This window comes from Campylobacter concisus, from assembly GCF_003048535.1.
GTDB classification, from domain to species: Bacteria; Campylobacterota; Campylobacteria; order Campylobacterales; family Campylobacteraceae; genus Campylobacter_A; species Campylobacter_A concisus_S.
The window spans coordinates 56,848-114,518 of record NZ_PIRQ01000001.1 but is presented as its reverse complement, the minus strand read 5'-3'; the positions used below and the strand labels follow the sequence as shown (position 1 = coordinate 114,518).

The following is a 57,671-nucleotide window of genomic DNA, read 5'->3' as shown; positions in this document are numbered from 1 at the left end:
AAAAGCGAAGAGGTCGTGCCTCGTCTAAAAGGCGTTGATGTCGTCATTACAAACAAGGTCGTCATCAACAAAGCCGTAATGGACGCGACAAATTTAAAGCTTATCTGCATAAGCGCAACTGGGATGAACAATGTCGATCTAGTGCACGCAAAAGCTAAAAACATAGCTGTTAAAAACGTAGCTGGCTACTCAACAGCAAGCGTCGTGCAGCACACATTTGCGATGCTTTTTGAGCTGACAAATCACATAAAATTTTATGATGAGTACGTAAAAAATGGTGAGTGGGTGAAGAGTGAAATTTTCACCTATCTTGGTGCAGCTATCAGCGAGATCGCTGGCAAAGAATTTGGCATCATCGGCCTTGGCGAGATAGGACGTAGCGTGGCGGCAGTGGCACGTGCATTTGGCGCAAACGTGAGCTACTACTCGACAAGCGGAGCAAATAAAAATAGCGAATTTAAGCAAAAAGGCTTAGACGAGCTACTAAGAAGCAGTGACATCATCAGCATACACGCACCGCTAAATGAAAAGACTAGAAATTTACTAGGCGCAAATGAAATAAATTTGCTAAAAGATGAGGCGATAGTACTAAATTTAGGACGTGGCGGCATAGTGGATGAAGCGGCTATGGCAAGGGCGATAGATGAGAGAAAATTACGCTTTGGTACGGACGTTTTGGAGCGTGAGCCGATGAGTGAAAATAGCCCATTTTTAAATGTAAAAAAGAAGTCAAATCTACTCATCACGCCGCACGTAGCATGGGGTAGTTTGGAAGCTAGAAAGACACTCATCGCAAAGATTGTCACAAACATCGAAAATTTCATAAAGGAGAGCAGATAATGGGCTATGATATAAGCTATCACGCCATTAGCGAAGATGAAATTTCAAAGTGGTATTTTGAGGCACTTGAGCTTGCAAGGGCTGGTAAATTTGACGAGGTTTTAGCACTTGCAACAAAGGCCGGCGTAGAGGAATTTTACGCCCAAAAGTACAAAGATACGCTAAGTGCTGCGTTGCAGTATAAAGACGATGAAATTTTTAACAAAACTCACGGCTTTTGTATCGCCGTCACACAAGGATTTTTTAGAAAGTATTTCTACACTCGCGGCACAGCACTAAGCTCTTTGGTACAGCAAAATAAGAAATTTAAAAACTACATTAGCAACTGGCGAGAAATTTTACCAAGCAAGTTTTTGGATAAATTTAGTGGTGAAATTTATAATGAGATCACCGAAAACTACTGTTGTGGTGCTTATGTGAGTGCTAAAAACGTAGCTAAACTAAAGGCTGACTATGAAACGGATGGCGAGATAAAAGAAGCGATTGATGGCTTTTATGCGCAAAATTTACCTGCATTTTTAGATGCGCTAAACTATGCATGCGAGCTAGAAACAGGCCTACTTGAGGCCACAGAGGTCATGGAGCCAAATCCACTTGATCTAAACAAATCAAACTCATATTCAAACCTCTTTAACTGCGATCCAAAGGGCGCTATCATCTACGCACAGACCGCGGTGCAGCAGATTGGCGAGGCGATAAAGCAAGAAGAGACTGGCAAAAAGTCACTTTTTGAGAAGATCAAAGGGCTATTTAAATAAATTTGAAAGGATAAAAATGGCAACTGAGCATAGTTTTGATATAAGTGCCGAGGTCGATATGATGGAGGTCAAAAATGCTCTTGAGACAGCAAAAAAAGAGATCGCTGCGAGATATGATTTTAAAGGACTTGCAGCTGAAGTCGAGCTAAACGAAAAAGAGAAATTTATCACGCTTCTTAGCTCAAGCGACAACAAGATTGACGCACTAAAAGACATCGTGATCTCAAAGCTCATCAAGCGCAACATCCCACCAGTTGCGATCACAGAGACAAAAAGAGAGCCAGCAAGTGGTAGAAATTTAAAGGCGATACTAAAGCTAAACGACACGCTTGATGGCGAAAACTCAAAAAAGATCACAAAAGCGATCAAAGACTCAAAGATCAAGGTGAGCGCGCAGATCAGGGGCGAAGAGATCAGAGTGACAAGCAAAAGCATAGATGATCTGCAGGAGTGCATAAAGCTGGTGAGGGGGTTAAATTTGGAGCTTCCGATCAGTTTTAAAAATTTAAAATAATACATCATATCGTGAGTGGCTTTAAATGGCTAGAAAATTTTCGCTCTGCAGGCTATATGGCTAGCGCTTGCTTAATTTTTCGTCGTAATATTTAAATTCATTTTACGTTTTTATTTTTTAAAATTTGGCGGGTTTTTGTATTTGACTTCGGCAGTATTTTTACAAATTTGCAATTAAATTTATTTCACTAAGGACAAAAAAATGAGCTTTTTTAAGAAAATTCTCGGTAAGCAAATCGATCTTGGCAAGCAGATGCCGATCTATTTTGTAAGTAGCGACGAAGACTATATGCAGCGTGCATTTGAGCAAGCTCGTGAGAGCTTTAGATATTTTTGGCGTGAAGTTTACTGGGAACGCCACAGGATCGTACCGGCACTTGACTATGCGATGGTAAAAATTTGCTTCCTAGATGTCGTAAATGGCGAAGAAGTCGGTGAACACATGTGGATAGACGATGTGGAATTTGACGGCGAAACGATATATGGCACGCTTGTAAATGAGCCTGATGTAGTGCAAAACGTAAAAGTAGGCGATCAAGTAAGCGCGAAGATAGATGAGATGAGCGACTGGCTCTTTGCCATTGACGGGTGTGCATACGGCGGATTTAGCGTGCAGGCGATGCGCTCACGAATGCAAAAGAAAGAGCTAAAAGAGCACGATAAAGCGTGGGGGCTTGATTTTGGAGATTTTAATGATATTTTGGTAGTTTTCGAGCAAAAAGAGCACCCTGAAAATTTGATAGAGCATCCAATGAGCAAAAATACGCATGAACAGGTGGAGCAGTACATAAAAGAGCATCCAAGTATGGTCACAGATGCCGATGAATTTGGCTATACGCAGCTTCACCACGAGGCGATCGCTGGAAATTTAAATCTTGTAAATCTTTTGCTAGAAAACGGCGCTGATAAAAATGCTCGCACAAAAAGTGGCAAAACGGCTGCTGAATTTGCCAAGCAAATGGGTTGGGAGCAAATCGTAAAGGTGCTTAGCTAGTTAAATTTGTAAATTTAAATAGAGTAGGTAAAATTTGAACTATAAAAAGATTTTAGATGAAAAAGATAAAAATATTAGCAGAATAGACGAATTTATAGATTTTTTAAGAAAAAACTTTAAAGAACTAGATAAATACAATCAATTAGTAGCACTTCTAAACAAAGAAAAAAAACTATATTTGAAGTTAGGTGAAAAAGATTCTAACGATTTTACTAAAGAATTAAAAGATATAGGATATCAGATAAGTTTAAAAATCTTAGAAATTAAAAATAATAAGATAAATGTTATTCATGAAATAAATTCTGAAGACAAAAAGAAAATATTAGAATCAGATAAATTATTAGATGAAAATATACCTAACATAAAAAAAGAATTATGTAATAAACTTGAAAATCTTTTTTCTTATCCACTTTGTTATAATAAAAATACCTTAAATAAGATTAAAGACATTTTGGAGGATACTTTCTGTAATTGTGATTGTAAAGGCTCACCACAAGCAAAGATATTAGAAGCATTAAGTAACATAAAAAAAGATGAAGAAATATCAATAACTGATGAAATTAAAAAAGAATTATTTAACAAAGGAATAGTAAAAGAAAAGTTTAGTGATAAGTTTATTAAAAAAAAGAAAGAAGAGTTGTTAAACAATGAAGCTATCAAAATAAAAAATGAATTATTTTTCAACAAGCATTTTAAATACTACTTGACAAATTCTTTTGAACAAAAAAGCATTAAAGATCATTTAAACACTTTTTTAAAATTCCAACCGCTGATACTGTCTGGTATTAGTTTGTTTAGTATGATTTTGTATTTTAAATATTTTGGAGTTGAATTAAGGTATTTTCCTACTTTAAGTGGATCTGAAATAATTTATGTTGGCATGATACTATTTTCTGTATCGTCAGTTATTTTTTTACTTTTGGTCATACCTATTATTTCATATTCGCACCATTTAATATCACGTGGACTATTTATAGTACAGATGGTAATATTACTTTGTATCCCTGGCTATTTTTATTATGAAAAAATTTATGTTTTTGCGATTATCGCAGTAATAGTACTTATTGTTTATTGCTGCTTGTATTTCTATGGAATAAGAAAAATATATAATAACGGTGATTTTAAGTGGCTACTATTGGCTATATTAACTGCAGGAATATTTTATTCTCCTATGTTATTTACAAGTCAAGTAGCAAGTTGGCTTGAAATAAGTAATGTTAATTATAAGTATCTAATAATTGAAAAAAGTTCAGCGGGGGCTTTGCCGGAGAAAATTTATGATATTAGTAAAATATCTCAATTTGAAAATAGTACAGCTCTTTCATATACCAATAACACTCTAAGCATCAAGGATAACAATAATTATTTAAACCTGAGTATTTCACCGAGATATCTAAGTTTCTTTTATCAGGATAAAGAACTTAAAGACTTAGAAAAAGCTTCAAATATAATATATCGAAACAATATGTTATATTGTGACATATATGAGAATACAATATATAAAAAGGCGATTCAAAAAGGAGGTATTACTGTTAAGATGAAGGAAAAAGAACACATAACTTACACAGAACAGCATGGTGATACTATTTGGCTTCACAATATAAAAGCTATTTCAACTCTTGGTAAATTTTATTATTTAGAAACAAAAGACGGAGAGAAATTTGAGCTTGACTCGAGCAAGATCATCTCAAGAGCCAATGAGTAAAATCCTTAAGCTTTGGGAGAAAAATTTAATATATATGTGAAATTTGCGGATTCAAAAAATTAAAAATTTATAGGCCAAATTTATCTGGCTAAGCCAAAATTTTCTTTAGCACAAGGCTAAATTTATTAAAAGTTAGCTATCCTAACACATCAATTTAAAACCAAACTTATTTAAGGCGATTAGTTATGATCTTTAAAAATATTGTCGAAAATTTTGCCGTAAATTACGCTCATAATTCTATTCAAAGATCGCTATATAATGAATTTAATATAGACATTTTAACCACAACCTACACCAAAACTCCCAAAAAAGACAAAAAGTATATGCTCTACGCACATGTACCATTTTGTCACACATTCTGTCCATATTGCTCGTTTCATAAGTACCACTATGAGCAAGAGCTTGCAAAAATTTACTTTGAAAATTTACGTGAAGAGATGAAACAGGTTAAAGAGGCTGGATTTGACTTTGATTCACTTTATGTTGGTGGTGGCACAACGCTTATAAATGAGCCTGAGCTTGAGAAAACACTTAAGCTTGCAAAAGAGCTTTTTAGTATAGATGAAATTTCAGCAGAAAGCGATCCAAATCACATCTCACCCGAGAGTTTAGCCAGATTTGATGGATTAATTGATCGACTAAGCGTGGGTGTACAAAGCTTTGATGATGAAACGTTAAAAAGAGTTGGCAGATACGAAAAATTTGGCTCAGCCAAGGAGATAAAAAGAAAGCTTGAGCTCGCTCTTGGTAAGATCCCGGTCATTAGCCTGGATCTCATCTTTAACCTCCCAAATCAAACAAAAGAGCAGCTTATAAACGACATAAATACTGCAAAATCGATCTCTCCGCAGCAGATCACCTTCTATCCACTTATGAAATCAGAGCTAACAAGAGAGAATATAGCTCGCTCACTTGGTGTTTCAAATGTAGATAACGAGCGTGAATTCTATGAGATAATCACTGAAGAATTTAGCAAAAGCGACTACAAACAAAGCAATGCTTGGGCATTTTCAAACGAAAAAAGTGCTGACCTTCGCGACGAATATGTTGGCTCAAATTTAGAGTATCTTGGCGTTGGTAGCGGAGCATTTAGTTTTCTTAATGGCGAGCTTGTAATAAACGCGTTTAATCTACTTGAATACGGCAAAAGGATAAAAAATAGACAAAGCCCAGTTATCGCAAAATGTGGTTTTAGCAAGAAAGAGAGACTTAAATACACGTTTTTAACAAGGCTTTTTGATGGCGGAGTTGATATTAAAAGATATAACGATGAAAATAACACAAACATTAACAAGGCCTTATTTATGGAGCTTAGCTTACTTAAGCTTGTAAATGCGATATACGAAGAAAATGGCATTATTAAGCCGACATTTTTTGGCAAATATATCTGCATCGTGCTTATGCGTGATTTTTATGCTGGCATGGACAAAGTTCGTGCGATATTTAAAGATGACGCTAAGATAAAACGAAGCAAGGTACTTCGCATAATGAGCGAAAATACTGAACAAAGGTATGAGCCAAATATCATTCAGCCGCGAGCTGCGATGTAATGCTTGCAAATTTAATCAAAAAAAATATCTACCAAATTTCTAAAATAGTGTTATTAACGCTCGTATTTAGCGGGCTTGGCGTCTGGACCCTTTCATTTATAAATAATGAGCTTGTAAGCTTAAAAAAATTTGACCCGATTCTTGCAATTAAATTTATAGCAGTCTTACTTTTATTTTTTATAAGCGCCATCGTAGCAAATATATCGCTTACAAATTTTGGACATAAATTTATCTACGAGCTAAGATATCAAAGTGTAAAGCAAATTTTAGATACGCCAAATAGCGTGATAAACGAGATCGGTAAGGCAAAGATCATAGCTAGCCTAAATAATGACATAAAAACGATCACATTTGCCTTTATGAGCGCTACTGGCTTTATACAAAGCCTAGTTTTTATCGTCTGCGCTAGCATCTATCTTTGTATAATCGCTCCAAAAATTTTTATCTTTTTATCCATTTGGATCGGTGTGACTCTTTTTATAAATACGCTTTTTATGAAAAAAATTCATCTTTATTTTAAGTATTCTAGAGTTCAAGATGACGCATTACAAAAGCACTACAACGATATCGTAGAGGGACATAGAGAGCTTAGTTTAAATAGAACAAGGGCAAGTGTCTGCTTTGATGAGTTAAATTTTACAGGCGATAAAAAACGTCAAAATATGGTAAAGGCCGATATTTATCACGCATTAAGTGATAATTTTACAAACATTATGCTTCTTGGCTCAGTTGGACTTTGTGTATTTTTATGCGTGGCATTTGACTGGGCGAGCCTGCAAACAGCACTAAGCATCAGCCTAACGATACTATTTTTAAGAGGCTCTTTTATGAGTATGGTTGGCTCCATACCAGCCGCACTTAGCGCAAAAGTAAGTTTAGAAAAGATCATGAGCTTAAATCTAAATAAATTTAAGGAAGGATTTAAATTTGACGATAGCCTAAGCGATAATTGGCAAAGCATAAAAATAAAAGATATAAATTTCAACTACACTCACAGCAAATTTAGCCTAAAAGACGTAAATTTAGAGATCAAACGCGGTGAGATAACATTTATCATCGGTAAAAATGGTAGTGGCAAAAGCACACTTATAAATTTACTTTGTGGACTAATGCGTCCAAGTAGTGGCGAAATTTATCTTGATAGCACAAAGATAGATGAAGCAAATTTACAAAGCTATCAGGCAAAGATTAGCGCTATTTTTGCTGATTTTTATCTATTTTCGCAAACGCTTTCTCATAATGGCTTTGCTAGCCAAAACGAAATAGACGAGCTTTTAGCCTTGCTTGAGATCGACAAAAAAGTAAGTGTCATAGATAATAAGCTTAGCACCACGCAACTCTCAACCGGTCAGCGAAAGCGTCTAAGTCTTTTAATAGCTATTTTAGAGCACCGCTCTATCCTTATCCTAGATGAGTGGGCAGCCGATCAAGATCCGCTCTTTAAGCGAAAATTTTATAAAGAAATTTTGCCATTTTTACAAAGTAAGGGCATCAGCATAATCGCTGTTAGCCACGATGATAGCTATTTTGATGTAGCAACTAGGATCATCTTGGTAAAAGATGGCTTTGTGCGTGAGCTAGACGAGAGCGAGCGAATAAGTGCTGCAAAGGATGCAGTTGAGAAGATAAAATAGGAGTAATTTTTACACAAAAGCACAATACTCACCCTACTCTTAAGCCGTTTCAAGCTCAAATAAATTTAAATTTAGTAGAATCTTAAAAATTAAAAAAGGCAAAGTATGTCACATTCAGAGCTTGAAAGCACCTATTTTGGCGCATTTATCATACTTTTACTAGCGACTTGTTCATTTTGTTTAATAACATTCTTATCTTCAAAAATAAGCAAAAAACTAGCCAACCGCAATACCGAGCGTCTAAAACTTGGCTTTTATGAGTGTGGTCCAACCACCGTAAAACAGCCAAATAAGATAAATATCCACTACTTTTTTTATGGAATTTTATTTATTTTGTTTGATGTTGAGGTCATTTTTATGTATCCGTGGGCGGTGGATTTTAGGCTACTTGGAATTTTTGGACTAATTGAAATGTTGCTTTTTGTGGCGATTTTACTTATCGGCTTTGCTTATGCTTGGCAAAAAGGAGTCTTTAAATGGCAAAGCATCAGATAAACTACGCTGCAAATGGTGGCTTGCCAGTAGTTTTAACAACCGTTGATAAGCTCGTTCAATGGGGCAGGAGCAACTCGCTTTGGGCGCTTAGTTATGGACTTGCTTGCTGTGCGATCGAGATGATGGCAAGTGGCGCTAGCAGATATGACTTTGATAGATTTGGCACCATTTTTAGGGCTAGCCCAAGACACTCAGAGGTGATGATTATAGCTGGCACGCTAACTAAAAAACACGCTGAGTTTACAAGGCGTCTTTATGATCAGATGCCTGAGCCAAAATGGGTCATCTCAATGGGTAGCTGCGCAAATACTGGCGGCATGTTTAATACCTACTCTACCGTTCAAGGTGTGGATAGAATAATACCAGTTGATATCTACATCCCAGGCTGTGCTCCTCGCCCAGAGACACTTCAGTATGCACTTATGATGCTTCAAAAAAAGATAAGAAAGCAAAGTGCATTTAGGGCGCAAAAGCCAAGAAAGCTAGATATATGAGAGAGTATAAGCCAAATAATGATCTACAAAAAAAGCAGTATTACAAAGAGAAATTTTACATAGAAAAGCAGACGCCAAAAGATGAGGCAAGAGGTTCTAAATTTGATGAGGAGCTAGCCATCTTAGAGCAAAGCGGAGTAGAAATTTTATCTAGCTACGTGGAGTTTGATCAGCTTGTAATTTATGTAAATTCTAGTGAAAATTTTAAAGCGCTTGAGACACTAAAAAGCTTTGGCTACGAACAACTTAGCGAGCTTGCAGCACTTGATTTTATAAGTGCAAAAGGCGGATATGAGGTCTTTTATCAGCTTCTTAGCGTTAGTAAAAATAGACGCACTCGTGTAAAATGCTTTGTAAAAAAGGATGAAATGCTAAAAAGCGTCTGCGAGCTTTATAAAAGCGCAAACTGGGCTGAGCGTGAGATGTATGATCTAAGCGGCGTTCTCATCAAAGATCATCCAAATTTAAAGCGTCTTATAATGCCTGATGACTGGCACTCACACCCGCTCTTAAAGAGCTATCCGCTAACTGGTGACGAGGCTGCCAAATGGTACGAGGTGGATAAAATTTTTGGGCGTGAATTTAGAGAGCAAATTGGCGAAGAGAACCGCGATCCAGCTTATATTGAAGAGAAAGATACCTTTGGATTTTCAAGAGTATTTGACGAAGAGTACGAGTATCAAGAAGATGGTGGCGTAAAATTTGTCAAAAAGGCCAAATTTAACGAGAGCCAAATAGTAAAGGAAAGACCTTGAGCCAGGCACCAAACCGCTTAAAACCATTTTTTGAAAATTTAGAATTTGAGCAAAATGATGGCAAGATGATACTAAATTTTGGCCCACAGCACCCAAGTGCTCATGGTCAGTTAAAGCTTGTGCTTGAGCTTGATGGCGAAAAGGTCGTGCGTGCCATACCAGAGGTTGGCTTCATGCACCGAGGCGTTGAAAAAATGGCTGAAAATATGACCTATCAGGAATTTATCCCAGTAACTGACAGGGTCGATTACATCGCATCAAGTGCTAATAACTACGCGTTTTGTGCGGCTGTAGAGAAGCTTTGCGGTATCGAAGTGCCTCGCCGTGCGCAGATTATTAGAGTGATACTTTTAGAGCTAAACCGCATCAGCTCGCATCTTTTATTTTTAGCTACGCACGCCCTTGATGTGGGGGCAATGAGCGTCTTTTTATACGCATTTAGAGAGCGCGAATATGTCCTTGATCTCATAGAAAAATACTGCGGCGCAAGGCTAACTCATAGCTCCATAAGGATCGGTGGTGTGCCGCTTGATCTGCCTGATGGCTGGTGCGAGGAGTTGCTTAAATTTTGCGAGAAATTTCCAAGCGACATCACGCTTTACGAAGATCTACTAAGTGAAAATAGAATTTGGCAAGCAAGGCTTATAGATGTGGGCGTAATTAGCAAAGAACTAGCCCTTAGTAGCGGCTGCTCTGGCGTCATGCTAAGAGCAAGTGGTGTAGCGCGCGATATAAGAAAAGAAGAGCCTTATCTCATCTACGACGAGCTAGACTTTGACGTGCCTTATGCGACACACGGCGACTGCTACGCAAGATATCTGCTTTACATGAAAGAGATGCGTGAGTGTGCGAAAATTTTAAAGCAGTGTGTTAGCAAGTATCAAACAAGTAGCCCCGCTATCATCGCTGATGCGCCAGATTACGTGAGCGCTTCAAAAGAGCAGATAATGAGCCAAAACTACTCACTAATGCAACATTTTGTGCTAATAACTCAGGGACTAAAACCTCCAAAGGGCGAAATTTACTTTGCTAGCGAGTCGCCAAAGGGCGAGCTTGGAATTTATATAAACTCAGACGGTAGCGCAAGCCCATATCGCCTAAAAATTCGCACGCCAAGCTTTTGGCACTGCGCTATTTATGAAGATTTATTGGTAGGTCAGTACGTCGCTGATGTCGCTACGATAATTGGTAGCACAAATATCATCTTAGGCGAGGTCGATAGATGAGAAGGGTCGATCTTAGACACTTAAAGAGTGAGTTTTTGAGCGCTCTTGGACAGCAGATAAAGGCTAGCGAGCCTAATGAAGTGATTATATTTTTATTTGAGATAGGCGATTTTAGTGGTGTGACAAAGGCTGTAAATTTAGCCTATAATCTAAACTGCGAAGTGATGAACTCGCTTAAATTTAACCAAGTTGATTGGGTATTAACCATAAAAAAGGGCAAGATATGAAATTTAATGATTTAATAGCAGGTAAAAGCTTAAGCATTGCAAATTTACTAAGCTTGAGTGATAAAAATTTAGCAAAAAAGATAAAAGAGCACGAGTTTAAATACATTTCTTGCATCGAAGATAGCGAGCTTGGCGGCGAAAATTTAATCCGCTGCGAAATAGGCTCAATAAGCTACGTCTTGGCTCTTCTTTGCAAATACGCAAATTTATCTTGCGATGAGTTTTTTAGCGAGCTTGATGATGGGCTGATAAGTGGCGAGTGCAATGTTGGTGAAGAGGAATTTGAAGAGCTAGGCGAGTGGATAAAGGACGTTAAAAACATCATTGTTGATGATTCATTTTTTACTCATCCAGATAAAGACGCAATCTTTTGGCTACTTGAAATTTTAGGCAAAAATGTCGTTTTGGCTGGTGGTTACAGGAAAGAATTTAATGATTATCACAAAATAGACGAGCTAAAAGAGCTTGAAAATTTTGACGGAGCGGTCGTTTATCTAAACAAAAACGCAAGCGATGAGATCGTGGGCGGCGTGCAGTTTGGCATCGTAGCAAAGGCAAAAGATGGCGATATGCTAGATCTTAAAGCAAAAGATTTTAGTGTGAAGGCAAAATTTAAACTAGATCATTCGTTAAAAGGCACAGTTGCGATATTTGGCGCAAAAGAGTTTGATGGATACGCATTTAAGCAAGTAGTAGTTAGTAAATGAAAATAAGCATAAATGATCAAATTTTAGAAGCAGATGAGGGCGAGAGCATCTTAAATATCGCAAGGGCAAATGGAATTTATATCCCAGCTCTTTGCTATCTTAGTAGCTGCTCACCAACTCTTGCTTGTAGGCTTTGCATGGTCGAGGCAAATGGCAAAGTAGTTTATAGCTGCAATGCCAAAGCAAAAGAGGATATGCAAATTTATACAAACACGCCAGAAATCGCTGCCGAGCGAAATGCGATCATGCAGACTTATTGCGTAAATCATCCGATTCAATGTGGCGTTTGTGACAAAAGCGGCGAATGTGAACTACAAAATTTAACCACGCATCTAAAGGTAAATGAGCAAAAATTCGCCATCGCCGATACGCACAAACCACATAAAGAATGGGGGCTAATCAACTACGATCCAGCTCTTTGCATAGTCTGCGAAAGATGTGTCACTGTTTGTAAAGATAGGATCGGAGAGAGTGCGCTAAAGACCGTACCAAGGGGCGTTGAGGTGCCAAAAGAGCTAAAAGAGAGTATGCCAAAAGATGCCTATGCTGTTTTTAGCAAGATGCAAAAAAGCTTAATAGGTCCAAGCGTGGGCGAGAGTTTAGACTGCTCATTTTGTGGCGAGTGTATCAGCATTTGTCCTACTGGAGCACTCATTAGTTCGCATTTTCAATATAGCACAAATATCTGGGAGCTAAACCCTATCCCAGCAGCAAATCCACATCAAAGCGACTGCGAGCTAATTTACTATGATGTAAAAGAAAAGAGCACTAGTGACAGAAGTAAGCAAATTTACCGCATCAGCAATGATTTTACATTTGGCGAGATAAGTGGAGCAGCTAGGTTTGGTTATGACTTTCACAACGAGCTTGCCTGTAAAAATGAAGAAAAATTTGAAGAGATTGTTTTAAATATTAAAAATGGCGCGATCAAAAATATAAAATTTAATAGCTTTATCACGAACGAAGAGGCCCTTATTTTAGAGCGTTTAAGAGAGAAATTTGATCTAAATTTAATAAATAATGAGGCGCTAAATTATCAAAAATTTTTAAATAAATTTAGCGAATTTAGTGGGCTTAGCTCATATAATGCAGACTATGAAGATATTAAAAAAAGCGATTTTATCATCAGTGCTGGCAGTTTCTTAAGGCATGAGAGTCCAGTGACAAGCTTTAAGTTAAATAACGCTTTAAAAATGAACAAAGCAGCTGGAATTTACTTTCATCACATAGCCGATGAGATCGTTAAAAAATATTCTAAAAATTTTATCTATGTAGCACATGAAGCTGGAAAATTAGAGCAAATTTTACTTTTTATACTTAAAAACTGGGGTGAAAATTTACCTAGCGCACTTACATCAAAACTTGAAAATTTTGATGAAAATTTTGGCTTAGATGTACCGGCCTTAAGTGATGGCAAAAACAATTTTACGCTCATTTTAGGAAGCGATTTTTATACGGACGAAAATGCAGATTTACTAGCAGCACTTACTGGAGTGATCGCAAGAGCTACGCCGTTTCGTGTGATGCTAATACCGCCACGCACAAACTCACTTGGCGTTGCTAAAATTTGCACTCTTACAAGCGAAAAAAAGCCTGGCAAGACGCTTGGCTATAACGAAAATGGTGATTATAAATTTAGCATCTTTGAAGGCGATATCGATGCTAGCGCACTAAATCAGCAAGAAGGTACATTTACAAGCATAAATAACGCCTTAGTGCCAACAAATGTAGCGATACCGCACAAAGGTTATTTTCTAAACGATATTGCAAATGCACTTGGACTAATGGCTAAAAATACGATTGATTACACGCCACTTTTACCAAAAGAAAAGGGTTATAGAGGCATTAAATTTGATGATTTAGAAAATTTTTACGCAAACGACGGAACAAGTCACAGAGGCTACAAGCTTGAAATTTCAAATTTTACACCAAATGATGATATAGAGCCACTTTTAAAAGATAGCAAGAGTATAAATTTAAAAGACGACGAAGCACTTATAGGTCTTGCAAATCCTATAAATTTGCCATCATTTTTTGCAAACTATGCCACTCAAACAGCTAAAAGAGCGAAGCTTTATGCAAGTAGCGATTTTATGGATAAATTTGAAATTTTACAAAATGAAGCGATTATTTTAGAAAAAGATGGGCACAAGCTTGCCATTTGCGTGGAGCTTGATAGCGAGCTTGGCGGAGTTGCTGCGTATTTAGGCGATTATGACGACAAACTTGATGTGGGCGTTATATTTAATGGCAAAAGCTACGCCCCAGTTAAAATCATAAAGGCAAAAGATGAGTGAAACACTATTTTTTGTGCTAAGCACTATCATTAAAGCTATGGTCATCTTAGCCGTCATGGCAAGCCTTGCAGGGCTTGCGACTTATGCTGAGAGAAAGGTATTAGCCTACATGCAGCGCCGCGTTGGACCTGATATGGTAGGGCCAGCTGGGATTTTACAGATAGTAGCTGACATGATAAAACTCTTTACAAAAGAGGATATCGTACCAGCAAATACGAATAAATTTATCTTTTTAATAGCTCCACTAATATCAGCCATTGCCGCGTTTGCAGCGCTTGCACCTGTGCCATTTTTGCCTGAGTTTGAAATTTTTGGACATACATTACGTCCGATTCTCTCAGATATAAATGTTGGTATTTTATACATCGCTGGCGTTGCTTCAGTTTGCGTCTTCTCTCCACTTGCAGCAGGTCTTGCTAGCTATAATAAATTTGCACTAATTAGCGCGGCTCGCGCAGTAGTCTCACTTCTTAGTTTCGAAATAGTCGCTGGCATGGCTCTTTTAAGCGTCGTAATGGTAACTAGCTCACTCTCACTTGTGGATATAAACAACTATCAAAAAGGAATTTTTGGTTGGCTTATATTCAAGCAGCCACTTGCCTTTTTGCTCTTTTTAATAGCAAGCTTTGTGGAGTGCAATAGAACGCCATTTTGCTTAACAGAGAACGAAACAGAGATAGTGGCAGGCTATGGCACCGAGTATAGCGGCATGAGATGGGCGATGTTTTTCATCGGCGAATACACAAATATGATCGCTGCTAGCATCATCATTACGATTTTATTTTTAGGTGGATTTAACGAATTTTTATTTATCCCAGGTGCTTTAATGATCATCTTAAAATCAAGCATTGTCTTTTTCTTTTTTCTTTGGGTAAGGGCTTCATGGGCACATTTAAGAGTTGATCAGTTAAGTGCATTTTGCTGGAAAATTTTACTTCCGCTTGGAATTTTAAATATCGTAATCACTGGCTTTATGCTACTAATCTAAGGCGAAAAATGAGTGAGAAAAAATATATTTTAATAGATGAAAAGTTAAAGCCAAAGAGCACGTTTGATAAATTTAAGCACTTCATCGCTATCACATTTAAGCCTGATCTTTTGATCGGACTAAAAGTCACGATAAAGCAGATGCTCTTTAGCAAGTCGCATACTTTAAAATATCCTATGCAAAAGATGGAGCTAAATGCTAGATATAGAGGTATTCACAAGCTTTTGAAATTTGTTGAAAGTGAAAATGAACGTTGCATTGGATGTGGGTTATGTGAGAAAATTTGCGTTAGCAACTGCATTTCGATGAAAACTTCACTTGGCGAAGATGGGCGCAAAAAGGTCGCAAGCTACTCGATAAATTTAAGTAGATGCGTGTATTGTGGATTTTGCGCTGATGTTTGTCCTGAGCTTGCGATAGTTTGCGGACAAGAGTACGAAGTCGCAAGCGAGAGCAGGATTATATTTGGCACAAAAGATGAGTTTTTGACAAAGGATAAATTTTTAAAAGATCAAAGCGAGTTTGAAGGATACGGAGCACTTCCTAAAAATGCTGATAGCTTAATCAAAAAGACGCCAAATGCATTTATAAGCGAAAATGAAAATGAGACAAAAAGTGATGAGTAGTATAAATTTTAAAAGGGCAAAAGATGTATGAGAGCTTTGCATTTTATCTTTTTAGTGCCTTGGTTTTAGTTAGTTTTTCTTTTAGCGTATTTTGTAAAAACGCACTAAATGCAGTATCTGCACTAGCTGCTGGTATGGTCTTTATCTCGGCTATATTTTTCTTACTTGGAGCGGAATTTCTAGGCGTAGTGCAGATAATAGTCTACACAGGTGCTGTGGTCGTTTTATACGCATTTGCGATGATGTTTTTTGATAGCAGTAAAGAATGTGAGTCAAAAAGTAGCAAAAAAGCAAAGATCACCATCTATCTTTTAAGTAGCTTTATAGCTCTTCTTTTGATATTTATATTTTTAGCTCCTATTTATGGTGCAAAATTTGATGGATTAAGTCCCATTGCTAGCGAGCTTGGCAATATCGAGGCTATTGGAATTTTGCTTTTTAGCAAGTATTTAATCGCTTTTGAGATGTGCGCTGTAATGCTTCTTGTAGCAATGGTTGCTGGCATTATCTTGATACATAAAGATCTAGATGCGCAAAGCAAATTTGAGGAGATGCTATGATAGGCCTTACTCACTACCTCATCCTAGCAAGTCTAGTCTTTGTCATAGGGCTTGTTGGCATAATGAGAAGAAGAAATTTGATAATGCTATTTTTCTCAAGCGAAATTTTACTAAACTCAGCAAACATCGCACTTGCAGCTATCTCAAAATACTACTTTGATCTAACTGGGCAGATCATCGCTTTTTTTATAGTAGCCATCGCCGCTAGCGAGGTCGCCGTGGGACTAGGTCTGCTCGTGCTTTGGTATAAAAAGACTGGCAGCATCAGTTTAGATTCGATGACAAATATGAAAGGCTAAGAGATGATTTTATTTTGTATTTCGCTATTTTTTCCGCTTCTTAGCTTCATCATAGCTGGCATCTTTTCGCATAGCAGTAAGAATTTATTTATCGGTCTTTTTTGCTCACTTCTCATGATCGTTAGTGCCACAGCCTCGCTTATGCTAACGGCTAGTCTTAGCGTAGATGAGCCTTTAAATTTAACCCTAAAAGAGTTTATAAATTTTGGCTCGCTTGATCTTAGCTTTAGCTTCTACCTTGATGCGATCAGCCTTGTGGTGCTTAGCACCGTGGGCGTGGTCGCTAGCATCGTGCATATCTACTCCATTGGCTACATGAGAGATGATGCGAGTTTTAACCGCTTTTTTAGCTACCTTGGGCTCTTTGTCTTTTGCATGAATGTCCTTGTATCAAGCGATAACTTCATAGGGCTATTTATCGGCTGGGAGGGCGTTGGACTTTGCTCGTGGTTACTCATTGGCTTTTGGTATAAAAGGCCTAGCGCAAACGTCGCTGCAAACGAAGCCTTTGTGATGAATAGAGTGGCTGACCTTGCCATGCTTGTTGGCATTTTTTATATATTTTATAGCTTTGGCTCACTTAAATTTAGCGAGGTTTTTAACGCTAGAAGCGACCTTTCTGGGCTAAATTTAGGCATCATCGCCACACTTCTTTTTATAGGCGCTATGGGTAAAAGCGCGCAGTTTCCATTTCACACTTGGCTTGCAAACGCCATGGAGGGCCCAACGCCGGTTTCTGCCCTCATCCACGCTGCGACCATGGTAACAGCTGGCGTCTATCTAGTCATACGCGCAAATTTCATCTTTACAAACGTGCCTGAAGTCTCGCACTTTATCGCCTGCCTTGGTGCATTTGTAGCGGTTTTTGCAGCAAGCATCGCACTTGTGCATAACGACCTTAAAAAAATAGTCGCCTACTCGACACTCTCACAGCTTGGCTATATGTTCGTAGCTGCTGGACTTGGCGCTTATAAGATTGCACTTTTTCACCTTGTCACGCACGCATTTTTCAAATCACTTCTCTTTTTATGCGCTGGCAACGTTATGCACGCGATGAATGACGAGCTAAATATCAAAAAAATGGGCGGACTTTATAAATTTATGAAGCCAACGGCGCTCCTTTCTATCATCGCAAGCTGCGCACTAGCTGGATTTTATCCATTTGCTGGCTTTTTCTCGAAAGATAAAATTTTAGAGGTTGCTTTTAGTGAGAATAAATTTTTATGGATTATTTTACTCTTTGGCGCCGTACTTACGGCATTTTATAGTTTTAGGCTCGTTATGCTAGTCTTCTTTGCAAAGCCAAAGGGCGAGAAACACGTTCATGAAGCTAAAAACTATATGCTAGCTGGCATGGGCATACTTGGAATTCTCTCAGTCATAAGTGGCTTTTTTTGGAGTAACTTTAGTGAGTTTTTAGAAAAAAGCTTAAATAATTTTTCACTAAATTTATCTCACGGCAGCGAAATTTTCTTGCTCGTTTTAACACTTGGTCTAGTGCTAGCAAGTGCTGGCTTTGCAGTATTTGCCTATAAAAGAGAAATTTTTAAAGAGAGCATTTGTGAGAGCAGAACTTATAAAATTTTACAAAATGCCTACTTTATACCAAAATTTTATGAGAAATTTTTCATAAATGGCTACACAAAGCTATCTCAAATTTGCAAAAAATTTGATGAGATGATAATAGATAAGAGCGTCGATCTAGTCGCACTTGCCTTTACTAAATTTGCATTTTTAGCAAACAAAATGCAAAGTGGCGACTTAAGCATTATGCTTAGGTTTATGGTCGCAGGATTTGCCTTGCTTTTAAGCTTTATATTTTTATTAAACGGAGCCAAATAATGCTAAGTGTAATCATATTTTTCCCTGCAATAAGCGCAATACTTGGCTTTTTAATAGAAAATAAAAGCATAAAATTTTATGGAGCAAGCATCGCGCTGATCGAGCTTTTGCTAGCTATTTTTATCTGCGTAAATGTCGATTTTCAGGGTTATGACTTTGTTTTAACGCATCAAGTCTCGCTCATACCAAGCCTAAATATCAGCTATTTTGTCGGCATCGACACCATTTCGCTAGCACTTATCGTACTTAGTGCATTTATGAGCTTCATCTCTATCGCCGCACTTAGCGATGATGGAAATTTAAAGCACCTAATTATTAGCGTGCTCTTTTTAGAGAGCACGATGATGGGCGTCTTTAGCGCGCTTGATATGATTTTATTTTACAGCTTTTGGGAGCTTAGCCTCATACCGCTTCTTTACATCATCGGTGCATTTGGCAGTAAAAATAGAATTTACGCGGCGATTAAATTTTTCATCTATACATTTTTAGGCTCTGTCTTTATGCTAGTAGCGATCATCTTTATCGGCTATTTGTGCTATCAAAAAAGTGGGGTCTTTAGCTTTAGCTTGCTTGACTGGTATAAGCTTGGTATCGGACAAAGTGCTCAAATTTGGCTATTTTTAGCGTTTTTCTTCGCCTTTGGTGTGAAAACTCCATTATTTCCATTTCACACGTGGCTGCCTTACGCGCACGGACAGGCTCCGACTATCGGCTCGGTGCTGCTTGCTAGCGTGCTTTTAAAGATGGGCACTTACGGCTTTGTGAGATTTTCACTTCCACTTTTTCCAGATGCGAGCCTGCTTTTAAGCGGCTTTGTCTGCGTCATAGCTATCATAATGATCATCTACGCAGCTCTCGTTGCCTACGCACAAAGCGACATGAAACAAGTGATCGCTTATAGCTCCATTTCACACATGGGCGTTATCATGATAGGCATCTTTTCACTAAATTTAATAGGCCTTGGTGGCTCAATATTTTTGATGATAAGCCACGGCATCGTAAGTGGCGCGCTATTTTTGTTAGTTGGCGTCATCTACGAGAGGGCTCACACCAAAGAAATTTGCGAATTTGGCGGCCTTGCCAAGGTGATGCCAAAATACGCACTTATATTTTTTATAGCAACGCTTGCAAGTATCGGTTTGCCACTAACGATTGGCTTTGTGGGCGAGTTTTTGAGCCTACTTGGCGTATTTAAGCTAAACAAGCTCTTTGCGCTACTTGGTGGCTTTAGCATCATTGTGGGCGCTATTTATATGCTGGTGCTTTATAAAAGGATCTTTTTTGGCGAATGCAAGGAGAAAAATTTAAGCCTTAAGGATCTAAATTTTAAAGAGTTAGTCGCTCTTGTGCCACTTTGCTTACTCATTATCGCCCTTGGTATCGCTCCAAATTTAATCCTAAAACCACTTGAGCCAAGCGTGCAAAATATCATAAGCAAAATGCAAACTAGAGCTGTAAATAGCGGCACAAAGGATAAAATTTCATCTTTAAATGGCGGGAGCAAACTATGAACGAAATAGCCTTTTTAGACCTTAAAGAAATTTCTTTATCTTCGGTTGCTCCGATGCTTAGCATGATAATTTTTGCGCTTTTTATCTTAATCGTTGGCACCATAAAAAAGGATCTTTCAAGAAATTTCTACTGCGTATTTTGTATCATCGCAATATTTGTAAATTTAGGTCTAATACTTGATTTTAACGGTCTTAGCCTTAGCTTTTGGGATATGCTTTTGGTTGATGGCGTTTCGGTCATTTCTCAAGTCATCATCCTCATTGCTTCATCCCTTTTTATCCCGCTTGCACTTAGCACAAAAGAGTATTTTGAGTATAAAATTTACGAGTATTACGCTCTATTTTTGTTTATGATTGCTGGATTTTTATTTATGGTGAGCTCAAATAACCTACTCATTATCTTTTTAGGCCTTGAGATCAGCTCGCTTTGCCTCTACACCCTAATCGCCCTTCATAATAAGGCAAAAAGCGTAGAAGCTGCCATTAAATACTTTGCTATGGGCTCGCTCTCGGCTGGCTTTTTTGCGATGGCAATAGCGATGTTTTATCTAGCGACAAACTCAATAGACATCGATCGTATCGGCGTTGTGATAAAAGATCTTAGCCTAAATCAAAATTTGATCATCTTACTTGGCTGCGTTTTCATCGCCTCAGCCATTGGCTTTAAGCTCTCACTCATACCATTTCACACATGGATCCCAGACGTTTATGAAGGCTCAAATGCCCCGCTAGCAGGCTATATGTCGATCGTGCCAAAGGTAGCAGCATTTATCGTCGCGTTAAGAATTTTTGCGATGCTTGAGGGTTCACAAATTCCATGGATAAAAGATATGCTCTACATCATCGCCGTGCTTACGATGAGCCTTGCAAACATCATGGCGCTAGTGCAAAAAGACGTAAAAAGGATGCTCGCTTTTAGCTCCATAGCTCACGCTGGTGTCGTGCTTTGCGCGCTTGTAGCAAATTCTCACGAGGCAAATGTCGCCTTGTTTTTCTACTGGATCATGTTTTTGTTTGCAAATTTGGGCGCATTTTCTATGCTCTGGGTGGCAAGGTGCGACGATGTAGTCTGCTGGGATAAGCGTTTTAAACATCCATTTGAGAAATTTTCAGGGCTTATTAAAATTTTACCAAGCTATGCCGTGATAATGGGAATTTTTATGATAGCCCTTGCTGGCATACCGCCTTTTAGCGTATTTTGGGGCAAAATGGTACTTGTAGCCTCGCTCATAAAAGCTGACTATGTCGTGCTTAGCCTCATCATCATGATAAACTCGGCGATTGCTATCTACTACTACCTAAAGCTCATTGTCTTTATGTTTTTAAAAGAGCCTATCGTAAAAGATAAAAACCTCTACACCGCAAACGTCTCGATGGCACTAAAGGTAATAGTTGGCATCGCAGTGGCCGGAACGGTCTTTGCCTTTTTCTTTTCTGGGGCGATTTTAGAATTTATTGGGCATTTTGTCTTTGCTTCAGGATTTTAGAAAATTTAACTATAATGGCGGAATGAAAAAGCTCTTAATCATTTTATTTTTTCCGCTTTATCTAACTGCTTTTAGCCTTAGTCTAAACAGCGGCGCAAATGGCAATAAGCCTTACAGCGTCCTACAACTAAGTGATGAGCAAGAATTTGAATGTGTGGAGCAAATTTTAGCCTATGATACAAAGCGCTACGTCTGCATGCTCGATGATGGAATTTTGCCTAACATCGAGGACACGACGCTACCACTAATGGATATAAAATACAAAAAACAAGATGGCAAGCTTTTTATCGTCATAATGCCAAAAGCACCGTCAAAACTGCTAAATATAAAAACTGAGCTTTATAGTAGCCAAAACGTACAAGATAGCCCAAAAACAACCATTTCAAAACACTTTAGCATCATTATAGATACTTCGCTCATTGAAAATAGCAAGAGAAAGTCTGGGCTAAATTTTAAACCTGATTTTAAAGATATGCTAAATCCTAGTATTGGAGCGCTTGATCTTAACAAAGCCCCTATTGCTGGGCTTGATAGTAATGACATTGATATATACATAAGCATAAAAAGAGCTTATGAAAAGGGCGCTTATGAAAATGTAGTAAAAGATACTCAAACAGCGATAAAAAGGCATCCAAATAGCCTTTTTTCAAGTGAATTTTTACTATTTCGTCTAAGGGCTCTTGATAAAATTTTTGAGACAAAAAATGAGTTTGAAGAGATCGAGCCAAAAGATATCGTAAGCGAAGGTAGGGCTTGGATCAGAAAATTCCCATCTGATGAAAACTATCCAGAGGTGCTCTACCTAATCGCTAGAGCCTACCTAAAAGATAGCATCGCAAGTGATGCAAAATATATGCTTGATATCTTAAACGAAGAGCACGCAAACTCAAAATTTACAAAACTTACAGCGCTTGATTACGCTGATTATCTCTACAAGATAGGCAGACAAAAGGAGGCTCTAAAAGACTATGAAAAAGTGCTTTACTCCACAAACGACATCGACATTGCAAGTAGAGCAGCACTAAGCCTAGCTGATGCAAATATTGATAAAGAAAAATTTGATGAAGCAAAGAAATTTATACTAAAAATCGCAAATGCGAATGAAAAATTTTTTATGAACAACCCAACAAAGTCGATGAATCTTGCAACCACATTTGCCAGTAAAGATATGCCTGATGTGGCTGCTAAAATTTATGAAATCTTGATAAACAATAGCGATAGGACGAAAGATTTTTATGAAGTTGCTTTAAAAAATTTAGCACTAAATCTAGCCAAAACAAAAGATGAGAAAAAAGCATACGAATACTTAAATAGATATGAGACAGAGTTTAAATATGGTGATTATATCGATGAAGTCACTAAAGCAAAAGATGGGTTATTTTTTGAAGAAGAGGATAAAAATACTACTGCACTTCATGCAAGATATAAAGAGCTAATTGAAAAATATGCTGGAACAAATATTAGCCAAAAGGCTTTAATAAGCGAGCTTGAGCTGGATATTAAAGAGCGCAAATTCTCCGATGCACTATCTTACAAAACCATGGCAAAAGATGGAAATTTAAGCAAGGCAATGGATCTAATAAATGAAGCTGCGCTAGAGCTTACAAAAGAGTATTTTATAAAAGATGATTGCACGGCTGTTATAAATTTACTTGAAAACTACGATATAAATAAAATTTCATTACCACAATTTAAGCTCTTTAACTGCTATTACAGAACGGCCCGCTACAACGATGCACTTGAGTTAACAAAAGCTCATGCAAAAGATGAAAATTTAGAAGACAGAGTTGAGTGGCTGGTAAATTTGAGCAAAATTTTATATAAAAACAAAGACTATGAGCATGCGATCATTACTGCAAATGATGCGCTTTCACTTGGCTCATCAGTCGAATACTCAGATCCAACACCATCTCTTTTTGATAGGTTTTACTCATTGCTTGCATTAAAACGCTTTACGGAGGCGATCTCAACCATTAGCGCTATCGAGCAGCTAAGAGGCCAAGACTTTAAGATTATCGAAGCATATACAGCTATAAGCGACTACGCGATAAAAAGTAATGACTACGCTATCGCTACAACGTATGCTAAAAAAGCTCTTGAGCTACAAACAAAAGCCAAAATAAATACATTTTCGCCAAAGATAAATTTTAACTACTCAGAAGCATTATTAAAGACAGATAACCTAGGTGAGGCACTTGATGAGGCGAAATTTATACTAAACATGAAGCTTGAACCAGAAGATCGCTTACACGCTTTAAATTTGATAAGTGAAATTTATATAAGACAAAAGCAGTTTAAGTTGGCTAGGCCTTATTTAAACGAGTGCTCTGACTCAAATTTTGTAAGCCCGTATAAAGATGCTTGCAAAGCTAAGCTTGATATGATAGGTAAAAACTAAATGCAAAGAAATAGCTTGTTTGCTAGTTTTATATTTGAGCTTAAATTTTAACCTTTATTTTTGCTATTTAAGTTAAGCTTTCTTCAATTACGTATTTAATTTTTTATATTGCCATCAAATGCTCTTTATATTATAAAAATAGCTATATTTTATCGTAAGCCTTAATGATTTTAACGCACGAGCCCTGGTATGATCTTAAAATCTTTATTAACAAATGTAGGCTGTTTTACGTTTTATAAGCTTAAAAATTAAAAATGCTTAATAAGTTTTTTACCCAATAGATCAAAGCAAAAACAACTTGTAACGCTCTGTAATCACGTTTCTATGATGTACTTTTATTATATTTATAAAGATTTTTAGCTTATTGCAAATTATCTTCTAAATTTTATTACTTTATTACACATCCATTGAGCAACATTATAAAAAATAATTTTACTTTTTTAGTAGCAATTTTCTAAGCAAATCAGTACAAATTTTGAAGAAATTTTCTAGAAAAATTTCTGTGTAATAAATTGAAAAGCAACAAGGATTAGAAAAATGGTGACCCATACGAGACTCGAACTCGTGTTACCAACGTGAGAGGCTGGTGTCCTAACCGCTAGACGAATGGGCCAAAATGGATGGTGCCCCGTGTAGGCCTCGAACCTACGACCCCATCATTAAGAGTGATATGCTCTACCAACTGAGCTAACGAGGCAAGATTAAATAGTAATAATAAATCTTAAAGTGTTATCTTAGAACTTATAATCTTAAAATTTAATTTGATACTCAATAATGGGTGCTTTATTAGACATGACCTTAACCTAAGGTTTAATGGATGGCGCAGCGGACGGGGCTCGAACCCGCGACCTCCGCCGTGACAGGGCGGCATTCTAACCAACTGAACTACCGCTGCACCTAAAATGGTGGTCGCTATAAGACTCGAACTTATGACATCCACCTTGTAAGGGTGGCGCTCTACCAACTGAGCTAAGCGACCTAAAATTTAAAAAATATCTGGCGACCCTTAGAGGATTTGAACCTCTGTTTCTACACAGAGAAAGTAGAGTCCTGAGCCACTAGACGAAAGGGTCATAAACCCAAAAATGGTGTCCTGCGTTGGATTCGAACCAACGGCCCCCTCATTAAAAGTGAGATGCTCTACCGACTGAGCTAGCAAGACATTTGCTTAAAAAAGAATTGAGATTATACAAAAAACATTATTACATGTCAAGAAACAAGAAAAAGTACCTAATACTTTCTATAACAAAGGCTAACTTTAATTTTTAATAACATAAGATTATCTCAAACTATAAAAAGAATGGTGCGGATGAAAGGACTTGAACCTTCACGCCGTGGGGCACCAGATCCTAAGTCTGGCGTGTCTGCCAATTTCACCACATCCGCACAACAATAATAAAGTGGTACGCCCATCAGGATTCGAACCTGAGGCCTACGGCTTAGAAGGCCGTTGCTCTATCCAGCTGAGCTATGAGCGCATAAAGTATTAAGTGGCGCGCCCGATAGGAGTCGAACCCATAACCTACAGATCCGAAGTCTGTCGCTCTATCCAATTGAGCTACGAGCGCCCAAAATGGGGTGAGTGATGGGAATCGAACCCACGACCCTCAGGACCACAATCTGATGCTCTAACCGACTGAGCTACACTCACCATTTAACATGGTCGGGGTGAAAGGATTCGAACCTTCGGCCCTCTGGTCCCAAACCAGATGCGCTAACCAGACTGCGCTACACCCCGCCTGAGTCGTGTTTGTAAGTTTATGCCACTACCTCATTAAAAAGTCGTATTCTAACTTGTTTTTTTTATAAAGTCAATTAAAAAACACTTAAATTAATAGAAATTATATATAAAAAATAATTTGATCAAAAATATTAATTAGCGCTTTACTAAATACATAATCTTTTAAACGAGCTAGCTTTCTATGCTTCTCTATTTTGCTATCTACTACAAATTTAACCTTTATTTCACGGATTTTTAGTAGCTTGATAAGAATATTTTAACTAATATGCAACGAAACAAACATTGATCTATTTTCTATTACACCTTTCATGCTTATCAAAATTTTACCTTTAAATTTAAACAGATTTATCTTTTCGGGCTAGAATTTTTTGATTAACATTTTATCCATCATATCATTAGCTTTTTCATCATCGTAAAAATATTATTTAGCTAACACTTTCTTTTTAGCATAGATATTTATGCTTTCTACTGCCAATGAAAACGCCATCGCAAAATAGATATATCCCTTTGGAATATGAAAACCTAATCCTTCTGCAACAAGAGTTATACCCACAAGCACCAAAAATGCAAGTGCTAAAATTTTTATTGTTGGATTATTGTCCACAAAATTAGAAATACCTTTTGACGCTAGCATCATCACGCCAACTGCTAAAATAACAGCTATGATCATTATCTCTATATGCTCAGCCATTCCAACAGCTGTGATAACACTATCAAGAGAAAAAACGATATCCAAAACAGCTATCTCACTTACAATAACCAAGAAATTTGCATGTAATTTTTTACTATTTTTATGTTCTTCGCTTTCGCCAGAAACACTAGAATGTATTTCAAGGGTTGATTTTACAAGTAAAAATAGACCGCCCAGTATAAGCACCAAATCTCGGCCGCTTATGCTAAATTCTGCGATAGTAAAGAGTGGCTTCGTAAGCTTCATGATCCAAAACAATGAAAGTAAAAGTAAAATTCTAGTCACCATAGCTAGCCCTAAGCCAACAATCCTACCACTGCCGCGCTGCTGCGGAGGTAGTTTACCTACCAAAATAGCGATAAATATAATGTTATCTATGCCTAAAACTATCTCTAAGCCAGTTAACGTAAGTAGTGATATCCACGCTTCTGGCGAACTAAACCATTCAAACATTTGTTTCCTTTATTAAAATTTTTATTATGCTCTCAGGCAAAATTTCATGCTCTATCGCATGGATTTTGCTCTCCCAATCCTCCAAGCTCATACCATCTTCTCTTTCAAACGCTCTTTGTGCGATGAGTTTACCTCCGTCAAGCTCCTCGCTCACGTAGTGAACGCTCACACCACCTATCATCATATCGCTCTCAAAGCTCTCTTTTATTGCATGAGCACCCTTAAAAAGTGGCAATATAGAAGGATGTAAATTTATGGCTTTTATCTGTGATGTAAAAACAGGAGTTAATATCCTCATAAACCCAGCAAGCACTGTTAGTTCAGCGCCACTTTTTAAAATTTGCTCCACAACTGCAGCGTCAAATTCTTCTCTATTTGCAAATTTGGCACTCTCTATTATCGTCGTATCAAGCCCAAATTTCTTAGCACGCTCTATACCGTATGCGCCCGGCTTGTTGCAGATACAAAGGCAAACTTCGATCTTTATGCCATTAAAAATTTGATTATGAACTTTTTTAAGTATCGCTTCTAAATTTGAGCCACTACCGCTAAAAAGTACGGCTATCTTTTTCGTAAGCATTTTACTCCTTTTATAATGTCTGTTGGCTCGAGCGCGTAGCTATTTTTTTTGAAATTTTTAAGGCTTAGTGCATGAGCTAGTGTAGCCGAGATGGCAGTATCCAGTGGCTCGTAGCCTTGAGCTAAAAGGGCAAGCACAAGTCCGCTTAGCACGTCACCACTGCCACCTTTTGCAAGTATATTTTTACCATAAGGCATAACAAAAATTTGCCCGTCTTTGGCGATTATAGTGTTTGCTCCTTTAAGTACTAGCACGGCCTTAAATTTCTCACTCCAAGCCTTAGCATAAGCAAATCTATTTTCTTGCAATGTTTTTACGTCAATATCTGCTATATTACAAAGCTTTAAAAGTGAGCAAAATTCCTTTGGATGGGGCGTTAAAATACAGTTTTCATTTAATAAATCAAGCACTTTTGGACTGTAAAAGATATCAGCGTCAAGAACAAGCTTTTTGCCCTTTAAAATTTGCACATCAAGCTCTTCTATGCCCTTTTCACCAAGTCCCATGCCAACTGCTCCAGCGTTCATTTTCTCACTTATCTTGCTTGCTTGCATAATATGTGTTGGCAAATTTAGGTTCTCATTACTTATCACACTAACTAGCCCAGCCCCAAAAGCAAATGCCGCCTTTGCGCAAAGCATGCTAGCTCCTATGTGCTCGCCAGATATGATAAATGCGTGGCCAAAGTCGCCCTTATTTACGCATTGATTTTTTCTATTTGGAAGCACGAGGTCGCACTTTTTAAGCAAGTGATAGTCGCTCTTGCACTCATAGTTTTGAGCGCTTATACCAAGATCAGCGACCTTTATCTTGCCAACAAAGTCTTTTGCAGCATCGCTATAGAGCCCAAGCTTTCTAGCTCCCATTGTGATCGTGATGTCCGCTTTTACGCAAGCACCTAGCATCTTGCCGTCACTACTTAGCCCACTTGGCATATCACAAGCGATAGTGTAGGCAGAGTTTTTGTTTATCTTTGAGATAAGCTCTATGTGATTTTCGTCTAAATTTCTATTTAAACCAGAACCAAAAAGCCCGTCTATGACGCATTTTGCGCTATTTAAGCTATTTTCTGCGTCTTTACTCTCTCGCACACCAGCAGATTTAGCTCGCTCAAGCTGCTTAATGGCTAGTGGCTTTAAATTCTGACTAGCTAAGATAAATTCGCATTCAAACTCGCCCTCTAACATCCTTAAAGCACAAAGCACGTCAGCACCGTTATTCCCACCACCGCAAATGCCAAGCACCCTCTCGCCTTTTTTAAATTTCTTACGGATGAAATTTGCTATGCCAGCGGCAGCGTTTTCCATTAAAAGCTCTTCACTAAGGCCAAATTTCTTGCTCACTCGCTCGTCTAAAATTCTTGTATCCAGATATAAATTTTTCATCTTTATGCCCTAAAACTAAGCGCCTCTAAGATGTGGGGCTTTAAAATTTGCTCGCTCTCATCAAGATCAGCGATACTTCTAGCCACTCTAAGTGTTCTTTTTATGCCTCTTTGAGAAAGATTGTACCTCGAGGCCGCCTTTTGTAAAATTTCTCTTGCTTCATTATCCAGTAGACAAAATTTTTCTACTTGTGCGTCATTTAGCTTGCCATTTAGCTCATCTTGATCGCGTTTTTTTTGAAATATAAAGGCTTTTAAGACCATCTCACTCATCTGCTGTGAGCTCAAACTTGCCTTGTCACCTGGCGAGCTCTCATCCATCGCGACTTTTAGATCGATGCGGTCAAGCACTGGGGCTGAAATTCTTGATTTGTAGTTTTTTATCTCATTTTCGCTGCATTTGCAATTTAGATTGCGAGAGAATAAATTTCCACAAGGGCAAGGATTTTGAGCGGCTACGAAGATAAATTTAGTCTCATAAGTCACTTTTGAATTCACTCTTGCGATATGGATTTGATTGTCCTCTAGTGGCTCTCTTAGGCTTTCTATCACCTGCTGTAAGATTCAATAAAAGTTGCGAATGAATAAAAGCGATTGAGAAATGCATTATGTAAAATCATTGCCCTATTTTCAGTTAAATTGATACTATTTTACTATTTTTTAAAATTAAAAACAAGCTACTAGAAATTCAATAAAAGTTGCGAATAGTTCAATAAAAGTTGCTAAAATATTATAAAAATTCAATAAAAGTTGCTAAAAAGTTTTAAAGGCGGTATAATACATGTATAGTATTTTAAAAAATATAATTGAGATATAGAAAACAATTAATTTCACTAGATCTAAAGTAAATTAATAAAAAGGTAGCTATGTCAGTACGAAAAATTCCAAAAAACTATCGCTCATCCACCGGAATATTTCAGAGTCTGAAAAACAAGTCGCCTATCTCCTATGAATCTTTGCTCGAAAGAGACTTTTACTTACTTTTAGAATTTAATCATGAAGTGCAATCCTATGAGGAACAACCGCTTACAACACAATATGCCTATAGAAATTCAATTTACAGATATACCCCTGATTGTCTAGTACAATACTATCCAAATTTTAATAAGCTTCCATGCGTATTTGAAATCAAATTTAGCGAAGAGCTTAAAGAAAAGAAAGTTTTTCTCGATGCAAAATTCTTTCAAATTGAACAATATCTGTATGAAAATGATATGAATTTTAAAATATTTACAGAACTAGATATAGATCCAATATATCTTGAGAATGCAAAACTAATCTACACATATGCTAATCTTCAGAGCACCAATGCGGTCAAAGACGCATTTAACTTGTGTAAAAAATATTCAGGAAAAACACTTGCATATATTTTAAACCAAATTAGCGACAATAGGCTAAGACAAGCAGAATTCATTCCCTATATTTGGTATTTAGTTTTTTCTTCAAAGCTCAAAATAGATATGTATAAGCCTATAAATTTTAATACTCCAATAAGGATCTGCGATGAATAAGGTGCAATATGCTATAGGCATGCATATTTTTTATAACAATGTAGAATATATAGTTGTTAGACAAATTAACTTTCAAGAAATCATGGCACAGAATATTTCAACTGGAGAAAAAGCTATTCTCCCTATTCAAGAAATGACAAAAGAGTCTCAAATTTCCAATCAAGAAGATAATCAACAAGACATCAACCCCTTAGAACTAAGTTCAAATGACTGGGACGAAGCCAACAAAAGACTAGAAATTATAAAGCCTATCTTGGGTGTAGTCACCAATAGAATTAAGGCCATCAAGCAAAGGGCTGCTGAATATAACTTGCACCCAAGTACAATTTATAGGTGGCTTGAAGCATACAAAAACTCAGGCAATCTTCTAGCTTCTATAGCCCCAAAAAATCAAGCCAAGGGAGGCAGAGGACGTCTTAGAACAGTTGAAGAGGTGGAATTGATAATTAAAAAAACAATTGAGGAGCTATATCTCTCGAAACAGAAATATTCATCAAAAAAGACATATATGGCGATAGTCCAAAGATGTAAAAATGCAAAAATTAAGCCGCCTAGCGAAAACACGGTACGCTCCAGAATCCAGTCGCTGTCGGACAAGGAAGTTCTTAAACGAAGAGAAAGCGCTAGAATGGCCGACAGAAAATATAGAAATACAGATGGTATGTTTCCAGCAGGAAAATATCCGCTTGATTTTATACAAATCGACCATACCCCAATGGATATTATTGTTGTAGATGAAGTGTACGGACAGCCTATAGGAAGACCATATTTGACCATAGCGATGGATATTTATAGTAGAATGGTCATGGGGTTTTTTATAAGCCTAGATGAACCTAGTTATTTTTCAGTCTCACAATGCCTTACACAAGCAATGCTATCAAAAGAGAAATATTTAAGAAGCCTAGAAGTCGATGGCGAATGGAATATTTGGGGGATTCCTAAAACAATAGGACTCGATAATGCGGCAGAATTTAGAGGAAAGGATTTGCAAAGGGTTTGTGAGCACTACGGCATAGAGTTAAATTGGAGACCTGTTGCAAGACCGCAGTTTGGTGGTCACATAGAAAGGATTATAGGTACCGCTATGAGAGAAGTACACACTCTGCCTGGCACCACTTTTTCAAATATTCAGCAAAGAGGAGAATATAAATCCGAAAAATATGCCACTATGACGCTCAAGTCTCTTGAAAAATGGCTTACCGAATACATCATAAATGTTTACCACAAACAGATACATAGCGGCATAAATTGTACTCCAGAGCATAAATACGAGATAGGAATATTCGGCGATGGCAAAACATCCTTGGGTAGAGGCCTGCCTGAAAGAATTGCTGATGAAGATAAATTTAAAATTTCGCTACTACCTACTATTGAACGCACAATCCAGCAATCTGGAATTAAAATAGATAGCATTCAATACTATGCAGATGCCTTAAGAAGATGGATTAGAGCCAAAGATAAAGACAAGAAAGCTAGAAAATTTATTTTCAAAAGAGACCTAAGAGATATAAGTACAATTTGGTTTTATGATCCTGAAATAAAGGAGTATTATCCAATTCCTTTTAGGAATATATCCTATCCTCCAATATCAGTCTGGGATTTAAGGGCTATCAAAAAATATCTTGACGACAACAATGTAACTGGATACGATGAAGTGACTATCTTTTCGGCATATGAAAAAATGAAACAAATCGAAAAAGATTCTGCGCAAAAAGTAAAAAGTATAAGAAGGAAGCACTCCGCACAAAAACATAGAGATACGAAAAGGAAATTTGATAATATACCAAAGACCAAATCTAAGTCAAATGCCTCATCTGATGCTGAAAATGACATATCTTTATCTGATTTATATAAAGATGTTGAGCCTTTCGATGATATAGAGATTTTATAAAGGCAACAACCTATGGAAAACCAACATTTAATTCAACAAGCACAAGATGCATTATTGCTTACAGATGAAGAAAGAATTGCTTTTATGTTAAACGAGAAGTGGTTTTTATACCCAATTGCCAAAGAAATTCTAAAAGAATTAGAATTTCATCTTAAGCATCCCAAAAAAAATAGAATGAAAGGCAGGCTTATTGTTGGCGGAACCAACAACGGAAAAACGTCTATCGTAAATAAATTTATTAGAAGCCATATGCCATATGATGATGAAAATGTCAAAATAACGCCAGTAGTAGCGGTGAGTGCGCCCGAAAGCTCCAATCCATCAGACCTATATGGAAGTATTTTACACAAGCTAGGGGTCCCATATAAAAACACAGACAGAGCTACAAAAAAGAAAGAAAAGGTTGAGGGAATATTTTTACTATGTCGCACTAATATGCTTATAATCGATGAAATACACAATATTATAGTGGCACCCGTACAAAAACAAAAAGCCTTTATGGTGGCATTAAAAAATCTTAGCAACGAGTTAATGATACCCATCATATTGGTAGGCACTGCCGATGCACTACATGCTATAAATACAGATTCACAAATAAGTAATCGATTTCCGCCACTGGTTGTACCAAAATGGAAATACGATAGATCTTTTTTATCCTTACTGGCAAGCATAGAAAAAACTCTCCCTCTAAGAAAACAATCAAATATGGCCACCTCAAAAGAGATATCAAATTATATTTTAGACTACTCTGAAGGGTATATAGGAGAAATTATAGATTTAATAAACTTAGCTGCTCAATATGCCATAGAACAAAAAATTGAAAGCATTACCATGGAAACACTTAAAAAATCTAATTTTGTGCGCCCTTCTATGAGAAAAAATATTACTGATTTTATAGAAATATGATAAGCCATGTTACTAGATTTATAAATTTAAACGATAGGGACTTTGTGATTCATCCAAAGCCTCAAGACGACGAATTACTATCGTCATGGCTAGTAAGAGTAGCTCTAGCAAACGATGCAGCAGCTACATCTTTTACTAACATGCATTTTAGAGAATATGCAAGAAATATTATCTGGCAAAGGGATTTGGATATATGGTGTCCTCAAGATCTTATGAAGCGACTCTCGGAAAAAAGTCATTTATCAAAGGAGCAAATTCTAGATATGACATTAAAAAGCTATGAAGGAAAACTACAAGAACATATTAATGGTAGAACCAGAACTCGCTTTGTACAGCCCCTTGGGAACTATTGCCATATAAAAAGAAATGGCGGATTAAGATTTTGTCCCAAATGCCTAAAGGAGGATACAGTACCCTACTTTAGAAAGACATGGAGACTTTCTTTTTATACAGCATGCATCAAGCACGACTGTTTTCTGCACAGCAGATGTCCTACATGTGGCTCTCCACTAGTAATTTATAAGCATTACAACGAAAGAGACTTTACTTTTTGCTATAAATGTGGCACCGATCTTAAAACGGCACCTGCTCATACTATAAATAAACTTTCTTACGGGCTTAAAGCAGTAGAATGTTTGCTACAAATACTAAGTGAGGGCTACGGTATAAAATTCGGAAAAAAAGTAGCGTCAATCGATTTTTTTCATTTTTTAAAACAGATTAATAAAATGATTTATTTATGGAGAAAAACAGATGGCGTATTTGAGAACGAAATATTAGGAGATGTCATAAAATTTAATACTACAACTAAAAATAAATGCTATGAGGACTTTATAACCATAGAAGAACAGTATCTACTGTATTCCGGCTCTTGTTTTTTGATTCAATCAGATTCAAATTTTAAAGATTTTATTCAAAATAATCACATATTGCAGTGCCATATATATAAAGATTTTAGATAAAAATAGGTATTTGAATATAAAGATATAATTACCATTAAACCTATTTAAAAGGCCACAGTAATCCGCCCCCTGCTTAATATTAACTTCTTTACATAGATATTTAATTATTATTCCACATCAAGTTTATTTAAAAATTATTGCACTACAATTCTTTTTGATATTTTGATATAAAAAATCATAATTATATCTAAAAGGATTTCTAATGAGATTAGCTATCAGTCTGGCTGCGGCTACGATGGTACTGTTTGCAAACGGTGCAAATCCCGACGTTATAAAGCCGATAAAGGATTTTACGCCTCCGCCACCTTATACGCCAAACATCGCTCAAAGCGCGTTTCCCGAAAATCAATTCAACCGCGTGCCAAGGGATGATTATTTTTTTGTGACGGATTTGCTCGATAATTCGATGGACAAATTTCACGTCGCGGGCGGATTTTACGGCAGGACGTTTTATAGTTCGGGACTTTTTAAATACCGCGGTGCAAATTTCTATACGATTTTAAACGCAAACTTTTCTAAAGCCAATCGCTACAAAGACGGTGGCGGCAGGGAATGGAACTACGGCTATGCCAGGCAGGGGCAAAGCGCGGTCGTGGGTTTCGTGCCTAGTGAGCTAAGTGAGTTTAGATTTACGCTAGTGCACGATAATATTGACGATGACAAGCAGCCTCACCATACTGCCGACTCGATAAAGACGCAACGATATATCGGTAAGTTTAACGCCAGGCTAGGTAAAGAGGATTTATCTAATACGTTAAATTTTGAAATAGCATTACGCGACGTGAGCAGAAGAAACGACAATTATCATTTGCGCCGCGCAGACCCTTCTAATATGGTAAAGGTAGAAGTAGATAGAAAGATTATAGATACGGAGCTAAAATACGATGTTGATTTTTCAAACTGGCACAATGTGGTCGGTACAGGATATCAGCACGATAATCATGAGGGCAAAAGATATCGTAAAATAGGCAATGATTGGGTTTTAAACGGCTTTAGGTTTGCAGACGTAACGAATAAAAAAACGAGAGTTTTTGATACGCTAAGCTATAAATTTACTGACGCGCACAAGCTCAGCCTAGCTCTAAACTACGACTGGATGAAGTCGAATTTAAATGATTTAAATACGGTTTATAACGGAGCAAGCGCGATAAATACCGTCGCTAAGCTTATTAAACAAATTTACGGCAAAGACTTTGACGGCAACATAAAACAGAATGGCTTAAGCGCTAGCCTAAAATACGACTTCACGCCCAATAAGCAAGATAATTACTATGTGGCTATAGAAAGTCTTTATCGTATGCCGAGCAATATGGAACGCTTTAGCAGTCTCTATGGGCCGACTACTAGAGGCTGGATCAGCAATCCGTTTATTAAGCCAGAGCGCCACAACCGCGTAAATTTGGGCTTTACCTATAAGAGCGAATTTTATAAAGAATACATGAGCTCGCGTCAGGGCGAGGATAGCTTTAGTCTGGGCGGGTACTTTATCGCAGACGACGCGCAGGATCTAGTTATCTACGATCGTCGCCACTCGGCCGCTGCCGCGCCGATGAATAAAAACGCCGTCATCACGCGCAACGTTGATGCTAGGATTTACAGCGTAAATTTGCGCGGGGAGTATAATTTCGCGCGAAATTTCGGGCTAAAAACTTCATTATTTTACAACTACGGACAAAACAAAACCGACGGCAGACCGCTCTATCAGATCCGCCCGTTTGAGGCAAATTTGGCCTTTGATTACAAGGACTACGCGAGCTTTGGCAGCTACAATATCGGCACGGCGGTGCGCTACGTAGCAAAGCAAAATAGAGGAGATTTCGATAAAGCCACCGGCTTTGGCATCGACAAGCGTGAAGCGGCTAAGAGCTTTACGACGATGGACGTTTACGGCGGATTTGAGTTTAAAAACAGCTGGGGCGTGAGGCTTGGCGTGACGAATATCTTTGATAAAGATTACGCCGAGTTTATCAGCGGTGAGCACGTAGGAGCGCTAGATCCTGATCCTGTGGTGCACGCGCCGGGGAGGGCGGTGTTTGTCAGCTTCCACTCTAGTTTTTAAAGACAACTATCTGTATAGCAAGGAGATACAATATGAATAGACGAGGTTTTTTAGGATTTGGCGCGGCGATTGGTGCTACAGCTCTTGCGCCGAGCCTTTTTGCGAAGGAAAATTTCACGATGTGGGGCGCGCCGGCAATCCCTAGCGTGATAATGGCCGTAGCAAGCCTACAAGGCGAGCTAGCAAAGACTCATGACGTGAGGTTACGCATTTGGAATAGTACGGATCAACTCCGAGCAGGCGTAGCTAATGGGGAAATAAAAATCACTATGGCGCCATCAAACGTGGGAGCAAACATGCGAAATCACGGCTTAAATTTAGCTATGCTAAATTTGCTTAGCCTTGGTACGATACAAGCCATGGTAAAAGATGAGAATATAAAAACTTTTGAAGATTTTATCGGCAAAAAATTAATAATTCCTTTTAAGGGTGATATGCCTGATTTGGTTCTGCGAGCGCTTTGTAAAAAACGAGGAATAGATATTTCCAAAATAGACATTACGTATACGCAGACGCCGCCGGAAGCTGCAGGATTATTTTTACAAAAAGATTATGATATTTTAATCGCCCCTCAACCTCTTCCGGCAGCAACCATACTGCGCGGGAAGAAAATGGGGATAGCGGTACATTACGGAGTAGATATTCCTAAGGTCTGGGGAGAAAGCTTTAATACCAAGCCGTACATTCCGATGGCGGGCATTATAGTCGACGTAGATTTTTATAAAGCAAATTTGCCTCTATTTGATACGCTTCATAGCGACTTAACTAACGCTCTATCTTGGATCAAAGATAATAAGCAAAGTGCTGCCAAAATAGGAGCCGAATATCTACCGGTTCCAGAGCCGGCACTGGTTAATGCATTTGATAGGGCAAATTTGACGGTAACAAAAGCTCGCGATATGCAAGATGAGATAATGTCATTTTTTGAAACTATTTTTGAGTTTAATCCAAAGCTTTTGGGCGGTAAGATGCCCGACAAGAGTTTGTTTCTATAATTAAAGATAAATTTATAAAAAAGGATAATGTCATGTTAAAACATATTTTGTGTTTATTATTTGTTTCTCTAAATATTTCGTTTGCTATGACAAACGAACAGATTGATGAATTTATATCAAAAAATAGCGTAGATATTCAGACTTTAAATGGAGTCCCAAATAAAGTTTACGCCAGTAATCCACCGTTACTATTTTTGCTATATACCGTTGCTCCCGAGAAAGTCAGCGGTATAAATTCTAGTTTCGGTAAAAGAGAAAAGCCGTATCTAAAAGAGAGTATGATTAACCAGCCGGTAGTAGGAGGATTTTTCGGGCAAGGCAAAATTCCAAATATGGAAATGCTTTTAAAGCTAGATCCTGATTTGATATTAGTAAATTCTGACTCTAAAAATACTCAAAAGAAATTCAAAGAAACCCTGGGTGGCATAAATAAACCTATGCTGTACTTAAAAGGCTATGAACTAGAAGATTACATTGACTCTCTTGAGGTTTTGGGCAAAATTTTAGATAAGCAAGATAGAGTAAAAAAGCTAATAGAGTATTCTAAAAAAACCATGGATATTTCAAAAGAGCTTAATGAATATATAGTAAAAAACTCAGTTGTTAAGCCTAAAATATACTATGCCGAAGATCCAGACGGACTAGCTACTGAATGCGAGGGCTCATGGCATACTAGGCTTATAGAGCTAAGCGGTGCCGAAAATGTACATAAATGCAGTGGAAATCCGGATGCTACGGCTTATGGGCACATTAAAATTAGCTTTGAACAAATAGCCGAATATGATCCTGATATTATATTAATTTTCGAGAAGAGCTTTTATGATAAAATCTATGACGATCCTAAATGGCAAATACTAAAAGCCGTAAAAAATAAAAGAGCTTATTACTTACCTCGCGAACCATTTTCTTGGTTTGATCGTCCGCCTTCATTTATGAGATTCATAGGGCTTAAATGGCTTATAAATTTAACTCACCCTGATGTATTTAAATTCAATATGAATAAGGAAGTTAAGGACTTTTATAAATTATTCCTAGAGGTTGACATAAGCGATAACCAAGTAAAAGAGCTTATAGGTGAGTAAAAAAGCCTTTACGTTTTTAAGTATCTTATTGCTAGGGTTTATGTTACTTTCGGTACTAATAGGAAAATACGGCTTTAATGCGGAAGATTATCTAACATATTTTAAAGCCGTTATAAAAGGCGAAGACTTGAAAAATTATCAAGTTATGCATACTTTGATAACGGAAATTCGCCTTCCTAGAATAATGGCCTGCATTATAATAGGCGCTAGTTTGGCTATTTCTGGCTCAGCATACCAAGCCATGTTTGTAAATCCTCTAGTAAGTCCATCAATACTTGGGGTTTTAAGCGGTGCCGGATTCGGCGCCGCCATAGGAATGTTTTTCGGATTAAACGAATATCTCATTCAGCTTAGTACCTTTGCGTTTGGTTTTATAGCGGTACTGACGGCCTTAAGCATATCGGCCTTTTATTCACGCTCTGGCAGTATTATAGTATTGGTTCTAGGAGGTGTTATTAGCGGTTCTCTTTTCACATCATTACTATCAGCATTGAAATACGCAGCCGATCCAAATGACTCATTGCCGGCTATTACTTATTTTTTAATGGGTAGCCTAGGGTTTGCTTCGAAGAATTTTATTCAAATTTCGATTCTACCGATGTTTGCGGGAATACTATTGTTGGCCTTTAGCGGCAAATATTTAAATGCACTGAGTTTGGGAGAAGAAGAGGCTAAAAGTCTGGGCATAAATGTTGCTAGGGTTAAAATTTTCGTTATTTTGGTTGCTACTTTTATCAGTGCCCTAAGCGTAACGATAGCCGGTATTATCGGTTGGATAGGTCTTATAGTTCCACATATGGCTCGTTTTATATTCGGAGCGGATAATCGCGCCGTATTGTCTAGTTCAGCTATGATAGGTGCTATATTTTTACTTTTTTGCGATAACTTTTCGAGACTTATGTTTACTTTTGAAGTCCCGATAGGTATAGTAACTTCACTGTTTGGAATACCTATATTTATTCTAGTGCTTCGTAGAGCTAAAAAGAGTTTTTAATGATAGAAATCAGAAATCTAAAATTCGGATACAAAGATAAGAATATACTAAACGGTATAAGTTTTAGTATCAAAAAAGGCGATACGCTTAGTATCTTGGGCGCAAACGGTAGCGGCAAAAGCACTCTCCTGCGTATTATGCTTGGATTTTTAAAATTTGAGGGTACGGTAAATATATGCGGTAAAAGCGTAAGGAATTACGAAAAAAAAGAACTTGCAAGGCTTATAGCCTACGTTCCTCAAACGCATGCCCCGTCATATGAATATAGCGTATTTGATATAGTACTAATGGGCGCATTGTGCAGAACGTCTTTATTTTCTAACTTTAGCCTTGCCGATAAAAAACTTGCCGAGTATGCATTGGAAAAAATGGGTATTTTAGAGCTAAAAGATGAACTTTATACTAGAATAAGCGGCGGACAAAGGCAGCTGTCATATATCGCTAGGACCTTAGTGCAAGGCGCCAAAGTTATTTTTATGGACGAACCTACGACCGGGCTTGACTTCGGCAATCAAATTAAACTACTTGAAATGATAAAGACGCTAAAAGACGAGGGGTATACTTTCGTACAAACCACTCATTACCCTCGTCACGCTAAATTTGTTTCAAATCTAGTATTGTTTTTAAAAGATGGCAAGATACTAGATTTTGGAAAGTGCGATGAATTGATAAATCCATCAAATATAGATAAGATTTACGGAATAGATTATCAAAAATATGAGGACAAATTATGATATTACCTTCTAATTACGATAGGCTGGATTTCAATAAGCTTTATAAGGAGCAAAGAACAAATAGCTCTTTTATTAGGAAATCAGTAGCCAAATGGGACGTTAAGGCAGCAAGCTTTAGTAAGAGCGTACTTAAGAGCGACTATGTTAAAGACTTTATCTCAAGAGTCGATTTTGATGGCGCAAGAACGCTTCTTGATTTCGCATGCGGTGCCGGAGCATTAAGCATAGCTGCAGCAAATAAGGTAGATAAAATTTACGGTTATGATTTTTCGTCGAAAATGCTAGAATTCGCAGAACAAAACTCTCGGGATTTTAATTGTAAAAATATTGAATTCGCGCAAAAAGCATTCGAAGACGACTTTAGCGACGTACCTGAGTGCGATATTACGTTTGCATCTCGTTGCCTTGACGTAGATGACTTAAAACAAGCCCTAGAGAAATTACTTTCAAAGACGAAAAAAGCCCTTTATATTACTTTTAAAGTCGGTAGTTTCATTAACGAAGACGTTTTAAATGCTCTTGGAAGCAATATTGAAAAAAGACCAGACTTTATATATTTAATAAATATTTTATTCCAAATGGGATATCTTCCAAAGCTAGAGTATATACAAACTTCATGCGGTGATGGAATACCTGAAACTATCGACGATCTTGTTAAAAAAATACAATGGGGACTTTCGAGAGAGCTTACGGAGCCAGAAGTTTATAATCTCAATAAGTACTTTAACGGCAACCGCTTTGAGCGAAAACAAGAATATATGAACTGGGCTTTCATAAGAGTAGATAAATGATAATTTTATAATTAACTGTTATGGTCAATAAATTTGGATTGGTCTTAAAAATATCATATATTTATAGTTAGTGATATTTGAGCATACGGGATACGATGGCAATTCTTTAAGATGCCTGATATATTAATGCTAGGTTTTTACGCATTATTAAAAAATACATCCTATTGCTAAACACAGAGCCAATGTAATGCAAGGTTTTATAGCACATTAATGTAAAAAAAGAGACAACCGTCAAAACATCTGATACCATAGGTAGCACCTCCGCTAATTTTTGTATTACAAACACCTTTAACTCGCATCAGTCCGTAGACGAGTGTTTGATTAGCTTATAGAGCCCTGTGTGGCAATAGAACCGAGTTCATTTATTGTATCATTTTTTTGTTTTTTATACAATATTTTTTTAATATAGCTCAATGTATGAAAATCACAAGATATATGGTTAAGGCTTGATAAATTATTTACTAGAAAATTTTCACCAAATTCTGATACCAATATATCGACCGATAGTGTATTTATTGCATCTCTTTTTTGAAATAATACGCTAGAATTTTTTATAAAGCGGTTATTGCGAAGTTTATCAAAAGCCTTTAATAGCTCTTTGCTATAATTATTACTACTAGGAAAAGCTGTTAATATTTCGGTATTTTTTAAATTTCTTTTACTAATAATTTTTGATAAGCCGCTTGTGCATACTATTTTACAATTATAAAATTTGCAATTTTTAATTTTACACTCCTTGAAAACCGAAGATGAAATAATTGAATCTTCAAAAAGTGCATTCGTTAAATTACATTTTCTAAAAAGCGTTCCATTTAATAAACAAGATCTTATTTGGGCTTCATAAAAACTGCAAAATTTAAATTTTGTTCCAATAAAAGAAGTGCCGTCAAATATAGTGCCGGAAAAATTGGTTTTATAGCTGCATGATTTATTAAAATTTTTATATATAAATTTCCTGCCACTCCTATCCACGCAACTATAACTAAAAGCTTTTTTATTTTTGTCGTTTACGGGCATGCAACCTCTATCTATTAATTTTTATTCGTATTTATAGATTATATTATAATGAGTCATTTTTCTTGATATCTCTCCAGTACGCATTTTAACCTCTTGCCCCAATCTTGTATCTTTTTCTCACGTGTATCATATGGATGGTATAAATAGTATTTGGTCATTTTAAATTTTAAATCCTGCAACCAACTATTACTCGTTTTTGCAATGTTTGTGACTATTTCTTGCACGATATCCTCATCTATACTATTATAATAATCCCTAATTAAAAGCGTACTAAGCGTTTCTAACAATTTGTCTTTTTGTATCTCAAGAATAATGTACCTACAATTTTTGTAGTATATCTCAACCACTATATACTTTCTAGGAGTCACTCCATCCAACATTGTAGCCCTCTTCCACGCATGCCTTCCTCGATAGTTTTTTGGTTTTTGAGGCAAGTCCTCGCATTTTAAAATTTTGTATGAAAAATCGCAATAAATATCAGAGCAATACATCAACATGGCTTTTATGTCTTCAATAGTTATATAACTTCCGGTTTCTTGCTCACTATCCTCGTCTTCTTTTTTCAAGTGCCCCTCTGTAGTATTTAGATCGCCCTGCACTTCCGCGTCGTTTGAGCTTAGATCTAATTTGTCCTCCTGCAATTTATCACTTCCTCGTACTATTTCTCTACTTTGGTCTTCTTCTGTAATCGTTTCAAATTCAATAGTTTTATTGAGCAGATCTAACTTTGCCTCTAAATTAGCATCCTCATCTTTATCTACTATACTTACTGAACTATGTAAAATATTGGGGGTTCTTTCATTGAGTTGATTCGTTAAATCTTTCTTGGACAGCTTTGTGCTTTTTATCACACCTATTATATCTTTTTTTCCTCCAGGAAGCTCTCTAATAACTTTAAGCTGTTCAAATGGATAAAACGAATTTTCTTGCAAGATTTTTAAAACAAGCAATGATCCATCACTTAATACCTTAACTCTTGCCTTAAAATTTATTTTTCCAGGTACTGGAAAATTTGCTTGAATAGTCATCGTATTTGGCGAGCCCACAAAGTTAGCACTTTGTTTCCTATGCTCAGATAATATTTTGCTAGCAACCATATCTCTTCTTATTTGTAGCCACATATTATTAGCTCTTTTGTCTATAACAAATCTATATATATTTTCTGCATCAATATTATTTGCATTGAATTTTAAGTATATTTTACCAATCCCATTATCTAATGTTGCTCTTTTATAAAGGCCATCCAATGAACTATTTTGCCCCTGAGTCTCCGACATAATTTGTCTAGCCATCGATGCTGATGTAAAGTAGAAATATCTTGCGATTTCATAGTGTGGAAAAATAACCGTTCTTCCAGATAAATTATCTGTAAAGGTTGAATATTTTTGCTGATTTTTATGCCAACCAATATTGTATTTACCTATTTTCTCAGGCAGCTCACTCATAAACTTATCTAAAATAGGTATATTCTTAAGATTTTTGGTCACCAGCAATCCATCGCCGATACTTATTTGAAAATTGTGAATATCTCCTGCACTGGTTCCATTTTTTTGCTGGTTTTCAATAACAGTACCCAACGGGAAAGCACAAATTTCTTTTAGGTTGAAAAAAGATAGAAAATATTCGGGTTTATCTTTGAATATCTCTTTTAAAATGATTGGGATACTAAAATTCGTTTCGTTTTGATAAATATCTCCATATGAAAAGACAATCAATTTTTTATTTTTTGGTAATTTTGTCAATATCAAATCTTGCAAATTCACACTTTCATTCATTGTCCAAAGCCCTCTGAGTACTTCTTAGAATCTATTTTTATTCTATTCTAAGCTTAAAAATTTATATATAAAAGATCATCTTTATATACCACGCAATAAAAAAATTGTACAGTATACCTATTCTCTTCGATTTTTTAATTTTCCTGCTAACATTTTAACTTTTTACCTATGGCATACAAACATATTAATTTGCCTTTTTATGTTTGTAGCATGGTAGTTTTTTAAAGTCCTTCTTCTTTTTTGTGGAAAATATGCTTTTTATCAATTCGGGGTATTTTCTCTTTTGCCTATTAACTATTTTTTTTATACATAAGTTAAGATCTTCTTTGTTGTCTAATTTATTTTTATTTTTGAATATATCTATTATTACAGTCAACAACAGATTATTTTCAATATTTGACATCCTATTTATTTGCGGCAAAAACTTAAGCAAAATATCGCCCACATATTCTTTTCCTAATAAATCTATATTTGATAGTATGTAGATGGTGCAAAAGTAGAGCTTATTTTCATCTGGCTGTAAATCTATACTACTATCAGATATTGGAGCATTTGCAACCTCAGAAATTATATTTTTTACTTCGTCAACAATGAACATACTAGAATAATACATTCCGGTTAAATGGAGCATTGCTATGCTACTAAGTATTTTTGGTGGATTTGTTATTTTTAGAATCTTCTGGAATATAGAGTTAAGGTCATCTTTTAAATTTAAAGAATTGTTTATTGCCTTTTCTATAACCTTATTTTTTATAGTATTTTCGGTCATCCAACCATATTGTAGAAGCTTACCTAAAAACATTATATTGATATTTTTTTCAAATCTGTCTTCCAAGGACTCTATCCTACTACTTAATTTTTCCAAATCTTTTTGATTAAGCTTTGTTTTTAACCCAAAATAAAAATAAGCAACATCCTCCCATAGGCCATCAGAAGTATACAAATCAAACAATATGTCAAACTGATCAATATCATCTAACTCTTCTTTATTGTCCCTAAAATATAATGCAATAAAATAATCTAGAAATGATTTATGCGAAAAGGACATATTGCCATTTTCGTCTATTTTAATAAGAGACGTTCTAGTAATAGTATCAATAAAACTGCGCTTATCCGTTATAAAATTATATTTATTACAAAAGGAATTGACGCATTCGCTAAAATCATTTTTGCTAACGATAGTCTTATCTTGTTTGAAAAAATATTGATATGCGAAATTAGCTAGAAAGTCTTTTTTTATTTTTGGCTCAAAAAGTTTATCAATATCAACATCTGTCGTTTTATATTCACCAAAAATTAGACTGACATATCTGTTGTATAACTCCGTAATGGATGCTGGAATCTCATGTTTTTCTTTTACAACATCCATTAAAAGCTTTAACGCCAAAGGATAGAATGGTATTTGTCCCTCTAGTTCGTTTATGCTTTTTTCTACAATATTGATTGATATATTGTTTGCTTTAATTATTTTTTTAATGAGAGATATCGCCTGATTTACACCGTATGGCAAAAGCTCATAATTCTCATATTCGAAAAAAGATTCTATTATTCCATAGTTAATTCTAGATGTAAAAAGTATATTTGCATTATTGTTACTCTTGCTTAAATAACTTTCTATATTACCCTTTATCTTATCTCTTATTTCATTTCCTACTTCATCTATTCCATCTATAATAATTAAATTTGGCTTTATGGCAATCATATTACCATAAAAAGATTCTATAATATTGGAAAAATTATGCAGTGAACAACTGTTGATAAAATCAATAGCCCTAAAACATACAGGTAATGCAAAATCCTTCTTTTCTTCCAAAAGGATGTGGTTCTGGTTTTCTTTTAATAAATAATTTATAGAAATGAGTACCATTTTAAATACTAAAATGGACTTTCCAGAGCCTGCATCGCCGGTTAGTAAAAATTTCTTTTTAGTTTTTGACATTAATATTTTTAAAAAAGAATCAAGAGTTTCTTTCTTGCCAAAAATTTGTTCGCCTATCCTATTGAGGGTATTTTTATCATTATCGCTTATTATTAGCTCTTGTCTGCTTCTCGTAATTTTTTTAATATTTGGCTGAATAAAATACTCATCGTCATTATTGTCTCCCAGGAATTCTTCTATTTTTTCTATGCGATCCAACAAAAATGATTCCATACTCCCATTAAAAAAGAATTCTGGATAATATTGTTCAAATAAATTTATTAACCTTGTAATATCCATAAATTCGGTATTATTTTTATAGGGAGCCTCTTTTATTTCATATAGGATTTTTTCTTGAGCATTCTGTGTAATTGTTCCGAGATTAACAATACATACATCGGAGATGGTTACCATTTCATTTTTATCATTCAGTTTCGCTGGTAAATTAAAAGCCTGCTTGACTTGTGTTACTACTTCTGTTGTTTTTCCAGATGCTTTACCATCTAGTTTTTCTAAAGCCTTTACAACAAAGGCTGTATACTTTTTATTACCAGTAGATCCATCATACTCCATAACAAGGTCTTTACCATTCTCATTCGATCCTTGTAAAATCTCTATATATGGATTTTTTTCTTGATGCATTTTTTCTAATAATTTCTTTAGAATATGGTGAAATTCATTTTCTTTACCTAAAAATCTCTGCAGTCGCTCCTTCTTGGTATCATGACCTAATTTCTTTGCTTTTGTATTGTAGTCAACCATGAAATAATCCTTTTTAAAATAAAATATTTTAATAAATTATAAAAACAACATATGTTCGCAACTTTTATTGAACTATTCGCAACTTTTATTGAATTTCACAGCCACCACCAAATATTGAACTTTTTGTCGAGGTATGATGTGGTGAGCGAAAAGCTCTAGTGCTTGTAAATTCACTATCTTGAAGATTTAAAGAGCGGTAAGCGGCAGACTTTAGCACCTCTTCTAAGCTTTGTGGCGCCATGATGTAAACTAGGCGTTTTGCACACATGCTTTTGCCGCTACCTGGGCTGCCTTCAAATAAAATATTGTGCATACCAACGGCTGCAATAACGCAGGCTCTTTTTGCGCGATCCTGACCCAAAACATCCTTAAAATCAAGCTCGAAGTTTAAATTTGGAACGTATCTTTTACCAGAAATTTCTATCACATTTGAAAATAGTTCATGAGTAGCGTTAAAACGTATACTTTTTGCAAATTCTGCGTCATTAAAAAATCTAATCGCTTCCTCTAGAGTACTAACCGCACAAATCTCTAAATTTGGGATCATTGAAGCTTTTTGTGCTATCTCTTTTGGTACTAAGACTTTTACGTTTTTTACCTGTGTGCTTAAAAAAAGAAGGATCGAGAATAAATTCGCCGTACTTTTTACGCTTCCATCAAGCCCAAGCTCACCAAAGACAAAAATTTTCTCTAAGTTTTTTGCCTTTTGAAGAGCTATAAGAAGAGCGATAGCCAGGTCAAAATGTGAGCCACTTTTTGGCAGATCTGAAGGGGATAAATTTATGGTTATCTTTTGTGCAGGGAAGGAAAAATCAAGTGCTAGAAGTGCTGCTTTTACGCGTTCTGTGCTCTCTTTTATGCTTGTGCTTGCAAGCCCAACGATGCTAAAACCAGGAAGCCCGCGAGAGAAGATAGACTCAACATCAATTATCTTTAGCCCATCGCCGTAAGTAGCACATCTTAAAGACTTCATGAAGCTTTTTCTTTTTTTTGCTTTTTGTATTCCTTGTCAAATTTTTTACGTTTATTAAAGCCGATTTTTTCTATAAAAAGATGTCCATCTAAATGATCATTTTCATGCTGGATAGCAATAGCTAAAAGCCCATCAGCCTTTAAGCTTTGCTCTTTGCCAAAACGATCTTGATATTTGATAGCCACAACCTCATTTCTTTTTACATCTTCATAATATCCGGGTACACTAAGGCAGCCCTCTTGATAGACACACTCACCCTCACGTAGTTCAAATTTTGGATTTATGATTTCGATTAAATTTTCTTTATCCTGCACACCCTCGTCATTGGCTAGATTTATAATAAAAATTCTTTTTGCGACACCTATCTGAATAGCAGCAAGGCCTATGCCCTCTTTTGCAATCATCGTATCATACATATCATCAAGTAGTTTGTGAAGTTCCTCATCAAAATTTTTAACATCTTTTGAGACTTCATAAAGCTTTTTATTTGGATAAGATAAAACCTCTAAGATCAAGCCCAAACTCCTACTTATTCACCCAAAAATATAGGCTGCTCATCATCTTGTGTTAGTATTAGTTGATCTAACGAGTAAGAGATTAGTTCTTCAGCACTTCTTGTTTTTGTTATCATGCTTGAAACCACTTGGATATCAAGCTTGCACTCTTCACCATCTATCTTCCAAGGTATAGATGAAAGCATATTTAAAATTCTGCTACCGGCTTGTTTTGTACCATTTTCATCAGTATATTTCATAACCATAGCAAAACAGCCATCACCATAATGAGCTACTATATCGCTTCTTCTAGAAGTTCTTAAAAGAAGCTGTGATATAGCTTTATACATATTGTTTCGCTCTTTTAAATTTTTAACACGATTTGTAAATCTATCTTTTGCTCTTACAAGTAAAAATGATGCGTTATAGCCATATCTTTTAACAGCTTCTACTTCACTTTGCACTGTGGCTACTAGAAATTTTTTATTATAGACGTCATATGTCGTATCATAAATCGACTGCTCTTCAATAGACTTAAGCATCTTGGCTACTTCGTCATAGCTTACTTTAATGACATCAAGATGCTTATCCATAAGGCTGTTTAATTTTATTAAGTCATGGTTAAATGCGCTTAAAACATTTTGAAGAGCTAGGATATTTGTATTATTTTTGAGTGCATCCATGCGCTTTTGCACTAGGCCTCTCATGATGCCTAAATTTTTATAGATTAGCACCACGGCTTGAAGCATACTTTTTATTTGGATAAATCCTTGCTTTATCTCTTTTTCAATAGAGATATTACTGCCTGATGGTACTGAAATCTCGGAATTTATGACTATCATATCACCGATCTCTTTTCTAAATTCATCAGGCTGCCCATCAAGCATTTTCTCAAAATAAATAGAATAATTATTTGGCGTAGATGGAACATTATCGTCGCTTAATTCATGCAAAACATTTTCTGAAAATTTGTAGATATCTACCTTTTCTTTTTCTAGAATATGTTTTACCTCAACCGCTTTTTTCTTAGGGTCTGGTGCATTATCTATCTTTATCACTTTGGGCCTTATTTAAAACTTTTCTCCAAAATTTTATCAACAAGTCCGTACTCTTTGGCTTCGGCCGAACTCATAAAAAAGTCACGTTCAGTATCTTTTACGATCTTACTTAGCTTTTGACCTGTATTTTTGGCCAAAATTCCGTTTAAAATCTCTTTCATACGTAAAATTTCACGAGCTTGTATCTCGATATCAGTCGCTTGTCCTCTAGCGCCGCCAAGTGGTTGATGTATCATGATGCGAGAATTTGGCAACGCATATCTTTTACCTGGTGCGCCACAGCTTAGCAAAAATGCACCCATGCTAGCAGCTTGGCCGATGCAGATCGTACAAACATCTGGTTTTATGTAGTTCATCGTATCATAGATGCTAAAGCCACTTGTTATAACGCCACCTGGTGAGTTTATATATAGATAGATATCTTTATCTGGATCTTCAGCCTCTAAAAATAGAAGCTGGGCGACAATAGAAGCGGCCATGCCGTCCTCTATCTCACCACTTAGCATAACGATCCTGTCTTTTAAAAGACGGGAATATATATCATAGCTTCGCTCACCTCTACTAGTTCTTTCAACTACGACAGGAACGTAATAGCTCATTACTCGGCCTTCTCTTTTTTACTTGCTTTTTTCTCGTCTTTTTCTTTGTTAAAGAGCTCACCAAATAGCTTCTCTTCGATCATTGACATCTTTATAGCTGGAAGCATGCCTTGATTGCGGTACATCTCAAGGTGTGCTTTTGGATCTTGACCGCTTCTATACGCCTCAAAATAGATCGCTTGAACAACCTCTTGATCGCTTACTTTCACGCCTCTTACGCGAGCTAGCTCATCGATAATGAAAGTTAAACGAACGCTATTTTCAGCGTCTTTTCTAAACTCGTCACGTTTTTTAGAAAGAGCATCTTTGTCATCTCTAAATTTTTTCATATCGTCTGGAGTAAATGAGCTCCATGCGTTTCTAAACTGCATATCGATCTCTTGCTCGACAATATTTTTTGGTACATCAAATTTAAATTTCTCAACCGCAGCCTCAGCAAATTTTGGTTTTAGCTCTTCGTTTATGAGTTTATAAATTTTCTCTTGGCGAATTTGCTCTTTTATGCGCTCATCAAGTAGCTCTTCAGTTGGTTTTTCTTCATTTGGAAGTAAAGTTTTTAGCATCTCTTCATCTAGTTTTTCAGGAATTTTTCTCTCTTGAATTTCATGAAGTTTGACTTTAAAAATAGCGTCTTTACCAGCTAAATGTGCAGCGCCATAGTTTTCTGGGAATTTAACCTCGATATCTTTTTCACCACCAGCTTTTATGCCTACCATACCATCTTCAAAGCCTGGGATAAATTGATTTGAACCGATCTCAAGCACATAGTTTTCGGCCTTGCCACCATCAAATGCAACGCCATCAACAAAGCCTTCAAAGTCAAATTTAGCAAAGTCGCCAACTTTTAGGCCTCTTTTGCCATCAATTTTTTCAAGTGGAGCTATCATTTTTAAAAGTTCGGTTTTTTTCTCATCGATATCTTTTTTCAAAACACGTGGGTTTGAAAACTCAGGTATTAAACTCTCATAGCCGCTCACATCGACACTTGGTTTAAATGAAACTGTTAGCTCAACGTCGATCTTGCCATCTTTTCTGTCAAATTTTGAAACGATAGGCTCGCCGATAAGGTCATCGTTTTTCTTGCCTGCTTGTTTTATAGCCTCATCAACAACATCTCTTAAGACATCTTGTTCAGCATCGTTCGTTAGCTCTTTCTCGTAGCGTTTTAGCACAATAGCAACTGGCACATGGCCTTGTCTAAAGCCATCTACTTTCATAGTTTTTGCTGCTTTTTTTGCTAGTTTTTCTACGCTAGATTTTATAGCATCTGCACTTATAGTTGTGCTAGCTAGGGTATTTACGCTATCTAGAGCTTTTGTTTTGATTTCCATCTATTTCCTTTATGAATACAAATTTTTAGCCCAAAATATAGCAGAATTTTCCTTATTTCATTGTAAATTTGTAAATTTTTATAGATATAAAAGGCGTTTTAACGTAGAATCTGGCAATAAAATTATGGAGAAAATTTATGCAAGAGAGTTTTGAAAATTCGGTTAAAAACATGCTAACGATTATAGGCGAAGATCCAAATAGAGAAGGCCTTATAAAGACGCCTGAGCGTGTCTTTAAAGCATTTAAATTTCTAACTAGCGGATATGATGAAGATCCAAAAGAAGTGCTTGGTGATGCGCTATTTACTAGCTCAAATAATGAGATGGTTTTAATGCGAAACATCGAGTTTTACAGTCTTTGCGAGCACCATTTGTTGCCTATTATCGGCCGAGTGCATGTGGCTTACATCCCAAATGGCAAGGTCGTTGGCCTTAGTAAAATTCCACGCATGGTAAATATCTACGCCAGACGCTTGCAAATTCAAGAGCAGATGACCGAGCAGATCGCAAAAGCGCTTGAGGACGTGATCGCTCCAAAAGGCGTTGGAGTCGTCGTTGAGGCTAGGCATATGTGCGTTGAGATGAGAGGTGTGCAAAAGATAAACTCAACCACCACGACCTCAGCACTTAGAGGCTGCTTTATCAAAAACGCAGACACAAGACGAGAATTTTTCTCGCTTATAAACTCTCCTAGGGAAACGCATTTTTGAGCTTAGAGCATATAAATTTAAAGCTTAAAGAGGGTGTGAAACTCTCAAACACCTTTGGCATCATAACTAAAATCACAGCCACAACTATCGAGATCACTGGACTTCGTCCAAGCATCGGTGACATCGTACGGATAGTTGCAAAAGATAAGAGCAAAAATGGTCTCGGCATGGTTACGCAAATAAAGACAGATGGCGCTTATATCAGCCCATTTGGCTTTGTTGAGGGCTTTAGGATAGGCGACTTCGTCTATGAGAGCGATCAAGGTATGAATATACCTGTGGGGCCAAATTTACTAGGTCGCGTGGTCGATCCATTTATGAAGCCAATTGACGGCAAAGGAGCGATTGAGACGACCGAGTACATGCCGATTATGAGAGCGCCGATAGATGCGATGAAGAGAGGGCTTATAAATGAGCCTTTTAGTGTTGGTATAAAGACGATAGATGGGCTACTTACTTGTGGTAAGGGGCAAAAGCTGGGAATTTTTGCAGGTTCAGGCGTGGGCAAATCAACCCTCATGGGCATGATCGTAAAAAACACGCTAGCTCCCATAAAAGTAGTCGCGCTAATAGGCGAGCGCGGCCGTGAGGTACCTGAATTTATCGAAAAAAATCTGGGCGGCGACCTGGAGGGCACAGTCATCATCGTAGCGACCAGTGATGATAGCTCTCTCATGCGAAAATACGGCGCATTTTGTGCGATGAGCGTGGCTGAGTACTTCAAACAACAAGGAAATGACGTGCTTTTTATCATGGATAGCGTAACACGTTTTGCGATGGCACAGCGCGAGATCGGCCTTGCGCTTGGCGAGCCACCTACGTCAAAAGGCTATCCACCAAGCTCACTCACGCTCTTACCACAGCTAATGGAGCGCGCCGGCAAAGAGGAGGGTAAGGGCAGTATCACGGCATTTTTCACAGTGCTAGTTGAAGGCGATGATATGAGCGATCCGATAGCTGACCAAAGCCGCTCTATCCTAGACGGACACATCGTGCTAAGCCGGGAGCTAACGGATTTTGGAATTTATCCACCTATCAATATCCAAAACTCAGCCTCGCGTGTCATGGGAGATGTGATCAGTAAAGAGCATAAGCTAAATGCGATGAAATTTAAGCGCCTTTACTCGCTTTTAAAAGAAAACGAAGTCTTGCTTCGTATCGGTGCTTATCAAAAGGGCAGCGACAAGGAGCTTGACCTTGCAATCTCAAAAAAAGAATTTATGGAAAATTTCTTGAAACAAAGCTCAGAAGAGACCTTTGCGCTCGAAGAGGTCGAAGAGCTACTTGATAAGATCAATCAGTAGATTTCTAAAATTTATAAGCCTTTTTACAAAATTTGGCTACTAAAAATATAATCAATTTTTTATACTAATTGTTAAAGTGATCACGCATTACTTCTTTGCTTCGGATGTAAAAATTGCGCTCAAGGACCTATAAATTTCTATTTTCTCTTTTTTGATTTCAAAAAGTGCTACTACAAACATCGTGAAAGAGAAATTGAAAATTATGAGGCTTTTTATTTTAAACTTAGTGAGAACGGTTTTTGTGTTATACAAAACGACAAAGTATTAAAAACTATTTCTAAGCACAATACGCATCCCAAACAGCGATCACAAAGTGTGCAAATTCTAAAATTTGGGATTTTTTGACAAAAATTACTTATTTGCAAACTCTGCAGTAGTGAATTTGAGACAAGTGAGCAAGTTAAATTTATACTAAGTGATTATGCGCTGATATCTGTTTTGCTGTAAATTTTGGTAGCAATCATGGCGTAAATTTAACTATGAAAGCAAAATTTTACATTTAGATTGGTAATCCATAGCACTTTAGACTTCGCCTCGTGGCGCGAAACATATACTACATGAGATAGTAAATTTTGAAAGAGATTAAGAGCCAAATCCCATCTTCTTATCTTCGCCAAAACTTGAGTTTAGCTCGCGCTCTATCGTGGTTTTGAAGTCCTCAAAGGTAAAAATCCCATCATCTTTTATCGCCACTTTCAAAGCAGTATTTTTTAGTGCAAGGACGATCTGTGCGCCACTTAGGTTAAACTCAGCCAGCCTTTCAACACTAAAGCCATCTTCAAAGCTCGCGTTCTCAGGCAAAATTTTACGCCAAATAGCAAGTCTGCCGTTAAAATCAGGCTTTTTAAACTCGATCTTGTAGTCAAACCTTCTAGAAAACGCAACATCAAGGCTTTGTAAGAAATTTGTCGTAGCGATCAGCACGCCCTCAAAGCGCTCGATCTGCTCTAAAAAGATATTTTGCATTTGATTATGCATCTTTTCAGCCCCGCTCGAGCTCTCCACTCTCGTGCTTAAAAACTGATCGGCCTCGTTTAGCAAGAGCACTGGCTCGCTGCCACTTTTTTTGCAAATTTCTTTGTAAGTATCAAAAATTTTCCTTACATTTTGCTCGCTCTCGCCGACATATTTGCTTAAAATTTTTGAGCAGTCAAAGCTTAGAATTTGCTTCTTTAGGCTCTTTGCAAGCCCAACCGCGCTCATTGTCTTACCAGTGCCAGGCTCGCCGTAAAAGATGATCTTGGCGTCTATATTTTTTCTAGTTTTTATGCCCCAGCTGCTAAGTCTAGCGAGCACTTTTTTATCGACTTGCTTTAGTATCGTGCTTAAAAGCTGCTTTGTCTTTTCGTTTAGCACGACGTCTTCTAAGCTAGTTACTGGCTCTATTAGCTCAAAAATTTCTTGCTCTTTTACTAGGCTTTCGATCTTGATTTTCTTGCTGTTTTTGTCATTTTTTGGGTGCATTATGCTTTGCAAAATTTCTTCGTTTATAAAAAAGCTCTTGCTAACGTTGCCATAAGCGTTTAAAACCTCGTCGTAGTCAATGAGTGCGCCCTCTATGAGCCTTGAGCCGTCCTCTAAAAGAGTACGATTTTTGATGCGTTCAAGCTCATCTTTGCTTATTAGCCCAACTAGCGTGTTTAGGTCGCGACCGTTCTCAAAGTCGCCCGCATACTCCTCTTTTAAAAGGGCTAAAAATATGATCTGCTCTTTTTCATCCAGCGAGTTTTCTTTAAAAATTTGCTCTATCTTTAGGCTAATCTTGCTTAGTTTTACGCGCTCGTTGATTCGCTTTGTAAGCTCAGAAATTTGCTCATTTATGCGCTTTTTTGCATCACTTGAGCCATCGCCAAAAATAGCAGCCTTTGAGTAAAGCTCTACTTTTAAAAACTGATCTTTTAAATACTCCAAATGATCCTCATATGGCGCAAGCTCTGGTAAATTTATGTCAGCGTTGCCATCTTCAAGAATTTTTAAAAATGTGGCTGATAGAGAAATTTCAGAATGAAGCAACGAAAGAAGCCCTTGAGCTGAAGCCCTTTGCGTGCTCTCAGGTATTTTAAAAAGACTATAATTTTGTACAATCCAACCGCTATCAAGCAAATTTTTTATAAATTTTAGATACAAAAGCTGCTTATCATTTTGCGTGCCAAAGACTGCTCCAAGTAGCTCAAAAACGCTCATATTAGCCGTTCCTTGCACATAAGCTTTACTTAGATATTTTAAAATTTCTCCCTCTTCATCGCCGCACTTTATCAGCTCGTAAATTTTACTTTTTTTGAGGTCCTGGTTTAAAAAATCAAGCAAGTATTTCACTAAAATTTATCCTTCATCTGCTCTATTTGCTCTTTTAATACACGTTTTAGCACCTTGCCAGTAGCATTTCTAGGCAACTCTTCGGCAAAATAGATACTCTTTGGTATCTTGAAATTCGCTAAATTTTTCTTCAAATGCTCTCTTACCGTCTTTTCATCAAGATCCATGCCATCTTTTACCTGAATAAAGGCCACAACCTCCTCATCGGCATGTACGTCTTTTACACCAATTACCGCTGTTGCTTCAACTGCTTCAAGTTTGTAAATAACCTCTTCGATCTCACGTGGATAGATGTTAATGCCCTTTGATATGATAAGGTCTTTTTTACGATCAACGATGTAGATAAAGCCCTCTTCATCGACTTTGCCAAGATCTCCAGTCTTTAACCAGCCGTTTATTATGGTCTCATCAGTGATGCTTGGCATACCATAGTAGCCTTGCATGACGCAGTCGCCCTTTACAATGATCTCACCGATCTGGCCAACTGGAAGCTCCATCATCTCATCATTTACGATCTTTACCTCATAACCATCAAGCACAGGCCCTACGCTTAAAAGCTTTTGTTTATCATATAAATTTGCAGCTACAACTGGCGAGCATTCACTAAGGCCATATCCCTCAACAAGTGTTGCGCGTGGAAATTTCACTCTAAAGTCATCTATCGTTTGCTTTGCAAGCGGAGCTGCACCACTTACAAATAATCTAATGCGGTTAAACCATCTAAAATACCAAGGAATTTTTGCCTTACCGATAGCTGTATAGATGGCTGGAATTCCCAAAAATACAGTTACACGCTTTAGCAAAGTTTGCTTTAACACATTTGAAAACGGAAATACCGACTTTACAAGTACCATAGAGGCGCTCGCAAATATCGGAAGCAACACCATTGCAGTTAGCGTAAAACTATGAAACATCGGTAAAAAGACTATGAAACGATCGCTTTTTTTCACTATAAAACGATCATGAGCTCCAATTAAATTTGAAAAGATATTTTTATAGCTTATCATCGCACCTTTTGGCTTGCCAGTAGTGCCTGAAGTGTAAATTATATGCATTAAATCATCTATTACCGGATACTTTGTGATACTAAGAGCGTATTTATGATTTAAAGCTTCAGTAAAATTTACATTTTTAATGACTCCATTATTTTCATAGCCCTTGCTCATATCCTCTTTTGAAATTTGAGGAGTTGAAGTGAGATACGCGCTCTCGCCATACTCTTCGTCAGTGTCTATATATTCATCTTTTGAGGCACTTTGAAGTTTCTTTGGTATTGCTCCGATCCAGATTATTTTTCTTAAAATTTCAAGCTCATTTAATGCGATTAACTCTTTTGCAAGCGAGCTAGACGCAAAAAGCACCTTTGCACCGCAATCATTTATGATATATTCAAACTCGTTTGCCTTTAAAAAAGTATTCATAGGCACTGTAATACCACCTATTGCAGTTATCGCAAGGTATGAGATGATAAATTCTTTCGAGTTTGTAACCGCCATAGCTACTTTATCACCAAATTTTACTCCAGCAAGCTGCAAATAAGCTGCCACCTTATCAACATTTTGCTTTAATTCGCGATATTTTAGCTTCTCTTTTTCTTCAAAAAGAACTACTTGATTTGGATTTTCCTTTGCTACTTTGGTTAAAATTTCATAAAAATTATTATAAGAGTATCGCATTATTAACCCTAACTAAAATGTATATTTAAAAGTCGTACCAAGGATTTGGATCGTACCAGTATCAAATTCCCCAGACATTTTTCCAGAAGCTGTTGAAATACCTGTTGCGCGCTTTTTGTCGCGATATTGATAGACATATCCAAGTGCCATTTCAAGATTTGGTGTAAATTTATAATTTACCCCAAGAGAATACACCTTAGATGTAGTATTTGGAAGCTCTAAGCCAGTATGCTTACTACTTGTAATGTCTTCATCATAGGCAAAGCCAGCCATTAGTCTAAATTTTTCATTGACATCATAGGCAAGGCCTAGTCTATATGTATTTGTATCTTTTGCATTTTTTATGACTGGATCGTCCATGAATCTTGCAAAAGCTGGATGCGAGTGAGCTGGACCTTTATCCATGTATTCAAAGTCATAGCCTTTAAATTTAGACCAATACGTCCTCTCAAAAGCTAGTAAAAGAGTAAAGTCGCTAAATTTATAGCCAGCAGCAAGTACAAGCTGAGCAGGAAGTGGGATCTCAACTTTTGTTTTGCCATGATAGCTTATAGGAGATAGCGCTCCGTTAAAATCAGCATCCGTATGGCCTTTAAGTTCTAAATTTACATTTGAGCGGTAAGTAACAGCAAAGCTTAAATCCTCAATAGGTCTATAAGTAAGTGCAACATTATAGCCATAGCCCATACCATCGCCTTTTATCTCTCTGTAGCCTATTCGTCCAAAGTCACTTGCTATCTTACCTTTGGTGTAAACACCTCTAGCACCAAGAGCAACGGCGAGCTTATCGTTTATGCGGTAAGCTACGGTTGGATTTAGTTCAACAACTTGCAGCTTAAACCTTTTAGCGGTAAATGCGGTAGCTGGATCCTCCCATGATACACCAACAGCAGCAGGAACGGCAAGAGCTAAACCGAATTTCCAGTTTTCATAAATTTCTGGCGTTACAAAACTAAATGTACCAGCTAGTGAGTCAAATTTTTCTGACTTGTAGCTTTTGCCACTATCACTTTTAAACTCAAGCTTATTTATATGAAACCAGCCAAGGGTACTTTCTA

The 57,671-nt window shown here is 36.9% G+C and carries 47 protein-coding genes, 11 tRNA genes and 2 pseudogenes (2 of these 60 only partly in view); 34 read left to right on the top strand and 26 right to left on the bottom strand.

Annotation, left to right across the window (positions count from 1 at the left end; genetic code table 11):
* The 22 genes from CVS93_RS00620 to CVS93_RS00515 form a co-directional block, all read left to right on the top strand.
* On the top strand, positions 1 to 840 hold the 3' portion of the coding sequence (locus tag CVS93_RS00620; RefSeq protein ID WP_107686171.1) for a D-2-hydroxyacid dehydrogenase. It extends 96 nt beyond the left edge of the window; the window shows 840 of its 936 coding nt (coding positions 97-936); its start codon lies off the left edge, out of view; the stop codon is at positions 838 to 840.
* A complete protein-coding gene (locus CVS93_RS00615; protein WP_107686170.1) occupies positions 840 to 1,598 on the top strand; it encodes a hypothetical protein in 759 nt (252 codons plus the stop codon). The genes CVS93_RS00620 and CVS93_RS00615 overlap by 1 nt, the downstream gene beginning before the upstream one ends.
* 16 nt (positions 1,599 to 1,614) lie before the next feature.
* Positions 1,615 to 2,112: a YajQ family cyclic di-GMP-binding protein gene (locus CVS93_RS00610; protein ID WP_107686169.1), complete on the top strand. Its 498-nt coding sequence runs from the start codon at positions 1,615 to 1,617 to the stop codon at positions 2,110 to 2,112.
* Between the two features lie 201 nt (positions 2,113 to 2,313).
* Positions 2,314 to 3,105: a DUF2314 domain-containing protein gene (locus tag CVS93_RS00605; protein ID WP_107686168.1), complete on the top strand. Its 792-nt coding sequence runs from the start codon at positions 2,314 to 2,316 to the stop codon at positions 3,103 to 3,105.
* Positions 3,106 to 3,139: 34 nt separating this feature from the next.
* Positions 3,140 to 4,810 carry a hypothetical protein gene (locus CVS93_RS00600; protein ID WP_107686167.1) on the top strand — a complete coding sequence of 557 codons (1,671 nt, stop codon included), beginning with the start codon at positions 3,140 to 3,142 and terminating at the stop codon, positions 4,808 to 4,810.
* Positions 4,811 to 4,995: 185 nt separating this feature from the next.
* Positions 4,996 to 6,360 (top strand): coproporphyrinogen III oxidase family protein, encoded by a 1,365-nt coding sequence (locus CVS93_RS00595; RefSeq protein ID WP_107686166.1) that lies wholly within the window; start codon positions 4,996 to 4,998, stop codon positions 6,358 to 6,360.
* Entirely contained in the window at positions 6,360 to 7,994 is a 1,635-nt protein-coding gene (locus tag CVS93_RS00590; RefSeq protein ID WP_107686165.1) for a multidrug ABC transporter permease/ATP-binding protein, read from the top strand. Before CVS93_RS00595 ends, CVS93_RS00590 begins: the two co-directional genes overlap by 1 nt.
* 105 nt (positions 7,995 to 8,099) lie before the next feature.
* Positions 8,100 to 8,489, top strand: coding sequence for an NAD(P)H-quinone oxidoreductase subunit 3 (locus CVS93_RS00585; RefSeq protein ID WP_072593995.1), 390 nt, complete (start codon positions 8,100 to 8,102; stop codon positions 8,487 to 8,489).
* Positions 8,471 to 8,983: a NuoB/complex I 20 kDa subunit family protein gene (locus CVS93_RS00580; protein ID WP_021083979.1), complete on the top strand. Its 513-nt coding sequence runs from the start codon at positions 8,471 to 8,473 to the stop codon at positions 8,981 to 8,983. The genes CVS93_RS00585 and CVS93_RS00580 overlap by 19 nt, the downstream gene beginning before the upstream one ends.
* Complete coding sequence (locus tag CVS93_RS00575; RefSeq protein WP_107686164.1) at positions 8,980 to 9,738, top strand: NADH-quinone oxidoreductase subunit C; 759 nt, start codon at positions 8,980 to 8,982, stop codon at positions 9,736 to 9,738. Before CVS93_RS00580 ends, CVS93_RS00575 begins: the two co-directional genes overlap by 4 nt.
* Complete coding sequence (gene nuoD, locus CVS93_RS00570) at positions 9,735 to 10,964, top strand: NADH dehydrogenase (quinone) subunit D (RefSeq protein ID WP_107686163.1); 1,230 nt, start codon at positions 9,735 to 9,737, stop codon at positions 10,962 to 10,964. Before CVS93_RS00575 ends, nuoD begins: the two co-directional genes overlap by 4 nt.
* Positions 10,961 to 11,191 (top strand): NADH-ubiquinone oxidoreductase subunit E family protein, encoded by a 231-nt coding sequence (locus CVS93_RS00565; protein WP_103580240.1) that lies wholly within the window; start codon positions 10,961 to 10,963, stop codon positions 11,189 to 11,191. The genes nuoD and CVS93_RS00565 overlap by 4 nt, the downstream gene beginning before the upstream one ends.
* Positions 11,188 to 11,898 carry a hypothetical protein gene (locus CVS93_RS00560; RefSeq protein WP_107686162.1) on the top strand — a complete coding sequence of 237 codons (711 nt, stop codon included), beginning with the start codon at positions 11,188 to 11,190 and terminating at the stop codon, positions 11,896 to 11,898. The genes CVS93_RS00565 and CVS93_RS00560 overlap by 4 nt, the downstream gene beginning before the upstream one ends.
* Complete coding sequence (locus CVS93_RS00555; RefSeq protein WP_107686161.1) at positions 11,895 to 14,195, top strand: NADH-quinone oxidoreductase subunit G; 2,301 nt, start codon at positions 11,895 to 11,897, stop codon at positions 14,193 to 14,195. Before CVS93_RS00560 ends, CVS93_RS00555 begins: the two co-directional genes overlap by 4 nt.
* Positions 14,188 to 15,183, top strand: coding sequence for an NADH-quinone oxidoreductase subunit NuoH (nuoH, locus tag CVS93_RS00550; RefSeq protein WP_107686160.1), 996 nt, complete (start codon positions 14,188 to 14,190; stop codon positions 15,181 to 15,183). The genes CVS93_RS00555 and nuoH overlap by 8 nt, the downstream gene beginning before the upstream one ends.
* 8 nt (positions 15,184 to 15,191) lie before the next feature.
* Positions 15,192 to 15,809: an NADH-quinone oxidoreductase subunit NuoI gene (nuoI, locus tag CVS93_RS00545; protein ID WP_087578220.1), complete on the top strand. Its 618-nt coding sequence runs from the start codon at positions 15,192 to 15,194 to the stop codon at positions 15,807 to 15,809.
* 23 nt (positions 15,810 to 15,832) lie between these two features.
* Positions 15,833 to 16,369: an NADH-quinone oxidoreductase subunit J gene (locus tag CVS93_RS00540; protein ID WP_107686159.1), complete on the top strand. Its 537-nt coding sequence runs from the start codon at positions 15,833 to 15,835 to the stop codon at positions 16,367 to 16,369.
* Positions 16,366 to 16,668, top strand: coding sequence for an NADH-quinone oxidoreductase subunit NuoK (nuoK, locus tag CVS93_RS00535; protein WP_004317991.1), 303 nt, complete (start codon positions 16,366 to 16,368; stop codon positions 16,666 to 16,668). Before CVS93_RS00540 ends, nuoK begins: the two co-directional genes overlap by 4 nt.
* 3 nt (positions 16,669 to 16,671) lie before the next feature.
* Positions 16,672 to 18,510: an NADH-quinone oxidoreductase subunit L gene (gene nuoL / locus CVS93_RS00530; RefSeq protein WP_107686158.1), complete on the top strand. Its 1,839-nt coding sequence runs from the start codon at positions 16,672 to 16,674 to the stop codon at positions 18,508 to 18,510.
* Positions 18,510 to 20,021, top strand: coding sequence for an NADH-quinone oxidoreductase subunit M (locus tag CVS93_RS00525; protein ID WP_107686157.1), 1,512 nt, complete (start codon positions 18,510 to 18,512; stop codon positions 20,019 to 20,021). The genes nuoL and CVS93_RS00525 overlap by 1 nt, the downstream gene beginning before the upstream one ends.
* A complete protein-coding gene (gene nuoN / locus CVS93_RS00520) occupies positions 20,018 to 21,508 on the top strand; it encodes an NADH-quinone oxidoreductase subunit NuoN (protein ID WP_107686156.1) in 1,491 nt (496 codons plus the stop codon). The genes CVS93_RS00525 and nuoN overlap by 4 nt, the downstream gene beginning before the upstream one ends.
* A gap of 22 nt (positions 21,509 to 21,530) precedes the next feature.
* Positions 21,531 to 23,906 carry a tetratricopeptide repeat protein gene (locus CVS93_RS00515; protein ID WP_107686155.1) on the top strand — a complete coding sequence of 792 codons (2,376 nt, stop codon included), beginning with the start codon at positions 21,531 to 21,533 and terminating at the stop codon, positions 23,904 to 23,906.
* Positions 23,907 to 24,444: 538 nt separating this feature from the next.
* Here CVS93_RS00515 and CVS93_RS00510 read toward each other — a convergent pair.
* The 15 genes and pseudogenes from CVS93_RS00510 to CVS93_RS00440 all read right to left on the bottom strand — a co-directional run.
* Positions 24,445 to 24,519, bottom strand: a tRNA-Glu gene (locus tag CVS93_RS00510).
* 8 nt (positions 24,520 to 24,527) lie between these two features.
* Positions 24,528 to 24,603, bottom strand: a tRNA-Lys gene (locus CVS93_RS00505).
* A 121-nt stretch (positions 24,604 to 24,724) separates the two neighbouring features.
* Positions 24,725 to 24,801, bottom strand: a tRNA-Asp gene (locus tag CVS93_RS00500).
* Positions 24,802 to 24,809: 8 nt separating this feature from the next.
* A tRNA-Val gene (locus tag CVS93_RS00495) sits at positions 24,810 to 24,885 on the bottom strand.
* Between the two features lie 18 nt (positions 24,886 to 24,903).
* A tRNA-Glu gene (locus CVS93_RS00490) sits at positions 24,904 to 24,979 on the bottom strand.
* A 13-nt stretch (positions 24,980 to 24,992) separates the two neighbouring features.
* Positions 24,993 to 25,068, bottom strand: a tRNA-Lys gene (locus CVS93_RS00485).
* Positions 25,069 to 25,207: 139 nt separating this feature from the next.
* Positions 25,208 to 25,292 (bottom strand) — tRNA-Leu (locus tag CVS93_RS00480).
* A 15-nt stretch (positions 25,293 to 25,307) separates the two neighbouring features.
* Positions 25,308 to 25,384 (bottom strand) — tRNA-Arg (locus tag CVS93_RS00475).
* A 13-nt stretch (positions 25,385 to 25,397) separates the two neighbouring features.
* A tRNA-Arg gene (locus CVS93_RS00470) sits at positions 25,398 to 25,474 on the bottom strand.
* Positions 25,475 to 25,480: 6 nt separating this feature from the next.
* Positions 25,481 to 25,557, bottom strand: a tRNA-His gene (locus CVS93_RS00465).
* 9 nt (positions 25,558 to 25,566) lie between these two features.
* Positions 25,567 to 25,644 (bottom strand) — tRNA-Pro (locus CVS93_RS00460).
* A 424-nt stretch (positions 25,645 to 26,068) separates the two neighbouring features.
* Positions 26,069 to 26,791: a TerC family protein gene (locus CVS93_RS00455; protein WP_107686154.1), complete on the bottom strand. Its 723-nt coding sequence runs from the start codon at positions 26,789 to 26,791 to the stop codon at positions 26,069 to 26,071.
* Positions 26,784 to 27,371: a phosphoribosylglycinamide formyltransferase gene (gene purN / locus CVS93_RS00450; RefSeq protein ID WP_107686153.1), complete on the bottom strand. Its 588-nt coding sequence runs from the start codon at positions 27,369 to 27,371 to the stop codon at positions 26,784 to 26,786. The genes CVS93_RS00455 and purN overlap by 8 nt, the downstream gene beginning before the upstream one ends.
* Positions 27,353 to 28,756, bottom strand: a complete 1,404-nt coding sequence (locus tag CVS93_RS00445) for an NAD(P)H-hydrate dehydratase (protein WP_107686152.1) — start codon at positions 28,754 to 28,756, stop codon at positions 27,353 to 27,355. The genes purN and CVS93_RS00445 overlap by 19 nt, the downstream gene beginning before the upstream one ends.
* Positions 28,757 to 28,758: 2 nt before the next feature.
* Positions 28,759 to 29,313 (bottom strand): annotated as a pseudogene (locus tag CVS93_RS00440) (ATP-binding protein); the annotation flags it as partial.
* A gap of 308 nt (positions 29,314 to 29,621) precedes the next feature.
* On the opposite strand from CVS93_RS00440, the gene CVS93_RS00435 reads away from it, so the two are divergent.
* The 10 genes from CVS93_RS00435 to CVS93_RS00390 all read left to right on the top strand — a co-directional run bounded on the left by CVS93_RS00435 (position 29,622) and on the right by CVS93_RS00390 (position 40,680).
* A complete protein-coding gene (locus tag CVS93_RS00435; RefSeq protein WP_103559941.1) occupies positions 29,622 to 30,266 on the top strand; it encodes a TnsA endonuclease N-terminal domain-containing protein in 645 nt (214 codons plus the stop codon).
* Positions 30,259 to 32,157 (top strand): Mu transposase C-terminal domain-containing protein, encoded by a 1,899-nt coding sequence (locus tag CVS93_RS00430; protein ID WP_103559942.1) that lies wholly within the window; start codon positions 30,259 to 30,261, stop codon positions 32,155 to 32,157. The genes CVS93_RS00435 and CVS93_RS00430 overlap by 8 nt, the downstream gene beginning before the upstream one ends.
* Before the next feature lie 12 nt (positions 32,158 to 32,169).
* A complete protein-coding gene (locus CVS93_RS00425; RefSeq protein ID WP_103559943.1) occupies positions 32,170 to 33,063 on the top strand; it encodes a TniB family NTP-binding protein in 894 nt (297 codons plus the stop codon).
* A complete protein-coding gene (locus CVS93_RS00420) occupies positions 33,060 to 34,025 on the top strand; it encodes a TniQ family protein (RefSeq protein ID WP_107686151.1) in 966 nt (321 codons plus the stop codon). The genes CVS93_RS00425 and CVS93_RS00420 overlap by 4 nt, the downstream gene beginning before the upstream one ends.
* 202 nt (positions 34,026 to 34,227) lie before the next feature.
* Positions 34,228 to 36,084 (top strand): TonB-dependent receptor domain-containing protein, encoded by a 1,857-nt coding sequence (locus tag CVS93_RS00415; RefSeq protein ID WP_103604732.1) that lies wholly within the window; start codon positions 34,228 to 34,230, stop codon positions 36,082 to 36,084.
* Positions 36,085 to 36,116: 32 nt separating this feature from the next.
* Positions 36,117 to 37,079, top strand: coding sequence for an ABC transporter substrate-binding protein (locus CVS93_RS00410; protein ID WP_103559946.1), 963 nt, complete (start codon positions 36,117 to 36,119; stop codon positions 37,077 to 37,079).
* Positions 37,080 to 37,111: 32 nt separating this feature from the next.
* A complete protein-coding gene (locus CVS93_RS00405) occupies positions 37,112 to 38,161 on the top strand; it encodes an ABC transporter substrate-binding protein (RefSeq protein ID WP_103593417.1) in 1,050 nt (349 codons plus the stop codon).
* Positions 38,154 to 39,155 (top strand): FecCD family ABC transporter permease, encoded by a 1,002-nt coding sequence (locus tag CVS93_RS00400; protein ID WP_103604734.1) that lies wholly within the window; start codon positions 38,154 to 38,156, stop codon positions 39,153 to 39,155. The genes CVS93_RS00405 and CVS93_RS00400 overlap by 8 nt, the downstream gene beginning before the upstream one ends.
* Positions 39,155 to 39,889: an ABC transporter ATP-binding protein gene (locus CVS93_RS00395; protein ID WP_107686150.1), complete on the top strand. Its 735-nt coding sequence runs from the start codon at positions 39,155 to 39,157 to the stop codon at positions 39,887 to 39,889. Before CVS93_RS00400 ends, CVS93_RS00395 begins: the two co-directional genes overlap by 1 nt.
* Complete coding sequence (locus CVS93_RS00390; RefSeq protein WP_107686149.1) at positions 39,886 to 40,680, top strand: class I SAM-dependent methyltransferase; 795 nt, start codon at positions 39,886 to 39,888, stop codon at positions 40,678 to 40,680. Before CVS93_RS00395 ends, CVS93_RS00390 begins: the two co-directional genes overlap by 4 nt.
* 321 nt (positions 40,681 to 41,001) lie before the next feature.
* Here CVS93_RS00390 and CVS93_RS00385 read toward each other — a convergent pair whose 3' ends face one another.
* The 8 genes and pseudogenes from CVS93_RS00385 to tig all read right to left on the bottom strand — a co-directional run bounded on the left by CVS93_RS00385 (position 41,002) and on the right by tig (position 50,607).
* On the bottom strand, positions 41,002 to 41,697 hold the full coding sequence (locus CVS93_RS00385) for a pentapeptide repeat-containing protein (RefSeq protein WP_103559950.1): 696 nt from the start codon (positions 41,695 to 41,697) through the stop codon (positions 41,002 to 41,004).
* A gap of 53 nt (positions 41,698 to 41,750) precedes the next feature.
* Positions 41,751 to 43,472 (bottom strand): Tn7-like element transposition protein TnsE, encoded by a 1,722-nt coding sequence (locus tag CVS93_RS00380; protein ID WP_107686148.1) that lies wholly within the window; start codon positions 43,470 to 43,472, stop codon positions 41,751 to 41,753.
* Positions 43,473 to 43,656: 184 nt separating this feature from the next.
* Positions 43,657 to 46,152: an NACHT domain-containing protein gene (locus CVS93_RS00375; RefSeq protein ID WP_107686147.1), complete on the bottom strand. Its 2,496-nt coding sequence runs from the start codon at positions 46,150 to 46,152 to the stop codon at positions 43,657 to 43,659.
* Between the two features lie 100 nt (positions 46,153 to 46,252).
* A pseudogene (locus tag CVS93_RS00370) lies at positions 46,253 to 47,125 on the bottom strand (magnesium chelatase domain-containing protein); the annotation flags it as partial.
* Positions 47,122 to 47,640, bottom strand: coding sequence for a peptide deformylase (gene def / locus CVS93_RS00365; protein ID WP_103588746.1), 519 nt, complete (start codon positions 47,638 to 47,640; stop codon positions 47,122 to 47,124). The gene def and the pseudogene CVS93_RS00370, both read right to left, overlap by 4 nt.
* Before the next feature lie 14 nt (positions 47,641 to 47,654).
* On the bottom strand, positions 47,655 to 48,677 hold the full coding sequence (locus CVS93_RS00360; RefSeq protein ID WP_085657935.1) for a GGDEF domain-containing protein: 1,023 nt from the start codon (positions 48,675 to 48,677) through the stop codon (positions 47,655 to 47,657).
* 8 nt (positions 48,678 to 48,685) lie between these two features.
* Positions 48,686 to 49,276, bottom strand: a complete 591-nt coding sequence (clpP, locus tag CVS93_RS00355; protein WP_054196008.1) for an ATP-dependent Clp endopeptidase proteolytic subunit ClpP — start codon at positions 49,274 to 49,276, stop codon at positions 48,686 to 48,688.
* Positions 49,276 to 50,607 (bottom strand): trigger factor, encoded by a 1,332-nt coding sequence (gene tig, locus CVS93_RS00350; protein ID WP_107686146.1) that lies wholly within the window; start codon positions 50,605 to 50,607, stop codon positions 49,276 to 49,278. Before tig ends, clpP begins: the two co-directional genes overlap by 1 nt.
* A gap of 137 nt (positions 50,608 to 50,744) precedes the next feature.
* Here tig and folE point away from each other — a divergent pair, with 137 nt between their 5' ends.
* Positions 50,745 to 51,317 carry a GTP cyclohydrolase I FolE gene (gene folE / locus CVS93_RS00345; protein ID WP_021090409.1) on the top strand — a complete coding sequence of 191 codons (573 nt, stop codon included), beginning with the start codon at positions 50,745 to 50,747 and terminating at the stop codon, positions 51,315 to 51,317.
* 11 nt (positions 51,318 to 51,328) lie between these two features.
* A complete protein-coding gene (fliI, locus tag CVS93_RS00340) occupies positions 51,329 to 52,621 on the top strand; it encodes a flagellar protein export ATPase FliI (RefSeq protein ID WP_413784283.1) in 1,293 nt (430 codons plus the stop codon).
* Between the two features lie 582 nt (positions 52,622 to 53,203).
* On the opposite strand, the gene CVS93_RS00335 is transcribed toward fliI, so the two are convergent.
* The 3 genes in view from CVS93_RS00335 to CVS93_RS00325 are tightly spaced (at most 12 nt apart) and all read right to left on the bottom strand, a layout consistent with a single transcriptional unit that may run on beyond the window.
* Positions 53,204 to 54,937 (bottom strand): ATP-binding protein, encoded by a 1,734-nt coding sequence (locus CVS93_RS00335; protein ID WP_107686144.1) that lies wholly within the window; start codon positions 54,935 to 54,937, stop codon positions 53,204 to 53,206.
* Complete coding sequence (locus CVS93_RS00330; protein ID WP_107686143.1) at positions 54,937 to 56,613, bottom strand: fatty acid--CoA ligase; 1,677 nt, start codon at positions 56,611 to 56,613, stop codon at positions 54,937 to 54,939. The genes CVS93_RS00335 and CVS93_RS00330 overlap by 1 nt, the downstream gene beginning before the upstream one ends.
* A gap of 12 nt (positions 56,614 to 56,625) precedes the next feature.
* A protein-coding gene (locus CVS93_RS00325; RefSeq protein WP_107686142.1) for an OmpP1/FadL family transporter crosses the window boundary here: on the bottom strand, positions 56,626 to 57,671 show its 3' portion. 184 nt of this gene lie beyond the right edge of the window; only the last 1,046 of its 1,230 coding nucleotides appear in the window; its start codon lies beyond the right edge, outside the window; it ends in the stop codon at positions 56,626 to 56,628.

Coding starts and splice junctions, on each gene's coding strand:
- CVS93_RS00615 (WP_107686170.1), top strand. CDS start 840: ATGGGCTATGATATAAGCTATCACGCCATTAGCGAAGATGAAATTTCA.
- CVS93_RS00610 (WP_107686169.1), top strand. CDS start 1,615: ATGGCAACTGAGCATAGTTTTGATATAAGTGCCGAGGTCGATATGATG.
- CVS93_RS00605 (WP_107686168.1), top strand. CDS start 2,314: ATGAGCTTTTTTAAGAAAATTCTCGGTAAGCAAATCGATCTTGGCAAG.
- CVS93_RS00595 (WP_107686166.1), top strand. CDS start 4,996: ATGATCTTTAAAAATATTGTCGAAAATTTTGCCGTAAATTACGCTCAT.
- CVS93_RS00590 (WP_107686165.1), top strand. CDS start 6,360: ATGCTTGCAAATTTAATCAAAAAAAATATCTACCAAATTTCTAAAATA.
- CVS93_RS00585 (WP_072593995.1), top strand. CDS start 8,100: ATGTCACATTCAGAGCTTGAAAGCACCTATTTTGGCGCATTTATCATA.
- CVS93_RS00580 (WP_021083979.1), top strand. CDS start 8,471: ATGGCAAAGCATCAGATAAACTACGCTGCAAATGGTGGCTTGCCAGTA.
- CVS93_RS00575 (WP_107686164.1), top strand. CDS start 8,980: ATGAGAGAGTATAAGCCAAATAATGATCTACAAAAAAAGCAGTATTAC.
- CVS93_RS00565 (WP_103580240.1), top strand. CDS start 10,961: ATGAGAAGGGTCGATCTTAGACACTTAAAGAGTGAGTTTTTGAGCGCT.
- CVS93_RS00560 (WP_107686162.1), top strand. CDS start 11,188: ATGAAATTTAATGATTTAATAGCAGGTAAAAGCTTAAGCATTGCAAAT.
- CVS93_RS00555 (WP_107686161.1), top strand. CDS start 11,895: ATGAAAATAAGCATAAATGATCAAATTTTAGAAGCAGATGAGGGCGAG.
- nuoH (WP_107686160.1), top strand. CDS start 14,188: ATGAGTGAAACACTATTTTTTGTGCTAAGCACTATCATTAAAGCTATG.
- nuoI (WP_087578220.1), top strand. CDS start 15,192: ATGAGTGAGAAAAAATATATTTTAATAGATGAAAAGTTAAAGCCAAAG.
- CVS93_RS00540 (WP_107686159.1), top strand. CDS start 15,833: ATGTATGAGAGCTTTGCATTTTATCTTTTTAGTGCCTTGGTTTTAGTT.
- nuoK (WP_004317991.1), top strand. CDS start 16,366: ATGATAGGCCTTACTCACTACCTCATCCTAGCAAGTCTAGTCTTTGTC.
- nuoL (WP_107686158.1), top strand. CDS start 16,672: ATGATTTTATTTTGTATTTCGCTATTTTTTCCGCTTCTTAGCTTCATC.
- CVS93_RS00525 (WP_107686157.1), top strand. CDS start 18,510: ATGCTAAGTGTAATCATATTTTTCCCTGCAATAAGCGCAATACTTGGC.
- nuoN (WP_107686156.1), top strand. CDS start 20,018: ATGAACGAAATAGCCTTTTTAGACCTTAAAGAAATTTCTTTATCTTCG.
- CVS93_RS00515 (WP_107686155.1), top strand. CDS start 21,531: ATGAAAAAGCTCTTAATCATTTTATTTTTTCCGCTTTATCTAACTGCT.
- CVS93_RS00455 (WP_107686154.1), bottom strand. CDS start 26,791: ATGTTTGAATGGTTTAGTTCGCCAGAAGCGTGGATATCACTACTTACG.
- purN (WP_107686153.1), bottom strand. CDS start 27,371: ATGCTTACGAAAAAGATAGCCGTACTTTTTAGCGGTAGTGGCTCAAAT.
- CVS93_RS00445 (WP_107686152.1), bottom strand. CDS start 28,756: ATGAAAAATTTATATCTGGATACAAGAATTTTAGACGAGCGAGTGAGC.
- CVS93_RS00435 (WP_103559941.1), top strand. CDS start 29,622: ATGTCAGTACGAAAAATTCCAAAAAACTATCGCTCATCCACCGGAATA.
- CVS93_RS00430 (WP_103559942.1), top strand. CDS start 30,259: ATGAATAAGGTGCAATATGCTATAGGCATGCATATTTTTTATAACAAT.
- CVS93_RS00425 (WP_103559943.1), top strand. CDS start 32,170: ATGGAAAACCAACATTTAATTCAACAAGCACAAGATGCATTATTGCTT.
- CVS93_RS00420 (WP_107686151.1), top strand. CDS start 33,060: ATGATAAGCCATGTTACTAGATTTATAAATTTAAACGATAGGGACTTT.
- CVS93_RS00415 (WP_103604732.1), top strand. CDS start 34,228: ATGAGATTAGCTATCAGTCTGGCTGCGGCTACGATGGTACTGTTTGCA.
- CVS93_RS00410 (WP_103559946.1), top strand. CDS start 36,117: ATGAATAGACGAGGTTTTTTAGGATTTGGCGCGGCGATTGGTGCTACA.
- CVS93_RS00405 (WP_103593417.1), top strand. CDS start 37,112: ATGTTAAAACATATTTTGTGTTTATTATTTGTTTCTCTAAATATTTCG.
- CVS93_RS00395 (WP_107686150.1), top strand. CDS start 39,155: ATGATAGAAATCAGAAATCTAAAATTCGGATACAAAGATAAGAATATA.
- CVS93_RS00390 (WP_107686149.1), top strand. CDS start 39,886: ATGATATTACCTTCTAATTACGATAGGCTGGATTTCAATAAGCTTTAT.
- CVS93_RS00385 (WP_103559950.1), bottom strand. CDS start 41,697: ATGCCCGTAAACGACAAAAATAAAAAAGCTTTTAGTTATAGTTGCGTG.
- CVS93_RS00380 (WP_107686148.1), bottom strand. CDS start 43,472: ATGAATGAAAGTGTGAATTTGCAAGATTTGATATTGACAAAATTACCA.
- CVS93_RS00375 (WP_107686147.1), bottom strand. CDS start 46,152: ATGGTTGACTACAATACAAAAGCAAAGAAATTAGGTCATGATACCAAG.
- clpP (WP_054196008.1), bottom strand. CDS start 49,276: ATGAGCTATTACGTTCCTGTCGTAGTTGAAAGAACTAGTAGAGGTGAG.
- tig (WP_107686146.1), bottom strand. CDS start 50,607: ATGGAAATCAAAACAAAAGCTCTAGATAGCGTAAATACCCTAGCTAGC.
- folE (WP_021090409.1), top strand. CDS start 50,745: ATGCAAGAGAGTTTTGAAAATTCGGTTAAAAACATGCTAACGATTATA.
- CVS93_RS00330 (WP_107686143.1), bottom strand. CDS start 56,613: ATGCGATACTCTTATAATAATTTTTATGAAATTTTAACCAAAGTAGCA.